This window comes from Actinokineospora lacus (assembly GCF_053813445.1).
The window spans coordinates 452,181-506,252 of record NZ_JBQERA010000006.1 but is presented as its reverse complement, the minus strand read 5'-3'; the positions used below and the strand labels follow the sequence as shown (position 1 = coordinate 506,252).

General features: G+C 72.8%; 63 protein-coding genes and 2 tRNA genes (2 of these 65 running past the window's edge). 34 read left to right on the top strand and 31 right to left on the bottom strand.

The genetic code is table 11. From position 1 onward, the window contains the following. Nucleotides 1-535, top strand: the 3' portion of a protein-coding gene (locus ACTG9Q_RS18360; RefSeq protein ID WP_455574012.1) for an enoyl-CoA hydratase-related protein. Its footprint begins 239 nt before the window's first position; the window shows 535 of its 774 coding nt (coding positions 240-774); its start codon lies beyond the left edge, outside the window; the stop codon is at nucleotides 533-535. On the opposite strand, the gene ACTG9Q_RS18355 is transcribed toward ACTG9Q_RS18360, so the two are convergent. Beyond that, nucleotides 486-1,007 (bottom strand): MarR family winged helix-turn-helix transcriptional regulator, encoded by a 522-nt coding sequence (locus tag ACTG9Q_RS18355; protein WP_455574011.1) that lies wholly within the window; start codon nucleotides 1,005-1,007, stop codon nucleotides 486-488. The two genes, ACTG9Q_RS18360 and ACTG9Q_RS18355, sit on opposite strands and share 50 nt — an antisense overlap. A 66-nt stretch (nucleotides 1,008-1,073) precedes the next feature. On the opposite strand from ACTG9Q_RS18355, the gene pip reads away from it, so the two are divergent. Continuing rightward, nucleotides 1,074-2,036 carry a prolyl aminopeptidase gene (gene pip / locus ACTG9Q_RS18350; protein ID WP_455574010.1) on the top strand — a complete coding sequence of 321 codons (963 nt, stop codon included), beginning with the start codon at nucleotides 1,074-1,076 and terminating at the stop codon, nucleotides 2,034-2,036. Nucleotides 2,037-2,090: 54 nt separating this feature from the next. On the opposite strand, the gene ACTG9Q_RS18345 is transcribed toward pip, so the two are convergent. The 11 genes from ACTG9Q_RS18345 to ACTG9Q_RS18295 form a co-directional block, all read right to left on the bottom strand. After that, on the bottom strand, nucleotides 2,091-2,714 hold the full coding sequence (locus ACTG9Q_RS18345) for a cyclase (protein WP_455574009.1): 624 nt from the start codon (nucleotides 2,712-2,714) through the stop codon (nucleotides 2,091-2,093). Between the two features lie 280 nt (nucleotides 2,715-2,994). Continuing rightward, a complete protein-coding gene (locus ACTG9Q_RS18340) occupies nucleotides 2,995-3,558 on the bottom strand; it encodes a DUF4262 domain-containing protein (protein ID WP_455574008.1) in 564 nt (187 codons plus the stop codon). A 20-nt stretch (nucleotides 3,559-3,578) separates the two neighbouring features. Next, nucleotides 3,579-4,325, bottom strand: a complete 747-nt coding sequence (locus ACTG9Q_RS18335) for a sirohydrochlorin chelatase (RefSeq protein WP_455574052.1) — start codon at nucleotides 4,323-4,325, stop codon at nucleotides 3,579-3,581. Beyond that, the gene (locus tag ACTG9Q_RS18330) at nucleotides 4,325-5,197 is read right to left on the bottom strand and encodes an ABC transporter permease (protein ID WP_455574007.1); all 873 of its coding nucleotides are present in this window, start codon (nucleotides 5,195-5,197) and stop codon (nucleotides 4,325-4,327) included. The genes ACTG9Q_RS18335 and ACTG9Q_RS18330 overlap by 1 nt, the downstream gene beginning before the upstream one ends. Continuing rightward, a complete protein-coding gene (locus ACTG9Q_RS18325) occupies nucleotides 5,187-5,975 on the bottom strand; it encodes an ABC transporter ATP-binding protein (protein ID WP_455574006.1) in 789 nt (262 codons plus the stop codon). Before ACTG9Q_RS18325 ends, ACTG9Q_RS18330 begins: the two co-directional genes overlap by 11 nt. 36 nt (nucleotides 5,976-6,011) lie before the next feature. Beyond that, a complete protein-coding gene (locus ACTG9Q_RS18320; protein ID WP_455574005.1) occupies nucleotides 6,012-7,076 on the bottom strand; it encodes an ABC transporter substrate-binding protein in 1,065 nt (354 codons plus the stop codon). Continuing rightward, complete coding sequence (locus tag ACTG9Q_RS18315; RefSeq protein ID WP_455574004.1) at nucleotides 7,076-8,365, bottom strand: sulfate adenylyltransferase subunit 1; 1,290 nt, start codon at nucleotides 8,363-8,365, stop codon at nucleotides 7,076-7,078. The genes ACTG9Q_RS18320 and ACTG9Q_RS18315 overlap by 1 nt, the downstream gene beginning before the upstream one ends. Next, nucleotides 8,365-9,279 (bottom strand): sulfate adenylyltransferase subunit CysD, encoded by a 915-nt coding sequence (cysD, locus tag ACTG9Q_RS18310; protein WP_455574003.1) that lies wholly within the window; start codon nucleotides 9,277-9,279, stop codon nucleotides 8,365-8,367. Before cysD ends, ACTG9Q_RS18315 begins: the two co-directional genes overlap by 1 nt. A gap of 9 nt (nucleotides 9,280-9,288) precedes the next feature. Next, on the bottom strand, nucleotides 9,289-9,987 hold the full coding sequence (locus ACTG9Q_RS18305) for a phosphoadenylyl-sulfate reductase (RefSeq protein WP_455574002.1): 699 nt from the start codon (nucleotides 9,985-9,987) through the stop codon (nucleotides 9,289-9,291). Continuing rightward, nucleotides 9,984-10,151, bottom strand: coding sequence for an Insertion element protein (locus ACTG9Q_RS18300; protein ID WP_455574001.1), 168 nt, complete (start codon nucleotides 10,149-10,151; stop codon nucleotides 9,984-9,986). Before ACTG9Q_RS18300 ends, ACTG9Q_RS18305 begins: the two co-directional genes overlap by 4 nt. Before the next feature lie 31 nt (nucleotides 10,152-10,182). After that, nucleotides 10,183-11,865, bottom strand: a complete 1,683-nt coding sequence (locus ACTG9Q_RS18295; RefSeq protein WP_455574000.1) for a nitrite/sulfite reductase — start codon at nucleotides 11,863-11,865, stop codon at nucleotides 10,183-10,185. A gap of 397 nt (nucleotides 11,866-12,262) precedes the next feature. On the opposite strand from ACTG9Q_RS18295, the gene hemW reads away from it, so the two are divergent. Further along, nucleotides 12,263-13,477, top strand: a complete 1,215-nt coding sequence (gene hemW / locus ACTG9Q_RS18290; protein ID WP_455573999.1) for a radical SAM family heme chaperone HemW — start codon at nucleotides 12,263-12,265, stop codon at nucleotides 13,475-13,477. On the opposite strand, the gene ACTG9Q_RS18285 is transcribed toward hemW, so the two are convergent. After that, a complete protein-coding gene (locus tag ACTG9Q_RS18285) occupies nucleotides 13,430-14,074 on the bottom strand; it encodes a TetR/AcrR family transcriptional regulator (protein ID WP_455573998.1) in 645 nt (214 codons plus the stop codon). The two genes, hemW and ACTG9Q_RS18285, sit on opposite strands and share 48 nt — an antisense overlap. A gap of 56 nt (nucleotides 14,075-14,130) precedes the next feature. Here ACTG9Q_RS18285 and ACTG9Q_RS18280 point away from each other — a divergent pair, with 56 nt between their 5' ends. Next, on the top strand, nucleotides 14,131-15,354 hold the full coding sequence (locus ACTG9Q_RS18280) for a cytochrome P450 (RefSeq protein WP_455573997.1): 1,224 nt from the start codon (nucleotides 14,131-14,133) through the stop codon (nucleotides 15,352-15,354). 52 nt (nucleotides 15,355-15,406) lie between these two features. Here the strand turns inward: ACTG9Q_RS18280 and ACTG9Q_RS18275 are convergent, their stop codons facing one another. Continuing rightward, complete coding sequence (locus ACTG9Q_RS18275) at nucleotides 15,407-16,285, bottom strand: bile acid:sodium symporter family protein (protein ID WP_455573996.1); 879 nt, start codon at nucleotides 16,283-16,285, stop codon at nucleotides 15,407-15,409. Nucleotides 16,286-16,453: 168 nt separating this feature from the next. Here ACTG9Q_RS18275 and hrcA point away from each other — a divergent pair, with 168 nt between their 5' ends. From hrcA to ACTG9Q_RS18195, 16 genes are all read left to right on the top strand, one after another. Continuing rightward, nucleotides 16,454-17,479, top strand: coding sequence for a heat-inducible transcriptional repressor HrcA (gene hrcA / locus ACTG9Q_RS18270; protein WP_455573995.1), 1,026 nt, complete (start codon nucleotides 16,454-16,456; stop codon nucleotides 17,477-17,479). Nucleotides 17,480-17,535: 56 nt separating this feature from the next. Further along, nucleotides 17,536-18,693 (top strand): molecular chaperone DnaJ, encoded by a 1,158-nt coding sequence (gene dnaJ, locus ACTG9Q_RS18265; protein ID WP_455573994.1) that lies wholly within the window; start codon nucleotides 17,536-17,538, stop codon nucleotides 18,691-18,693. Further along, nucleotides 18,690-19,421, top strand: coding sequence for a 16S rRNA (uracil(1498)-N(3))-methyltransferase (locus ACTG9Q_RS18260; RefSeq protein ID WP_455573993.1), 732 nt, complete (start codon nucleotides 18,690-18,692; stop codon nucleotides 19,419-19,421). The genes dnaJ and ACTG9Q_RS18260 overlap by 4 nt, the downstream gene beginning before the upstream one ends. A 319-nt stretch (nucleotides 19,422-19,740) precedes the next feature. Beyond that, nucleotides 19,741-20,085, top strand: coding sequence for an HIT domain-containing protein (locus ACTG9Q_RS18255; RefSeq protein WP_455573992.1), 345 nt, complete (start codon nucleotides 19,741-19,743; stop codon nucleotides 20,083-20,085). Nucleotides 20,086-20,182: 97 nt separating this feature from the next. Then, nucleotides 20,183-21,241: a PhoH family protein gene (locus ACTG9Q_RS18250; protein WP_455573991.1), complete on the top strand. Its 1,059-nt coding sequence runs from the start codon at nucleotides 20,183-20,185 to the stop codon at nucleotides 21,239-21,241. 22 nt (nucleotides 21,242-21,263) lie between these two features. After that, the gene (ybeY, locus tag ACTG9Q_RS18245; protein ID WP_455573990.1) at nucleotides 21,264-21,815 is read left to right on the top strand and encodes an rRNA maturation RNase YbeY; all 552 of its coding nucleotides are present in this window, start codon (nucleotides 21,264-21,266) and stop codon (nucleotides 21,813-21,815) included. A gap of 13 nt (nucleotides 21,816-21,828) precedes the next feature. Beyond that, complete coding sequence (locus ACTG9Q_RS18240; protein WP_455573989.1) at nucleotides 21,829-23,151, top strand: hemolysin family protein; 1,323 nt, start codon at nucleotides 21,829-21,831, stop codon at nucleotides 23,149-23,151. Beyond that, nucleotides 23,144-23,479 carry a cytidine deaminase gene (locus ACTG9Q_RS18235; RefSeq protein WP_455573988.1) on the top strand — a complete coding sequence of 112 codons (336 nt, stop codon included), beginning with the start codon at nucleotides 23,144-23,146 and terminating at the stop codon, nucleotides 23,477-23,479. Before ACTG9Q_RS18240 ends, ACTG9Q_RS18235 begins: the two co-directional genes overlap by 8 nt. Next, complete coding sequence (locus ACTG9Q_RS18230) at nucleotides 23,476-23,811, top strand: (2Fe-2S) ferredoxin domain-containing protein (RefSeq protein ID WP_455573987.1); 336 nt, start codon at nucleotides 23,476-23,478, stop codon at nucleotides 23,809-23,811. Before ACTG9Q_RS18235 ends, ACTG9Q_RS18230 begins: the two co-directional genes overlap by 4 nt. A gap of 4 nt (nucleotides 23,812-23,815) precedes the next feature. Next, nucleotides 23,816-24,724 carry a GTPase Era gene (era, locus tag ACTG9Q_RS18225; protein WP_455573986.1) on the top strand — a complete coding sequence of 303 codons (909 nt, stop codon included), beginning with the start codon at nucleotides 23,816-23,818 and terminating at the stop codon, nucleotides 24,722-24,724. Beyond that, nucleotides 24,725-25,138, top strand: coding sequence for a DUF2752 domain-containing protein (locus ACTG9Q_RS18220; protein WP_455573985.1), 414 nt, complete (start codon nucleotides 24,725-24,727; stop codon nucleotides 25,136-25,138). A gap of 51 nt (nucleotides 25,139-25,189) precedes the next feature. Further along, nucleotides 25,190-25,930 carry a DNA repair protein RecO gene (recO, locus tag ACTG9Q_RS18215; RefSeq protein WP_455573984.1) on the top strand — a complete coding sequence of 247 codons (741 nt, stop codon included), beginning with the start codon at nucleotides 25,190-25,192 and terminating at the stop codon, nucleotides 25,928-25,930. Between the two features lie 49 nt (nucleotides 25,931-25,979). Then, the gene (locus tag ACTG9Q_RS18210) at nucleotides 25,980-26,825 is read left to right on the top strand and encodes an isoprenyl transferase (RefSeq protein ID WP_455573983.1); all 846 of its coding nucleotides are present in this window, start codon (nucleotides 25,980-25,982) and stop codon (nucleotides 26,823-26,825) included. Next, nucleotides 26,822-27,259 (top strand): hypothetical protein, encoded by a 438-nt coding sequence (locus ACTG9Q_RS18205; protein WP_455573982.1) that lies wholly within the window; start codon nucleotides 26,822-26,824, stop codon nucleotides 27,257-27,259. The genes ACTG9Q_RS18210 and ACTG9Q_RS18205 overlap by 4 nt, the downstream gene beginning before the upstream one ends. Before the next feature lie 53 nt (nucleotides 27,260-27,312). Beyond that, a complete protein-coding gene (locus ACTG9Q_RS18200; protein WP_455573981.1) occupies nucleotides 27,313-28,329 on the top strand; it encodes a permease in 1,017 nt (338 codons plus the stop codon). Further along, on the top strand, nucleotides 28,326-29,231 hold the full coding sequence (locus ACTG9Q_RS18195; protein WP_455573980.1) for a TIGR03943 family putative permease subunit: 906 nt from the start codon (nucleotides 28,326-28,328) through the stop codon (nucleotides 29,229-29,231). The genes ACTG9Q_RS18200 and ACTG9Q_RS18195 overlap by 4 nt, the downstream gene beginning before the upstream one ends. On the opposite strand, the gene ACTG9Q_RS18190 is transcribed toward ACTG9Q_RS18195, so the two are convergent. From ACTG9Q_RS18190 to ACTG9Q_RS18180, 3 genes are all read right to left on the bottom strand, one after another. Further along, the gene (locus ACTG9Q_RS18190) at nucleotides 29,232-29,642 is read right to left on the bottom strand and encodes a Fur family transcriptional regulator (RefSeq protein WP_455573979.1); all 411 of its coding nucleotides are present in this window, start codon (nucleotides 29,640-29,642) and stop codon (nucleotides 29,232-29,234) included. After that, nucleotides 29,639-30,022, bottom strand: coding sequence for an ArsR/SmtB family transcription factor (locus ACTG9Q_RS18185; protein ID WP_455573978.1), 384 nt, complete (start codon nucleotides 30,020-30,022; stop codon nucleotides 29,639-29,641). The genes ACTG9Q_RS18190 and ACTG9Q_RS18185 overlap by 4 nt, the downstream gene beginning before the upstream one ends. Nucleotides 30,023-30,134: 112 nt before the next feature. After that, nucleotides 30,135-30,515, bottom strand: coding sequence for a DUF6703 family protein (locus tag ACTG9Q_RS18180; protein ID WP_455574051.1), 381 nt, complete (start codon nucleotides 30,513-30,515; stop codon nucleotides 30,135-30,137). On the opposite strand from ACTG9Q_RS18180, the gene ACTG9Q_RS18175 reads away from it, so the two are divergent. Together ACTG9Q_RS18175 and ACTG9Q_RS18170 are read left to right on the top strand one after the other, a co-directional pair. After that, a complete protein-coding gene (locus tag ACTG9Q_RS18175) occupies nucleotides 30,462-30,833 on the top strand; it encodes an antibiotic biosynthesis monooxygenase (RefSeq protein WP_455573977.1) in 372 nt (123 codons plus the stop codon). The genes ACTG9Q_RS18180 and ACTG9Q_RS18175 overlap by 54 nt on opposite strands. 136 nt (nucleotides 30,834-30,969) lie before the next feature. Further along, nucleotides 30,970-32,355, top strand: coding sequence for a glycine--tRNA ligase (locus ACTG9Q_RS18170; RefSeq protein ID WP_455573976.1), 1,386 nt, complete (start codon nucleotides 30,970-30,972; stop codon nucleotides 32,353-32,355). Nucleotides 32,356-32,714: 359 nt separating this feature from the next. Here ACTG9Q_RS18170 and ACTG9Q_RS18165 read toward each other — a convergent pair whose 3' ends face one another. Further along, nucleotides 32,715-33,662: a hypothetical protein gene (locus tag ACTG9Q_RS18165; protein ID WP_455573975.1), complete on the bottom strand. Its 948-nt coding sequence runs from the start codon at nucleotides 33,660-33,662 to the stop codon at nucleotides 32,715-32,717. Between the two features lie 222 nt (nucleotides 33,663-33,884). On the opposite strand from ACTG9Q_RS18165, the gene ACTG9Q_RS18160 reads away from it, so the two are divergent. The 4 genes from ACTG9Q_RS18160 (at nucleotide 33,885) to ACTG9Q_RS18145 (ending at nucleotide 37,612) form a co-directional block, all read left to right on the top strand. After that, nucleotides 33,885-34,469, top strand: a complete 585-nt coding sequence (locus ACTG9Q_RS18160; protein ID WP_455574050.1) for a YdcF family protein — start codon at nucleotides 33,885-33,887, stop codon at nucleotides 34,467-34,469. A 14-nt stretch (nucleotides 34,470-34,483) separates the two neighbouring features. Then, a complete protein-coding gene (locus ACTG9Q_RS18155) occupies nucleotides 34,484-35,770 on the top strand; it encodes a deoxyguanosinetriphosphate triphosphohydrolase (protein WP_455573974.1) in 1,287 nt (428 codons plus the stop codon). A gap of 85 nt (nucleotides 35,771-35,855) precedes the next feature. Continuing rightward, nucleotides 35,856-36,941, top strand: a complete 1,086-nt coding sequence (locus ACTG9Q_RS18150; RefSeq protein ID WP_455573973.1) for a serpin family protein — start codon at nucleotides 35,856-35,858, stop codon at nucleotides 36,939-36,941. Between the two features lie 104 nt (nucleotides 36,942-37,045). After that, nucleotides 37,046-37,612 (top strand): carboxymuconolactone decarboxylase family protein, encoded by a 567-nt coding sequence (locus ACTG9Q_RS18145; RefSeq protein WP_455573972.1) that lies wholly within the window; start codon nucleotides 37,046-37,048, stop codon nucleotides 37,610-37,612. A 157-nt stretch (nucleotides 37,613-37,769) separates the two neighbouring features. Here ACTG9Q_RS18145 and ACTG9Q_RS18140 read toward each other — a convergent pair whose 3' ends face one another. Together ACTG9Q_RS18140 and ACTG9Q_RS18135 are read right to left on the bottom strand one after the other, a co-directional pair. Next, entirely contained in the window at nucleotides 37,770-39,980 is a 2,211-nt protein-coding gene (locus tag ACTG9Q_RS18140) for a hypothetical protein (RefSeq protein ID WP_455573971.1), read from the bottom strand. A 291-nt stretch (nucleotides 39,981-40,271) separates the two neighbouring features. Further along, the gene (locus ACTG9Q_RS18135) at nucleotides 40,272-41,192 is read right to left on the bottom strand and encodes a sigma-70 family RNA polymerase sigma factor (protein ID WP_455574049.1); all 921 of its coding nucleotides are present in this window, start codon (nucleotides 41,190-41,192) and stop codon (nucleotides 40,272-40,274) included. Between the two features lie 38 nt (nucleotides 41,193-41,230). Between ACTG9Q_RS18135 and dnaG the strand changes: the two genes are divergently transcribed. Genes dnaG through ACTG9Q_RS18120 form a run of 3 tightly spaced genes read left to right on the top strand, consistent with a single transcriptional unit; the run spans nucleotide 41,231 to nucleotide 44,427 of the window. Continuing rightward, entirely contained in the window at nucleotides 41,231-43,144 is a 1,914-nt protein-coding gene (gene dnaG / locus ACTG9Q_RS18130; protein ID WP_455573970.1) for a DNA primase, read from the top strand. Continuing rightward, on the top strand, nucleotides 43,141-43,665 hold the full coding sequence (locus ACTG9Q_RS18125; protein WP_455573969.1) for a hypothetical protein: 525 nt from the start codon (nucleotides 43,141-43,143) through the stop codon (nucleotides 43,663-43,665). The genes dnaG and ACTG9Q_RS18125 overlap by 4 nt, the downstream gene beginning before the upstream one ends. 18 nt (nucleotides 43,666-43,683) lie before the next feature. After that, a complete protein-coding gene (locus ACTG9Q_RS18120; protein WP_455573968.1) occupies nucleotides 43,684-44,427 on the top strand; it encodes a trans-aconitate 2-methyltransferase in 744 nt (247 codons plus the stop codon). Here ACTG9Q_RS18120 and ACTG9Q_RS18115 read toward each other — a convergent pair. Continuing rightward, the gene (locus ACTG9Q_RS18115) at nucleotides 44,424-44,597 is read right to left on the bottom strand and encodes a hypothetical protein (RefSeq protein WP_455573967.1); all 174 of its coding nucleotides are present in this window, start codon (nucleotides 44,595-44,597) and stop codon (nucleotides 44,424-44,426) included. The two genes, ACTG9Q_RS18120 and ACTG9Q_RS18115, sit on opposite strands and share 4 nt — an antisense overlap. A gap of 153 nt (nucleotides 44,598-44,750) precedes the next feature. On the opposite strand from ACTG9Q_RS18115, the gene ACTG9Q_RS18110 reads away from it, so the two are divergent. The 3 genes from ACTG9Q_RS18110 (at nucleotide 44,751) to ACTG9Q_RS18100 (ending at nucleotide 45,392) form a co-directional block, all read left to right on the top strand. After that, a tRNA-Asn gene (locus ACTG9Q_RS18110) sits at nucleotides 44,751-44,823 on the top strand. Nucleotides 44,824-44,912: 89 nt separating this feature from the next. Then, a tRNA-Ile gene (locus ACTG9Q_RS18105) sits at nucleotides 44,913-44,989 on the top strand. A 130-nt stretch (nucleotides 44,990-45,119) separates the two neighbouring features. Next, nucleotides 45,120-45,392: a putative quinol monooxygenase gene (locus tag ACTG9Q_RS18100; RefSeq protein WP_455573966.1), complete on the top strand. Its 273-nt coding sequence runs from the start codon at nucleotides 45,120-45,122 to the stop codon at nucleotides 45,390-45,392. 105 nt (nucleotides 45,393-45,497) lie between these two features. On the opposite strand, the gene ACTG9Q_RS18095 is transcribed toward ACTG9Q_RS18100, so the two are convergent. The 10 genes from ACTG9Q_RS18095 to ACTG9Q_RS18050 form a co-directional block, all read right to left on the bottom strand. After that, nucleotides 45,498-46,769: an MFS transporter gene (locus ACTG9Q_RS18095; RefSeq protein WP_455573965.1), complete on the bottom strand. Its 1,272-nt coding sequence runs from the start codon at nucleotides 46,767-46,769 to the stop codon at nucleotides 45,498-45,500. A 26-nt stretch (nucleotides 46,770-46,795) separates the two neighbouring features. After that, nucleotides 46,796-47,449, bottom strand: coding sequence for a peptidoglycan-binding domain-containing protein (locus ACTG9Q_RS18090; protein ID WP_455573964.1), 654 nt, complete (start codon nucleotides 47,447-47,449; stop codon nucleotides 46,796-46,798). Between the two features lie 16 nt (nucleotides 47,450-47,465). Continuing rightward, a complete protein-coding gene (locus tag ACTG9Q_RS18085; RefSeq protein WP_455573963.1) occupies nucleotides 47,466-47,630 on the bottom strand; it encodes a hypothetical protein in 165 nt (54 codons plus the stop codon). Nucleotides 47,631-47,706: 76 nt separating this feature from the next. Beyond that, entirely contained in the window at nucleotides 47,707-48,654 is a 948-nt protein-coding gene (locus ACTG9Q_RS18080; RefSeq protein ID WP_455573962.1) for a CobW family GTP-binding protein, read from the bottom strand. Nucleotides 48,655-48,706: 52 nt separating this feature from the next. Continuing rightward, nucleotides 48,707-48,958 (bottom strand): hypothetical protein, encoded by a 252-nt coding sequence (locus ACTG9Q_RS18075; protein ID WP_455573961.1) that lies wholly within the window; start codon nucleotides 48,956-48,958, stop codon nucleotides 48,707-48,709. Between the two features lie 127 nt (nucleotides 48,959-49,085). Further along, nucleotides 49,086-49,577: an NUDIX domain-containing protein gene (locus ACTG9Q_RS18070; RefSeq protein WP_455573960.1), complete on the bottom strand. Its 492-nt coding sequence runs from the start codon at nucleotides 49,575-49,577 to the stop codon at nucleotides 49,086-49,088. Nucleotides 49,578-49,619: 42 nt separating this feature from the next. After that, nucleotides 49,620-50,669 carry a hypothetical protein gene (locus tag ACTG9Q_RS18065; protein ID WP_455573959.1) on the bottom strand — a complete coding sequence of 350 codons (1,050 nt, stop codon included), beginning with the start codon at nucleotides 50,667-50,669 and terminating at the stop codon, nucleotides 49,620-49,622. Nucleotides 50,670-50,900: 231 nt separating this feature from the next. Next, complete coding sequence (locus tag ACTG9Q_RS18060; protein ID WP_455573958.1) at nucleotides 50,901-51,575, bottom strand: copper homeostasis protein CutC; 675 nt, start codon at nucleotides 51,573-51,575, stop codon at nucleotides 50,901-50,903. 15 nt (nucleotides 51,576-51,590) lie between these two features. Continuing rightward, nucleotides 51,591-52,016, bottom strand: a complete 426-nt coding sequence (locus ACTG9Q_RS18055) for a VOC family protein (protein ID WP_455573957.1) — start codon at nucleotides 52,014-52,016, stop codon at nucleotides 51,591-51,593. 40 nt (nucleotides 52,017-52,056) lie between these two features. Beyond that, entirely contained in the window at nucleotides 52,057-53,112 is a 1,056-nt protein-coding gene (locus tag ACTG9Q_RS18050; RefSeq protein ID WP_455573956.1) for a WD40/YVTN/BNR-like repeat-containing protein, read from the bottom strand. A gap of 91 nt (nucleotides 53,113-53,203) precedes the next feature. Here ACTG9Q_RS18050 and ACTG9Q_RS18045 point away from each other — a divergent pair, with 91 nt between their 5' ends. Next, a complete protein-coding gene (locus ACTG9Q_RS18045; protein ID WP_455573955.1) occupies nucleotides 53,204-53,974 on the top strand; it encodes an SGNH/GDSL hydrolase family protein in 771 nt (256 codons plus the stop codon). A 66-nt stretch (nucleotides 53,975-54,040) separates the two neighbouring features. Further along, a protein-coding gene (locus tag ACTG9Q_RS18040) for an FAD-dependent oxidoreductase (protein ID WP_455573954.1) crosses the window boundary here: on the top strand, nucleotides 54,041-54,072 show its 5' portion. Its footprint extends 1,021 nt past the window's final position; 32 of the gene's 1,053 nt are visible here — the first part of the coding sequence; the start codon lies at nucleotides 54,041-54,043; its stop codon lies beyond the right edge, outside the window.

Below are 54,072 nucleotides of genomic sequence, written 5' to 3'. Positions count from 1 at the left end.
CAACGAGTTCCCGGCGATCCTGGAGCAGATCTGGACCAGCCCGAAGCCGGTCGTGGCCAAGCTGGCCGGACCCGCGCGCGCGGGCGGGGTCGGGGTCGTCGCCGCCGCCGACATCGCCGTCGCCGCCGAGGACGCCACCTTCGCCTTCACCGAGGTCCGCATCGGCGTCGTGCCCGCCATCATCTCGGTGACCGTGCTCCCGCGCCTGCTGCCCCGCGCCGCCCACGAGCTGTTCCTGACCGGGGAGAAGTTCGACGCCGCGCACGCCGTGCGCATCGGCCTGCTCAACTCCGCCGTCCCCGCCGAGCGCCTGGACGCCGAGGTCGACCGCTACACCGGGATGCTGGCGCTGGGCGGCCCGAACGCGCTGGCCGCCACCAAGGCGATGCTGCGCCGCGAGCGCCCGTCGACCATGGCAGGCGACTTCGCCGACATGCTGGCCCTCTCCGCCCGGTACTTCGCGAGCGCGGAGGGCCAGGAGGGCATCAGCGCGTTCGCCCAGAAGCGCCCGGCGAGCTGGGTCCCCACCGACTGAGCAGCCCGGGGTCGGCCTCGGCGATGCGCTCCCGCATCGGTTTGCGGTCGAGGGCGGCGACCATCTCGTCGACCAGCGCGCTCAGCGGCGCCGACAGCTCGCGCTCCAGCGCCCTCGCCGCGCTCGCCGTCGCCGCCCACTCGGCGTCGAGCACGGGGACAAGCGCTTGCGCCCGCGGGGTGAGGTGGGCGATGCGCTGCCTGCCGTCCTCGCCCGGTTCGAGGACGACCAGCCCGGCCCTGGCCAGCTGCGCCACGGTCTGGCTGGCCGCCGAGTGGGTGACCCCGACGGCGGTGGCCAGGTCCTTGATGGAGCTGGGGCCGGAGTGCGCCAGTGTGCGGACGTAGGCGGTGAAGCGGGTGCGGAAGCCCGTGAGACCGAGGTCGGCGTAGACCGCGGCGACGTCGGCGTCCAGCCGGTCGAGCAGGTGGCGCAGGCGGGTGCCAAGGAGTTCGGGCCCATGGGAAGTCACAGCGCCAATGTAGCGGGTAATATAACAGCGCTAATACAACAGCACTGTTGTTTCTGGAGGGAACCCATGACTGAGGTGTACCCGCCCATCGAGCCGCACGACTCCGGGCTGCTCGACGTCGGCGACGGGAACCGCGTCCACTGGGAGGTGATCGGAAATCCCGGGGGCAAGCCCGCCGTCTTCGTCCACGGCGGTCCCGGGTCAGGCTGCTCGGCCAACCACCGCCGCTGGTTCGACCCGGAGAAGTACCGCGCCGTCCTGTTCGACCAGCGCAACTGCGGCCGCAGCACGCCCAACGCCGCCGATCCCGCCGTCGACCTGAGCCAGAACACGACGCAGAACCTGATCGCGGACATGGAGCGGCTGCGCGAGCACCTGGGCATCGAGCGCTGGCTGGTCAGCGGCGCGTCGTGGGGCTCGACCCTGGCCCTGGCCTACGCGCAGGCGCATCCCGGGCGGGTCACCGAGATGGTGATCATCGACGTCACCATGACCCGCCGGAGCGAGATCGACTGGCTCTACCGCGGCGTCGGCAGGTTCTTCCCCGCCGAGTGGCACCGCTTCTGGTCGGTGGTCTCCGATGTCGACCCCGACGCCCCGATCGAGGAGCTGATCGGCGCCTACGCCCGCCTGCTGGAGGACTCCGACCCCGTTGTCCGCGAGCACGCCGCCGTCGAGTGGCTGCGCTGGGAGGACGCGGTGATCTCCCTGGAGCCCAACGGGAAGAAGAACTCCTACAGCAACCGGCCCGATGTCCAGCAGGTGACCTTCGTGCGCATCTGCGCGCACTACTTCGGCCAGGGCGCGTTCCTGGAGGAGGGGGTCCTGCTGCGGGAGGCCGGGAAGCTGGCGGGCATCCCCGCGGTGCTCGTCCACGGCCGCCACGACCTCGGCGGGCCGCTGCGGAACGCCTGGCAGCTCGCCCAGGCGTGGCCGGACGCCGAACTGGCGGTCATCGAGGACTCCGGCCACACCGGCGGCCCGGGGATGACCGAGCGGGTGCTCACGGCGTTCGGCGACTTCGCCTGACCCGGCAGGTCCCGCGCGGGGGTCGGGCCACCCGCGCGGGACCGCGTGCCGCGATCAGCCGATGGTGGTCGTGGTGATCACCGGGTTGGGGTTGGGGTAGCACGCGGTCGGCACGGTGACGCTGCCGAGGAACGAGGAGACGACCGCGGTGAAGGTCAGGCCCGGGTTGCTGTAGCCGGTCCCGTGGAGCTTGGTCTGGATGGTCCCCGACGCCCCGGCGGTGAGCTGCGCGGTGACCGTGGGCAGCTCGTAGGCCGACCCGCCCGCCATCGGGCCGGTCGCGGTCAGGGTCGCCATCCCGTTGCTGACGCTGAGGTTCGTGGTGCCCACATTGGACCCGCCGGACAGCGCGGCCGAGACGAAGGTGGAGTTGGCCGGGATCGGCACCTTCAGGGCCAGCGTGTGCGTCCGCTGCACCCGGAAGCCGTTGATGGAGGACGGCACGGTGTTCGGCGCCGGGTCGATCACGACGGTCAGCGCCCCACCGGGCGCGACCGTGGCGGGCGCGGTCACCTCGGCGTCCTGGCCGATGGTGAAGTTCTGCGGCCCGAGGGGCGAGCTGCCCTGGCAGGCGAAGTTGATGCTGTGCGGGACGGCGGCGGCGGTCGGCGCCAGTGCGAGCACCGCCACCCCGGCCAGGGCGAGTCCGGATAGGGTCCGGCGTGGAGCGGTCTTCATCAGGGTTACCTCGATCGCTTGGGGGACAAGGGTTTCGAGATGCCGCGCGGCCCCCTGATGGTTACTTTCGAGTAGCCGTCACGTCAAGAATTGACGCCATGGCACGGCTGTTCGGCGGAGTCACACCGGCCACCGACCGTCCCGTTGATCATGGGTGTCGTGCGCCAAGGGGGTGATCACCCACGCAACCACCCGGCAGTGCCGTCGCCCGAGCAGCCCAACCCGATCGACCCGACGCGCACGCCGAACCGCCGTTTGAGTGGTTATGTGTTACCCCCGATTACCCCAACCGTCCGGAGTCCTCGGTCCAGGGGCCCGGCGGGTGCGCGTGCCGGGGCAGCCAGAGCTGGGGCTGCAACTCGTCGTAGTCGCTGTCGAAGTCGATGTGGCCGGGGAAGAGGTGGTCGTCGTCCGGCCACAGCAGCTGCAGGAAGGGCAGGCTCGGGGTGGCGCGGTAGAAGCCCGTCGCCGCGCCGAAGAAGGGCTTGTGCCAGCCGGGGTCCACCGGCCGCAGCGAGAGGCGGTAGTCGTCGCTGAGGATGTCGCCGAGGTCGTCGCCGGGAGCGGGGGCGCGAGCGGCGGCGACCTGGTTGCCCACGGTGTTCACGCAGCTCTGCATCAGGCGCCCGTCCAGCCCGAACATGGCCAGCTCGGGGAAGCGGAAGGTGTGCCAGAGGCCCACGGTGAAGGTCCAGCCCGCGCTGACGCGGTCGCCCGGGATCGCCACGACGCCCCAGCCCGCGTCGCCGATGTCGCGGACCAGCTTCGTGTCGACTTCGTCGAGCCGGTCCTGGTCGCCGTAGTCCAAGCAGATCAGGCAGAGACAGACATCGTCGCCGGGCACGTCAGCCACGTTAGCGGCTCTCAGGCCGCGTCGCTGCCATGGAGGCTTGCCGCTTGTGCGCGATACCTGCTCAGGACCAGGTCGGCGACCTCGACGGCGTTGCCCATCGACGGCGCGACGCGGGCCAGCGGGTCGACGGCGAACGCCTGGGCCGCCACCCGGTCCGGCAGCAGGCCCGGCGCCAGGAACCACGACGCCACCGCGATCCGCCGGGCCCCGCGGGCGCGCAGGCCCGCGATGGCGGTCGTGACGTCCGGCGCCGCGGCCGAGGCGAAGGCCGGGGCCACGCCCGACCAGCCGTGCGTCCCGGCCCAGCGGCGGGCCACCTCGGCCACCCGCTCGTTCGCCGGGGCGTGCGACGAGCCGATCGCGGCCAGCACGACGCCCAGCCCCGGGTCACCCGGGCGGACGCCTGCGTCGGCGAGACGGCGCAGCGCGGCGGCCTCCAGCAGCGGCGACGGTCCGAGGACGTCGGCCACCGACACCGACAGACCGGGCAGCGCCGCCAACGCCTCGTCCAGCAGCGCGGGCAGGTCGACCCGCGCGTGGAACGCCCGCCCCAGCAGCAGCGGCGCGACCACGACTCGCCTATGGCCCTCCGCGTGCAGCGTCGCCAGCACCTCGCTGAGCCGCGGCGTCGACAGGTCCAGGAACGCCCCCCGCACGTCCAGCCCGCGCGCGCGCTCGCGCACCACCGCCAGCAGGTCGGCCACCGTCGCCGCCGAGCGCGGGTCGCGGCTGCCGTGGGCCACCGCCACCAGCGGGATCACAGCGCGCCCGTCAGGCCGCGGGCCCGCAGCACCGTCCGCTCCAGCGGGCGGAAGACCAGCAGCTCGATCCCCACCCCGACGAAGAAGATCAGCAGGATGCCCGCGATCACCATCGACATGTCCGACAGCGACATCGCGTTGTGCAGGTACTGCCCCAACCCGAACCCCAGGGCGGGTGAGGTCGCGATCAGCTCGGCGGCCATCAGCGAGCGCCAGGAGAACGCCCAGCCCTGCTTCAGGCCCGCCAGGTAGCCCGGCAGCGCGGCGGGCAGCAGGATGTGCCGCGCGGTGTCCAGCCTGCCCGCGCCCAGCACCTTCCCCACCCGGGGCAGGATCGGCGGGATCTGGTCGATCCCGGCCACCAGCCCGTTGGCGATGGAGGGGACCGCGCCCAGCAGCACGACGGTGTAGATCGCCGCGTCGGTCAGGCCGAACCACAGCACCGCCGCGGGCACCCACGCCACCGACGGCAGGCTCTGCAGCCCGGAGATCAGCGGCCCGATCGCCGCCCGCACCAGCGGCACCTTGGCCAGCAGCAGCCCGAGCGGCGTCGCGACGGCCACCGAGATCAGGAACCCGATGACGGCGCGGTGCACCGACACCCACAGGAACTCCCACACGTCGCCGGTGGCCACGATCCTGGTGATCTGCGCCCAGACGTCCACCGGGGCGGGCAGCTGGTACTCCGGCCAGAACGCGCGTGACCACAGGAACTGCCACAGCGCCACGACCAGCGTCAACGCGACGAGCGGGGCGAGGACCGAGCGCAGCAGGCGGCGCTGGCGGCGCTCGGCGGGCGGGGTGTCGAGGGCGTCGAGGCCCGCGCCGACGGAGTCGGTGCGCGCCTGGGCGAGGGCCTCAGGCGGCATGGCTGCTGATCACCTCGCGCAGGCGGGTGTTGATCTCCTCAGCCAGCGCGGCGCCGTCGGTCGGCCCGTCGACGGACCACTCCTGCACGACGCGGCCCGGCTTGGACGACAGCAGCACGACGCGCTGGCCGAGGCGGACGGCCTCGCGGACGTCGTGGGTCACGAACACGACCGCCGTGCCGGTGGCCTCCCACACGCGCAGCAGCTCGCCCTGCAGGACGTCGCGGGTGATGGCGTCGAGGGCGGAGAACGGCTCGTCCATCAGCAGCAAGGACGACGCCTCGCCGTTGTTGCCCTGCAGCGCCGAGGCCAGGGCGCGCGCCAGGGCCACGCGCTGGCGCATCCCCCCGGAGAGCTCGTGCGGGCGCTTGTCGCCGACGCCCGCGAGCCGGACCAGCTCCAGCAGCTCGACGGTGCGCGCCCGGCGCTCGGCGCGCCCGAGCCCGGCCAGCCGCAGCGGCAGCTCCACGTTGCGGGCGGCGGTCAGCCACGGCATCAGCGCGGCCTCCTGGAACATCACCGCCGGACGGGTGGTGGTCATCTCGATCCGACCGGCGGACGGGCGGTCCAGCCCCGCGATCATGTTCAGCACGGTGGTCTTGCCGCAGCCGGAGGCGCCGAGCAGGCAGACGAACTCCCCGGGCGCGACGGACAGGTCGATCCCGTCCAGCGCGGTGACCGCCCGCGGCCCGTGGCCGAAGACCTTGCGGACCCCGCTCAAACGGACGACGGCGTCGGTCGCGGTGGGCGCGGGGGTGGCCGCGAGCGTGGCGGTCATCGTCGGTGCCTGCCTTCCGGTCGGTTCTGTTCGGGTCTAGTTCGGGGTCTTGCGGCGGTCCAGCCCCGCCGAGTCGACGGCGGGCTGCCCGCGGGCGGCCAGCTCGGCGTTCAGCGCGGTGAAGTCGGCGAACCCGGCCAGGTCCACCGGGCGCAGGGCGATGCCCGCGGTGACCGAGTCCTCGGCCAGCTCGGGAAACGCCGAGGCGATCGGGTCGGTGGTCGGCTCGATGCCCGCGTAGGCGCGCGCGAGCACCGGCTCGCTCAGCGGTTTGCTGGTCAGCGCCTCGAGCTGGGTGTTCACCGCCGCCGCCGCGTCGCCAGGGTGGGCGAGGGCCCAGGCGTTGGTGGCGAGCAGGCCGCGAACCAGCGCGCGCACGGTCTGCGGGTGCTCGGCGAGGAACTGCGCGCGCACCAGCAGCACCGTCGTGGGGAAGCGCCCGGCGGGCCACAGCTCGGCCTCGTCGAGCAGGACCCGCGCGCCCGCGTCGAGCACCAGCCGCGAGGCCCACGGCTCGGGCAGCCAGGCGGCCTGCACCTCGCCCTTGGTGAACGCGGCGAAGGTCTGCGCGGGGTCGCGGTTGGTGACCTCGACCCGCCCGGTGAGCCCGGTCTCGGCCAGCCAGGTCTTCAGGGCGATGTCCTGGGTGTTGCCCAGCGCGGGGGTGACCACGACGCGGCCCGCGAGGTCTTCCGGCGAGGTGATCTCCGGCGCGGTCACCAGCTGCGCCCCGCCGGAGGTCGCCCCGGCGACCAGGCGCACCGCGCGGCCCTCGGACTTGGCGAAGGCGTTGAGCGCGGGACCGGAGCCGATGAACCCGGCGTCCAGCGACCCGCCGAGGAACGCCGAGACCTCGGTGGCGCCGTCGGTGAACTTCGTCGGCACCAGGGTCGTGCCGCCCAGCTCGGCGGCGAAGAAGCCCTTCTCCAGGCCGATCAGCGCCGAGGCGTGGGTGACGTTGGGGAAGTAGCCCAGCCGCAGCTCGGCGGCCGGTCCCCGGTCCGGCACCGGCCCGCGCTCCCACGCCTCGGTGCGCTGGACCCGGGTGCACCCCGAGACCAGCACCACCAACGCGGCGAGCGCCGCCAGCACCCTGGTCATCACGGCCCCGCGGGAACCAGGTCGAGGCCCGGCAGGCCCGCGCCGACCAGACCGGCGGCCAGCGTGCTGCCGTCGGCGGGGTCGATGACCAGGAACGCGCCGGTGCGGGGCACCGCGGTGTAGTTGTCCAGCGGCAGCGGCTCGGCCGTGCGCAGCCGGACCCGGCCGATGTCGTTGAGCTCCAGCGACTCCGGGGAGTCCACGATGGACAGGGTCTGCTCGTCGAACCGGGCGCCCAGCTCGGCGATGACCGCCTGCACCGTGCGGGTGCCGTGCTTGACCAGCACCCTGGCGCCCGACCGCAGGGGCTTGTCGCCCAGCCAGGCCAGGGTGGCGTCGAAGTCGTCGGACACCGACGGCGCCGCGTCGGCCGGGGCGATCAGGTCGCCGCGGGTGATGTCGATGTCGTCGGCCAGCAGCAGGGTCACCGACTGGCCCGCCCGCGCCTCGGTCAGCTCCCCGTCGGGGGTGTCCACGCGGGTCACCGTGGTGGTGCGGCCCGCGGGCAGCACGACGACCGCGTCGCCGGGGCGGACCGTGCCCGCCGCCACCTGGCCCGCGTAGCCGCGGTAGTCCGGGTGCTCGGCGGTGCGCGGGCGGATCACGTACTGCACCGGGAAGCGCAGCGGCACGTCGTGCGGGTCGGGCTCGACCGGCACCGACTCCAGGTGCTCCAGCAGCGTCGGGCCGGAGTACCAGTCGGTGTTGGCCGAGCGGTCCACGACGTTGTCGCCGACCAGCGCCGAGACCGGGATGGTGCGCACCGCGTCCGCCGCGTAGCCCAGGGCGGCGGCGTGCTGGGCGAACTCCTTGGCGATGACGGCGAAGGTCTCCTCGTCGTAGTCCACCAGGTCGATCTTGTTGACCGCCAGCACCAGCCGCGGCACGCCCAGCAGCGCCAGCACCGCGGCGTGGCGGCGGGTCTGCTCGATGACGCCCTTGCGCGCGTCGACCAGCAGGATCGCCAGCTGCGCCGTGGACGCGCCGGTCACCGTGTTGCGGGTGTACTGCACGTGCCCCGGGGTGTCGGCGAGGACGAAGCTGCGGTTCGGCGTGGCGAAGTAGCGGTAGGCCACGTCGATGGTGATGCCCTGCTCCCGCTCGGAGCGCAGGCCGTCGACCAGCAGCGACAAGTCCGGAGTGGACAGTCCCTTGTCGACGCTGGCGCGGTGCACGGCGTCGAGCTGGTCGGCCAGGACCGACTTGGTGTCGTAGAGCAGGCGCCCGACCAGCGTCGACTTGCCGTCGTCGACGCTGCCCGCCGTGGCCAGCCGGAGTAGGTCGGTCATCAGAAGTAGCCCTCCCGCTTGCGGTCTTCCATCGCGGCCTCGGAGAGCCGGTCGTCGGCGCGGGTCGCGCCGCGCTCGGTGAGCCTGCTGGCCGAGACCTCGGCGATCACCGCGGTGATGTCGGCGGCGTCGGACTCCACGGCGCCGGTGCACGAGCCGTCGCCGACGGTCCGGTAGCGCACCGTCTTCTCCAGCAGCTCCTCGCCGTCCTTGGGCCCGAACCACGGACCGGGGGTCAGCCACATGCCGTCGCGCTTGAACACCTCGCGCTGGTGGGCGAAGTAGATGTCGGGCAGGTCGATGCGCTCGCGCTCGATGTAGCGCCAGACGTCCAGCTCGGTCCAGTTCGACAGCGGGAACACCCGCACGTGCTCGCCGGGCTTGTGCCTGCCGTTGTAGAGGTTCCACAGCTCGGGGCGCTGGCGGCGCGGCTCCCACTGGCCGAAGGAGTTGCGCAGGCTGAAGATGCGCTCCTTGGCCCGCGCGCGCTCCTCGTCGCGGCGCCCGCCGCCGAAGACCGCGTCGAACTTGTTCCCGGTGATCGCGTCGAGCAGCGGCACGGTCTGCAGCGGGTTGCGGGTGCCGTCGGCGCGCTCGCTCAGGCGGCCGTCATCGATGTAGTCCTGCACGTTGGCCACCAGCAACCGCAGTCCGTGGCGCTGCACCGTGCGGTCGCGGAACTCGATGACCTCGTCGAGGTTGTGGCCGGTGTCCACGTGCAGCAGCGGGAACGGCACCGGGGCGGGCCAGAACGCCTTGACCGCCAGGTGCAGCAGGACGGTGGAGTCCTTGCCGCCGGAGAAGAGGATCACCGGGCGGTCGAACTCGCCCGCGACCTCCCGGAAGATGTGGATGGCCTCGGATTCGAGCCTGCCCAGGGCGTCCAGGCCTGCGGGGATGTCCGTCAGTGTCATCTCGTCCCTTTACCCGTGCAGTCCGCACTCGGTTTTGGATTGCCCTGCCCAGCGCCCGCTGCGCGCGTCCTGCCCCGGCAGCGGCTTGCTGGTGCACGGCGCGCAGCCGATGGACGGGTACCCGGCCCCGACCAGCGGGTTCTCCAGGATTCCGTGCTCGGCGATGTAGGCGGCGAACTCCTCGTCGGTCCACGCCGCGATCGGGTTGACCTTCACCAGGCCGTTGCGGTCGTCCCATTGCACGATGGGGGTGTTCGCCCGCGTCGGCGCGTCCACCCTGCGCACGCCGGTCACCCACGCGTCGTACCTCGACAGCGTGCGCTGCAGCGGCACGACCTTGCGCAGCAGGCAGCAGCGGCCCGGGTCGGTCTTGTTCAGCAGCCCGAACTCCGCCTCCTGCTCGGCCACCGACTGCTCGGCCTGCGCGGTGACGATGCGCGCCTCGGGGTAGACCAGGTCGACCGCGTCGCGCACGCCGATGGTCTCGGCGAAGTGGTAGCCGGTCTCCAGGAACAGGATGTCGAAGTCGCGCCTGGCCTGGTACGCCAAGTCGATGAGCACCGCGTCCTGCATGTTCGAGGCCACGATGAACTTCTCGCCGAAGGTCCGCGCGGTCCACTCCAGCGCCTCGGCCGCGCCCGCGTTGGCCAGCTCGGTCTCCGCCCGCGTGGCCAGGTCGCGCAGGTCTTCCCGCACGGTGTTGGTCATTCGTTCACCCCCGCAGTCGTGTCGCCAACGTAGAGACCGACGAACTTCACCGTGAAGACCCGCCGGCACAACATGCAGACCCATGCCCCCTGCGGCTCCTCGTGTGGTCGCAGGTCCTCCTCCCCGCAGAACGGGCAGTGGAACGGCACGGCGCGCTCGGTCACGGCCGCCTCCGGGTGGGACGTCGGTCGGCGCTCATCGCAGGTTCGCCTCGTCCGTCCTGGTGACCCACTGGGCGAAGCGCTCGTCCGGCGCGCGCTCGGCGACGTAGGCCCGGACCACGCGCTCGACGTAGTCGGGCAGGTCGTCGGCGGTCACCTTGTGGCCGCGCAGCTTCTTGCCGAACCCGGCGTCCAGGCCGAGCCCGCCGCCCAGGTGCACCTGGAAGCCCTCGACCTGCGCGCCGCCGTCGTCGGTGACGATCTGTCCCTTGAGGCCGATGTCGGCGGTCTGGATGCGCGCGCAGGAGTTCGGGCAGCCGTTGATGTGCACCGAGATCGGCGCGGTGATGCCGTCGGTGATGTCCTTGAGCCGGGTCTCCAGCTCGGCGACCAGGGTGTGCGCGCGGGCCTTGGTCTCGACGATGGCCAGCTTGCAGAACTCGATGCCGGTGCACGCCATCACCCCGCGCCGCCAGGGCGAGGGCTCAACCTGCAGCCCCAGCTTGGCCAGGTCGGCGCGCAGCCCGGAGACCTCGGTCTCGGGCACGTCCAGCACGACGAGCTTCTGCTGCGGGGTGAACCGCACCCGGCGCGACCCGGCACGCTCGGCGGCCTTGGCCACGTCGATGAGGATGGTGCCGGAGACGCGCCCGGCGATCGGGGCGGCGCCGACGTAGAAGTTGCCGTCCTTCTGCCGGTGCACGCCGACGTGGTCGACCGGGGTGGACGCGACCGCGGGGGCGGGGCCGTCGACCAGCGTGCGGTGGAGGTACTTCTCCTCCATGACCTCGCGGAACTTCGCCGCGCCCCAGTCCTTGACCAGGAACTTGATCCGGGCCCGGCTGCGCAGGCGGCGGTAGCCGTAGTCGCGGAAGACGCTGATCACCGCGCCGTAGACGTCGGCGACCTCGGCCAGCGGCACCCAGGCGCCCAGGCGCTGGCCGATCATCGGATTGGTGGACAGGCCGCCGCCGACCCAGACGTCGAAGCCGGGGCCGTGCTCGGGGTGCACCACGCCGACGAAGGCCACGTCGTGGATCTCGTGGGCGATGTCGGGCAGGCCGGAGACCGCGGACTTGAACTTGCGCGGCAGGTTGGCGTACGCCGGGTCGCCGACGAAGCGCTCCAGGATCTCGGCGATCGCCGGGGAGCCGTCGATCACCTCGTCCTCGGCGATCCCGGCCACCGGCGAGCCGAGCACGACGCGGGGGGAGTCGCCGCAGGCCTCCATCGTGGTCATGCCCGCGCCCTCCAGCTTGCGCCAGATGGCGGGCATGTCCTCGATGCGGATCCAGTGGTACTGGATGTTCTGCCGGTCGGTGATGTCGGCGGTGTCGCGGCCGTAGGTCTGGGACAGCTCGCCCAGGACGGTCAGCTGCTCGGTGGTGACCGCGCCGCCGTCGGTGCGCACGCGGAGCATGAAGAACTCGTCGTCGAGCTCCTCGGGCTCCAGCGTCGCGGTGCGCCCGCCGTCGATGCCGGGCTTGCGCTGGGTGTAGAGGCCGTACCAGCGGAACCGCCCGCGCAGGTCCCCGGGGTCGATGCTGTCGAAGCCGCCGTGGGCGTAGATGTTCTCGATGCGCGCGCGGACGTTGAGCGGGTTGTCGTCCTTCTTCGAGCGCTCGTTCGGATTCAGCGGCTCTCGGTAGCCGAGCGCCCATTGGCCCTCGCCGCGGCGCGCGCGCTTGGCGGGCGAGGGGGTGGTGGTGGGAGACACCGGTACGTCCTCCGGGTCGGGGCGCTCGCGCACGTGGACCCGAGGACAACCGTGCGGTTGTCACACCTGCCAGCGCGCCGACGCCTGCTGAATTCGAGACAGGTTGCCCGCGTCAGAGACGCGGGCGGCACATCGCGCTGGAAACGCGACGGAAATCCACGTGGCGGCGGGCCACGAGTCGGACTTCGGTCGCTGCTGACATGTCCCCAGACTGCCACGCGTCCAGGGTGTGGTCCACCGCCATCCGCATCATGGGATACCCGGCGCCCCGCTTGCCTTCTGCCAGGCCACATGGCAGATCGATCATCGTCCACTGTGGTCGGCAATGACCGGACATTTGTCCTCGACCGGAGAGGTCGGAATGTACGGTCTTTAGTCCGGATGACAGGATTGGCGGGTGCCTTCCGTGCTTCCCGACGGTGATCCGGCGCCCGCGGACGGGGCGCTGCCTGTTAGCGCGCTCACATCCGTGGGCACGCGGCCGTTCGGGGTCTATGTCCACGTCCCGTTCTGCGCCACCCGCTGCGGGTACTGCGATTTCAACACGTACACGCCGGGGGAGCTGGGCGGGTCGGCGTCGCCGTCGTCGTGGCTGGACGCGGTCGGGCGGGAACTGGAACTGGCGGCCACCGTGCTGGGGTCGGCGCCGCCGGTGTCGACGGTGTTCGTGGGCGGGGGGACGCCGTCGCTGCTGGGCGCCTCGGGGCTCGCGTCCGTGCTGGACCACGTCCGGTCCGCGTTCGGCCTGGCGCCCGGGGCCGAGGTGACCACCGAGTCCAACCCCGAGTCGACCTCGCCGTCGTTCTTCGCGGAACTGCGCGAGGCCGGGTACACGCGCGTGTCGCTGGGGATGCAGTCCGCGGCCGAGCACGTGCTGCGGGTGCTCGACCGCGTCCACACCCCGGGCCGCGCCGTCGCGGCGGTCGGCGAGGCGCGGGCGGCCGGGTTCGACCACGTCAACCTCGACCTGATCTACGGCACCCCCGGCGAGCGCGCCTCGGACCTGGCCGCCTCCCTCGACGCGGTGCTGGCGGCGGGGGTGGACCACGTGTCCGCCTACGCCCTGATCGTCGAGGACGGCACCGCCCTGGCCCGCCGCGTCCGGCGCGGGGAGCTGCCCGCCCCCGACGACGACGTGCTGGCCGACCGCTACGAGCAGGTGGACGCCGCGCTGAGCGGGGCCGGGCTGCGCTGGTACGAGGTGTCGAACTGGGCGGCGTCCGACGACGCCCGCTGCCTGCACAACCTCCTCTACTGGCGCGGCGACAACTGGTGGGGCGCGGGGCCGGGCGCGCACAGCCACGTCGGCGGGGTCCGCTGGTGGAACGTCAAGCACCCGGCCCGGCACGCGGGCGCCCTCGCCGAGGGGCGCTCACCGGCCGCGGGGCGCGAGGTCCTCTCCGCCGACGACCGCCGCGTCGAGCGCGTCCTGCTGGAGCTGCGCCTGGCCGAGGGCCTGCCCGTGGACGTCCTGGACGACGCGGCCCGCGCCGAGGCGGCGGCCGCCGTCGCTGACGGCCTGCTCGACCCCGTGGCGCTGGGCGAGGGCCGCTGCGTCCTCACCTCAACCGGCAGGCTGCTCGCCGACGCCGTGGTTCGCAGGCTGACCTGAGCGCAGGCCGCCGAGCATCCGGCCGATGACGGAGCTGAACTCCGCGCGGAGGGCGGGCTGCCCGGCCGGGTCGGTCTCGGCGAGGGCCAGGCCCGCCGAGCCCAGCAGCCAGAAGCAGATGCGGGTGGCGGTGCCCAGCGGGATCGGGTCGAGCAGGCGCAGGGCGACCAGTTCGCCGAGGACTTCCTCGATGTGGGCGTAGGCGTACTTCCCCTCGGCCTCCTGCCACGCCTTCCAGCCCAGCGCGATCGGGCCCTCCTGCCACACGATCCGGCTGTAGACCGGGTCGAGGCACTGGTCGAGGAACGCCTCCACGGCGGCGAGGGCGCCCTGCCAGGGGTCGGGGGCGGCGGCGCGGGCGGCCTTGATGTGGGCCAGCCCGGCGATCTCCTGCTCGTCGAGCACCGCCTCGAACAGGGCCTTCTTGCTGCTGAAGTGGTGGTAGACCGCGCCGCGGGTGGCGCGGATGTCGGCGGCGATGTCCTCAAGGCCGGTGCCCGCGAAGCCGTGGGTGGCGAAGCGCTGGGTGGCCGCGTCGAGCAGGGCGGTCCGGGTCGCCTCGGAATATTGCTCGCGTCGGCTCCTGGGGGCGGACATGGCGTGTACCGTATCGACATACGCTGAGTATGTGACCGACACGGGGTAGGTTGACGATGACCGAGATGCTCCTGTTCAACCCGTTCGCACCCGGCTTCACCGACGACCCGTACCCGCACTACCGCGAGCTGCGCGACGCCAGCCCGGTGCAGGAGCACCCGCTCGGGTTCTGGTTCGTCACCCGCCACGACGACGTCGCCGACCTCCTGCGCGCCGGGCTGTCCGTCGAGCAGCGCAACCTGGCCCCGCACCCGGTCCGCGACCAGATCCGCGAGTCCTCCGGCGACGGCCACTTCCGCGGCAAGGGCCTGTCCATGCTCGACCGCGACCCGCCCGACCACACCCGCCTGCGGTCCCTGGTCGCCAAGGTGTTCACCCCCCGCGCCATCGAGGGCCTGCGCCCGCGCATCGCCGCGCTGGTCGACGAGGGCCTCGACCGCCTGGCCGACGGCGGCGACGGCGGCGACGTCGTCGCCGAGCTGGCCTTCCCGCTGCCCTTCGCGGTGATCAACGAGATGCTGGGCATGCCGCTGGCCGACGGCGACCACATCCGCGAGCTCACCGGCACCCTGGTCCGCTCCCTGGAACCCATCGCCGACCCCGAGCTGGCCCGGCGCGTCAAGGCCGCCGATGCCGAGCTCTCCGCACTCTGCGCCGAGGTCATCGCCGCCAAGCGCGCCAACCCGGCCGACGACCTCCTCACCGCCCTGATCCGCGCCGAGCAGGACGGCGACGTCCTCAGCGACGACGAGCTCGTCGCCCAGGTCGTCCTGCTCTACGTCGCGGGCCACGAGACCACCGTCAACCTGGTCTCCAACGGCGTCGTCGCCCTCCTGCGCCACCCCGAGCAGCTGCGCGCGATCCGCGAGGACCCCGCCCTGATCGGCAACGCGGTCGAGGAGCTGCTCCGCTACGACTCCCCGGTGCAGTCCGGCAGGCGCGTCACCACCGCCCCGGTCACCGTCGGCGGCCAGGAGATCCCGCCGGGCAGCTTCGTCATCGTCGGCCTGGCCTCGGCCAACCGCGACGAACGCTTCTGGGGCCCCACCGCCGACGCCCTCGACATCACCCGCCGCGACGCCCGCCTCCACGTCTCCTTCGGCGCGGGCCCCCACCACTGCCTGGGCGCCGCCCTGGCCCGGATGGAGGCCCAACTCGCCCTGGGCGGGCTGATCGCCCGCTTCCCCGGCCTGGCCCTCGCCGGGGACGTCGAGTGGAACGGCCGCATCAACCTGCGCGGCGCCGCCCGCGTCCCGATCACCACGCGCGGACAGCGGTGACACCCGCGGGGACCGAGGCCGCGTTTCAGATGTGGAGCACGGCCTAGGCCGACTACGGCACCGCCGCGCGCCGCCTGGTCCCCACGGCGTAGGCCATGGCCGCGGCCGGGATGAACATGACCACCCCGTACACCGCCGCGGGCACCGCCATCGTCGGGTTGTCCAGCAGCGCGGGCGACAGCGCGATGGTGATGGCCAGCGTCGAATTGTGGATGCCCACCTCGAACGACGAGGCGATCGCCTGCCCGCGCTCGACCCGCGCGAGCCGGGGCACCAGGTAGCCCAGGCCCAGGCTGATCACGCACAGCAGCAGCGCCACCAGGCCGACGTCGCGCAGGTAGCCCAGGATGTTGTCCCGCTCGGCGATCATCGCGCCCGCGATGACCAGCGCGAGCACGATGATCGACGCGATCTTCACCGGCCGCGTCATCCGGTCGGCGAAGTCGGGGAACCGCTTGCGCACGGCCATCCCGACCGCCACCGGCACCAGCACGATGGCGAAGACCTGCAGCATCTTCGCGGGCTGGAGCCCGATCTCCGCCCCGCCGCCGAGGAACCCGTCGATGGCCAGGTTGACCACGATCGGCAGCGTCACCACCGCCAGCACCGAGTTGATCGCCGTCAGCGTGATGTTCAGCGCGACGTCCCCGCCCGCGAGGTGGCTGAAGATGTTCGCCGTCGTCCCGCCCGGCGACGCGGCCAGCAGCATCATGCCCACCGCGAGCAGCGGTTCGAGGTCGAACAGCAGCACCAGGCCCAGGCACACCGCGGGCAGCACCAGGACCTGCACGCCCAGCGCCAGCAGCGCCGCCTTCGGGACCTTGGCCACCCGAGTGAAATCGGCCACGGTCAGGTGCAGGCCCAGGCCGAACATGATGATCGCCAGCGCGATCGGGAGGAAGATCGTGGTCAGCGTCGAGGAGGCTTCCATCGCGGCTCCGTAACGTGAGGGGGCCTGAAGATTCGGGCAGAGCCGACGGCCCACGCAAGGGGGCTCCGGCACTGATGTCCGAACGTGATCGGGCACCGAGCAACCACGCGAGCGCCGACGCTCCGTAAACTTGAGTCGAGACCAGCAGGTTTTGCCGAGGAGGTGGGTATGAGCAGCGCGGACGAACGGCGGTTCGAGGTCCTGCGCGCCATCGTCGCCGACTACGTCCGCGACAACGAGCCGGTCGCCTCCAAGGCGATCGTCGAGCGGCACAACCTGGGCGTCTCCAGCGCGACCGTGCGCAACGACATGGCCTCGCTGGAGGAAGAGGGCTACATCACCCAGCCCCACACCAGCGCGGGCCGCATCCCCACCGACAAGGGCTACCGGCTCTTCGTCGACCGGCTCAGCGAGGTCAAGCCGCTGACCGGGGCGGAGCGCAGGGCCATCCGCAGCTTCCTCACCGGCGCCATCGACCTCGACGACGTGATGCGCCGCAGCGTGCGGCTGCTGGCCCAGCTCACCCGCCAGGTCGCGGTGATCCAGTACCCGACCCTGACCACCTCGACCGTGCGCCACGTCGAGGTCGTCGGCATCACCCCGGCCCGGCTGATGCTGGTGCTGATCACCGACACCGGCCGCGTCGACCAGCGCGTCGTCGACCTCGGCGACGTGATCACCGACGAGTCCGTCGCCCGCCTGCGCGCCATGCTCAACACCGCGCTCACCGGCAGGCGGCTCACCGACGCGGCGGCCAAGGTCGCCGAGCTGCCCGAGTCCGCGCCCGGCGACCTGCGCGACCACGTCATCAAGGTCAGCACCGTGCTGGTCGAGTCGCTGGTCGAGCACCCCGAGGAGCGGCTGGTGCTCGGCGGCACCGCCAACCTCACCCGCAGCGCGACCGACTTCCCGAACTCCCTGCGCCAGGTGCTCGAGGCGCTGGAGGAACAGGTCGTCGTGCTCAAGCTGCTGGCCGCCGCGGGCGACTCGCGCACCATCACCGTGCGCATCGGCGAGGAGAACGAGGCCGAGGAGATGCGCAGCACCTCGGTGGTGTCCATCGGGTACGGCCGCCTCGGCGGCAACCACCTCGGCGGGCTCGGCGTGGTCGGTCCGACGCGCATGGACTACCCGACCAACATCGCCGCCGTGCGCGCGGTGGCCAACTACGTGGGAGAGATCCTCAGCCAGTAGGCGGGGACGGTTATCGAGGGAGCCCCGGGGCGCCCGGGGCAGGAGGATTGAACACGGTGGCGAGGGACTACTACGGCACGCTGGGCGTGCGCCCGGACGCGAGCGCTGAGGAGATCAAGCGCGCCTACCGCAAGCTCGCGCGCGAACTTCACCCCGACGTCAACCCTGACGAGGCCGCCCAGCAGCGCTTCCGGGAGGTCACCGCCTGCTACGAGGTCCTGTCCGACCCGCAGAAGCGCAAGATGGTCGACCTCGGCGGCGACCCGCTGGCCAACGGCGGCGGCGGTGGTGGGGGCCGCGACCCGTTCGGCGGGTTCGGCCTCGGCGACATCATGGACGCCTTCTTCGGCGCCGCGGCGGGCGGTGGCAGCGGGCGCGGCCCGCGCAGCCGCGTGCAGCCCGGCTCCGACGCGCTGCTGCGCATCGAGCTGACCCTGGAGGAGTGCTCGACCGGCGTCAGCCGTGACATCACCGTCGACACCGCCGTGCTCTGCGACGTCTGCCGGGGCTCCGGCTGCGCGGCGGGCACCAGCCCCACCACCTGCGACACCTGCCACGGGCGCGGCGAGGTCCAGTCGGTGCAGCGCTCGTTCCTCGGCCAGGTCGTCACCGCCCGCGCCTGCCCGGTGTGCCGCGGCTTCGGCGAGGTCATCCCGGACCCGTGCAGCCAGTGCATCGGCGAGGGCCGGGTCCGCGCGCGGCGCACCATCACCGCCAAGATCCCGCCGGGCGTGGCCGACGGGATGCGCGTGCGCCTGTCCGGCCAGGGCGAGGTCGGCTCCGGCGGCGGCCCGGCCGGTGACCTCTACGTCGAGGTCCAGGAGCTGCCCCACCACACCTTCGAGCGCGCGGGCGCCGACCTGCACTGCACCCTGCGCGTGCCCATGACCACCGCGGCCCTGGGCTCGGTGCTCAAGCTGGAGACCCTGGACGGGCAGGTCGAGCTGGACCTGGCCGCGGGCACCCAGGCGGGCACCGAGCTGGTGATGGCCGGGCGCGGCCTGCCCCGGCTGCGCTCCACCGGCCGCGTCGACGGCCGCGGCGACCTGCACGTGCACATCGAGGTCGAGGTGCCCACCAAGCTCGACGCCCGGCAGAGCGAGCTGCTGCGCGAGCTGGCCGGGCTGCGCGGCGAGGAGGACGGCACGCTGGCCGCCGCCAACGGCCGCGGCGGCGGGCTGTTCTCCCGGCTGCGCTCGCGCCACCCGCGATGACCCTGGCGCTGTTCCTGGTGGAGTCGGTGCCCGAGACCGACTTCACCCTGGACGGTCCGGAAGGCCGCCACGCCGCTGCCGTGCGGCGGCTGCGCGCGGGGGAGGAGCTGCTGGTCTCCGACGGCCGCGGCGCCGTGGCCCGGTGCACGGTCCGCGCCGCGGGCCGCGACACGCTGGACCTCGGGGTCGACCGGCGCTGGAGCGAGCCCGCCCCCTCGCCGCGCGTGGTCGTGGCCCAGGCACTGGTCAAGGGCGACCGCGGCGAGCTGGCCGTGGAACTGGCCACCGAGGCGGGCGCCGACGAGATCATCCCGTGGCGCGCGCGGCGCAGCGTCGCCAGGTGGGAGGACGGCCCGCGCGGGGACAAGGCACTCGCCCGCTGGCGCGCCACCGCCAGGGAGGCGGGCAAGCAGTCCCGCCGCCCGTGGCTGCCGGTCGTGGCCGAGCCGGTCGACACCGCCGCCCTGTCCCGACGGGCGGAGCGGGCCGCCCTGGTGCTGGTCCTCGAGGCGGGCGAGGCGACCCGCCTGGCCGAGGTGGCCCTGCCCGCTGAGGGCGACATCGTGCTGGTCGTCGGCCCGGAGGGCGGCATCGACCCGGCCGAGCTGACCGCCCTGACCAGCGTCGGAGCGGTCCCGGTCCGGCTGGGTCCGAGCGTGCTGCGCACCTCCACCGCCGCGGCGGTCGCCCTCGGCGCGATCGGCGTCCTGACGCCGCGCTGGCACTGACCGCGAACCCCCCAACTCGCGGTGGCGCGGGTACCACAGGTCGGGCTACGCTTCTCCCACGGCATCGGCCAAAGGAACCAATCGAGTGGTTCCGGGCCGAGCCGGTGGACGACCGCCGGACACCTCCCCCCTCGGTCCGGCGGCGCCGCGCTGGGCGGTGGGGCGACCCCCAGGTTCCACCGCCCGCGCGGCTTCTCCAGGAGCGCTTCGGCTCGAAGTGCCGCGCGGTGATCCCACTCGAACGGACGCTCGCCCGCGAGGTCCGGCATCCGCACGACCACCCGTCTTCTCCTCGGGGTCGGTGCATAAGCTGGCGCGCATGAGCGCCGAGTGCCTGTTCTGCCGGATCGTCGCGGGGGAGATCCCCTCGACCAAGGTCCACGAGACCGACACCGTCTACGCCTTCCGCGACATCAGCCCGCAGGCGAAGGTGCACGTCCTGATCGTGCCCAAGGTCCACCACGAGGACATCGCCGCGCTGGCCGGGCAGCCGGAACTGCTCGCCGACGTGATCGCCGCGGGCGCGGCGGTGGCCGCCATCGAGGGCGTCGCCGAGTCCGGGTACCGGTTCGTCGCCAACACCGGCGACGACGCCTGCCGCACCGTCTTCCACGCCCATCTGCACGTTCTCGGCGGCGAACAGCTGGCGGGCTTCGGCCGCTGAGCGTTTCTCCGGTGCGCGCCATCGGTGTGCAGGGCTAGCATCGGTTACGGCCACCCCGAAAGCAGCGCGCGGGCGCAGAAGGCAGGACCGAGAGCACGTGACGACCGGTAGCGAAGAGGGCGCGGAGTCCCAGTCCGAGGGAACCGACGCCGCCCAGTCCCGGTTCGCAGTCCCGGAAGGGGCCGTGCTGGCCCTGCTCGGTTCCCGCGATGAGAACCTGCGGCTGGCAGAGGAGCTGCTCGAGGCCGATGTGCACGTCCGAGGCAACGAGGTGACCCTCTCGGGCACCCCGGCGGACGTCGCCTTCGCCGAGCGGGTGTTCACCGAGCTGATCACCCTGGCCGGGCGCGGGCAGCAGCTCGGTCCGGACACGGTCCGGCGGACGATCGCCATGCTCTCGGCGGGCACGGCCGAGTCCCCGGCCGAGGTGCTCAGCCTGGACATCCTGTCCCGGCGCGGGCGCACCATCCGCCCCAAGACCCTGAACCAGAAGCGCTACGTCGACGCCATCGACGCCAACACCATCGTCTTCGGCATCGGCCCGGCGGGCACCGGCAAGACCTACCTGGCCATGGCCAAGGCGGTCCAGGCCTTGCAGGCCAAGCAGGTCAACCGGATCATCCTCACCCGCCCGGCGGTCGAGGCGGGCGAGCGCCTGGGCTACCTGCCCGGCACCCTCAACGAGAAGATCGACCCGTACCTGCGCCCCCTGTACGACGCCCTGCACGACATGGTCGACCCGGAGTCGATCCCGCGCCTGATGGCCGCCGGGACCATCGAGGTCGCCCCGCTCGCGTACATGCGCGGTAGAAGCCTCAACGACGCGTTCATCATCCTGGACGAGGCGCAGAACACCACGCCGGAGCAGATGAAGATGTTCCTGACCCGGCTGGGCTTCGGCTCGAAGATCGTGGTCACCGGGGACATCACCCAGGTCGACCTGCCCGGTGGGCAGCGCAGTGGGCTGCGGGTGGTGCGCGACATCCTCGCCGGGCTCGACGACGTGCACTTCTCCCTGCTCACCAGTGCCGACGTGGTCCGCCACCGGCTGGTCGGGGACATCGTGGACGCCTACGAGCGCTGGCAGGACGAGCAGGAGAGCACCCCCGAGCCCGCGCCCCGGGTCCGGGCGGGCGGGCGCAGGCAGGGCCGTTAGCCGTCCCAGGGACAATGAGCCGGTGAGCATCGAGATAGCCAACGAGTCGGGGGTGGCGGTCGACGAGGTGTCGATCGTCGCCGCCGCCCGGTTCGCCCTGGACCGGATGAACGTCAGCGCCCTTGCCGAGCTGTCGGTGCTGCTGGTCGAGCTGGAGGTGATGGCCGACCTGCACGAGCGCTGGATGGACCTGCCGGGCCCCACCGACGTCATGGCCTTCCCGATGGACGAGCTGGACAGCGCCCGGCGCCCAGACGCATCCGACATGGGGCCCGCGCTGCTCGGCGACATCGTGCTCTGCCCGGAGTTCGCCAAGGACCAGGCGCGCAAGGCCGGGCACGGCCTGGCCGACGAGCTGCACCTGCTCACCGTGCACGGCGTGCTGCACCTGCTCGGCTACGACCACGCCGAGCCCGCCGAGGAGCGGGAGATGTTCACGCTGCAGAAGCGCATCCTGACCGACTTCCGGGCCGCGAGCACCGACGCGCGGCGGCGGGCCGCGCAGCGCGTCGAGGACGACAAGCTCCTCGGCGCCGTCGGGCTCACCGAGCCCGACTCGACCGACAAACGCTAGCCCGGGGGAGCCGTTGTCCGCCGATTCGGCAGGTCTGCTCGTCATCGCCGTCCTGCTCGTGCTCGCCGCCGGGGTCTTCGCCGCGGCCGACGCCGCGCTCTCCACCGTCTCCAAGGCCCGCGTCGACGGGCTCGTCCGGCAGGGGCGCGCCGGCGCGCGGCAGCTCGCCGCCGTGCTGTCCGAGCGGCCCCGCCACATCAACCTCCTGCTCCTGCTGCGGCTGAGCTGCGAGCTGGCGGCCACGGTGCTGGTCGCCGCGGTCTGCCTGCGCCACATCGAGCCCGGTCTGCTGGCCGGGCTCATCGCCGCGCTCGGGATGCTCGTGGTGTCCTACGTGCTCGTCGGCGTCGGTCCGCGCACCATCGGCCGCCAGCACCCCTACAGCGTCGGGCTGCTCCTGGCCGGTCCCGTGCGCGCGCTGGGGACCGTGCTCGGGCCGCTGTCCCGACTGCTGATCATGGTCGGCAACGCGATCACCCCGGGCAAGGGCTTCCGCGAGGGCCCGTTCTCCTCGGAGGTGGAGCTGCGCGAGCTGGTCGACATGGCCGAGGAGCGCGGCGTCGTCGACGCCGACGAGCGGGAGATGATCCACTCGGTGTTCGAGCTGCGCGGCACCATCGCCCGCGAGGTGATGGTCCCGCGCACCGAGATGGTGTGGATCGAGCAGGCCAAGTCGGTGCGCCAGGCGCTGGCCCTGTCGCTGCGCACCGGGTACAGCAGGCTGCCGGTGATCGGCGAGAGCGTCGACGACATCGTCGGCACGGTGAACCTCAAGGGCCTGGTGCGCGCCTGGATGGAGCCCGGCGCGGAGAACCGCACGGTGGCCGAGCTGATGGGCGCGGCCTCGTTCGTGCCCGACACCAAGCGCGTGGACGACCTGCTGCGCGAGATGCAGGTGTCCAAGAACCACCTGGCCATCGCCGTGGACGAGTACGGCGGCACGGCGGGCCTGCTGACCATCGAGGACATCCTGGAGGAGATCGTCGGGGAGATCACCGACGAGTCCGACACCGACGACCGGCCCCCGGTCGAGCACCTCGACGACGGCGCGGTGCGGGTCAGCTCGCGGCTGCCGGTCGAGGACCTCGGCGCCCTGTTCGGCATGGTCCTGGAGGACCCGGACGTGGAGACCGTGGGCGGGCTGCTGGCCCAGCGGCTGGGACGTGTGCCACTTCCCGGCGCGGAGGCCGAGATCACCGGGCTACGGTTCCGTGCCGAGGGCGGCAAGGACAGCCGCGGCCGGGTGCGCATCACCTCGGTCGTCGTGCGCCGGTCCGAGGCCGCCGCGGAACCGGCCGACGAGGCCGAGCGGGAGAGGAGCGTCGAGCGTGGCTGAGCTGGACCCGGAGGACGCCAAGATCGTGACCCTGGCGCGCTCGAGCCGGGCGCGCACCGGTGCGGCGGAGGGGGCCGCGGTCCGCGACACCGACGGCCGCACCTACGCCGCTGCCAGCGTCGACCTGCCCTCCCTGAAGCTGACCGCGCTGCAGGCGGCCGTCGCCGCCGCGGTCTCCAGCGGCGCGCCCGGCCTGGAGGCCGCCGCCGTGGTCACCGCGGCCGACGCCGTGGACGCCGCCTCCGTCGCCGCGGTGCGCGACCTGTCCGCCGACGCCCCCGTGCTGCGCGCGGACGCCTCGGGCGCGGTCGTCGACATCCTGCGGTGAGGCTCACCGTCTGCGCGGAGTGCTTCAGCGGATCGGTCCCCGATGACGCCACCGTCGACCGGGCGGGGCGGCTGGCCCGGCTGCGGGCCCTCGCGGCGGAGACCGGCGCGAGCGTGCGGACCGCCGACTGCCTGGACACCTGCGACATCGCGGGCGTGGTGGTCGTCCAGGCGAAGGGCAGCGCGCCGGTGTGGCTGGGCTGGGTGCTCTCCGACGCCGTCTTCGATGACATCGAAAGCTGGCTGACCTCGGGCGGACCGGGCGTGGCGCCGCTGAGGGACACCCTTGACCTGCACCGCATCACGGCTCCCGGACTGCGAAGGGCACAATGAGGCGGTGAGTGACAACGACTCCGCGCACCGGTCCGGGTTCGCCTGCGTCATCGGGCGGCCCAACGCGGGTAAGTCGACGCTGACCAACGCCCTCGTCGGCGGCAAGATCGCCATCACCTCCAGCAAGCCGCAGACCACCCGGCACGCCATTCGCGGCATCGTGCACCGACCCGACGCGCAACTGGTCATCGTGGACACCCCCGGCCTGCACCGCCCCCGCACGTTGCTGGGAGAGCGGCTCAACGACATCGTCCGACAAACCTGGTCCGAAGTGGACGTCGTCGGGTTCTGCGTGCCCGCCGACCAGAAGGTCGGACCAGGGGACAAGTTCATCCTCGCCGAGCTGGTGAAGGTGGCCCGCAAGACGCCGATCATCGGCGTGGTCACCAAGACCGACCTGGTGGCGCCCGAGCTGGTGGTCGAGCAGCTGCTCGCCCTGCAGGCCGCCTTCGACTTCGCCGAGCTGATCCCGGTCTCGGCCAAGGACGGCTACCAGGTGGGCACGCTGGCCGACCTGCTGGTCGCCCGGCTGCCCGAGGGCCCGCCGCTCTACCCCGGCGGGGAGCTGACCGACGAGCCCGAGGCGATCCTGGTCGGCGAGCTGATCAGGGAGGCGGCGCTGGAGGGCGTGCGCGACGAGCTGCCGCACTCGATCGCGGTCACCGTCGAGGAGATGGTGCCCCGGGAGGGCCGCGACGACCTGCTGGACGTGCACGCGTTCGTCTTCGTCGAGCGGTCGAGCCAGAAGGGGATCATCCTCGGCCACCGCGGCGAGCGGCTCAAGCAGGTCGGCACGGCGGCGCGCCAGCAGATCGAGGCGCTGCTGGGCACGCGCGTGTACCTGGACCTGCACGTCAAGGTCGCCAAGGACTGGCAGCGCGACCCGCGCCAGCTGCGTCGCCTGGGGTTCTAGATGCTCGTGCCCCGGCGGTCGCTGCTCTCGGCGCTGGGGCCCGGGGCGCTCGTGGTGGGCGGCTGCGTGGCCGTCGTGCTGGCCGACCCGACGACGCCGGGCGGGTGGCTGCCGACGTGCCCGACGAAGTCCGCCTTCGGGCTGTGCTGTCCGGGCTGCGGTGGTCTGCGGATGCTCTACAGCCTGCTGCACGGGGATATTGGCGCCGCGCTGCGCTACAACGCTGTGTCCCTTGTGTTCGGTGCGCTGTTCGCCTGGGCTGTCGTGGTGTGGACGGTGGGGCGCGTGCGGGGGCGGCGCGCGCGGTCGTGGCCGCACTGGCGGTACACCCCGCACGTGGTCATCCCCGTGCTGGTCCTGTGGTTCGTGGTGCGCAACCTGCCCTTCGCCCCGTTCGCCGCGCTGTACGTGTGACCGCGGCGTGAGCAGGTCTGGTCACCCCTGCCGACGCCCTAGGATGCGTGGGTGAGCCTCTACCGCGACACCGGGGTGGTGCTTCGCGTGCAGAAGCTCGGCGAGGCGGACCGGATCATCACCCTGCTCACCCAGAAGCACGGCAAGGTCCGCGCCGTGGCCAAGGGCGTGCGCAAGATGACCTCGCGCATCGGCGCGCGCGTGGAGCCCTTCGCCCACGTCGACGTGCAGTTCTACACCGGGCGCACGCTGGATGTGATCACCCAGGTGCAGACGCTGGACGCCTTCGGGGCGACCATCGCCGCCGACTACCGCCGCTACACCGCGGCGTGCGCGGTCCTGGAGACCGCCGACCGGCTCTCCGCCGAGGAGGGTGAGCCGGTCCTGCGCCTGTACCTGCTGGTCGCGGGCGCGCTGCGGGCCCTGGCCGACGGCACCCGCGACGCCTCCCTGGTGCTCGACGCGTTCCTGCTGCGCGCGCTGGCGTTCGCCGGTTGGGCCCCGGCCATCGGCGAGTGCGCCCGCTGCGGCGAGCCCGGCCCGCACCCCGCCTTCAGCGTGCAGGCGGGCGGCTCGGTCTGCTTCCGCTGCCGCCCCGCGGGCTCGGCCAGCCCGTCGCGGGACGTGCTGACCCTGATGGACGCCCTGGCCCACGGCCTGTGGGACGTCGCGGAGGCCAGCGGCGAACCGGTCCGCAGGGAGACCTCCGGCCTCGTCGCCGCGCTGCTGCAGTGGCACCTGGAGCGCCAGCTGCGCTCGCTCCCGCTGGTGGAGCGCAAGCGGAGCCCGTGACCGCCGCTCGGTAGGATCGCCTGACATTCTTCCCCCCATCGGAGGTACCGTGCTGCGACGGCGGCCGCCCAGCAGGAGTGCGGCGGGAAGGCCGATCTGCCCGCCCCGGCCCCACCCCTCCGGCGCCCGGCCGCCGGTTCTGCCCGCCGACCTGGTGCCCAAGCACATCGCGATCGTGATGGACGGCAACGGGCGCTGGGCCAACCAGCGCGGCCTGACCCGCGTCGAGGGGCACAAGCGCGGCGAGGCGCAGGTGGTCGAGGCCGCGATGGGCTGTCTTGAGCTGGGTGTTAAATGGCTCTCGCTCTACGCCTTCTCCACCGAGAACTGGCGGCGCAGCCCCGAGGAGGTGCGCTTCCTGATGGGGTTCTCCCGCGACGTCATCCGCCACCGCACCGACGAGCTCGACGAGATGGGCGTGCGGATGCGCTGGGCCGGTCGCAGGCCGCGGCTGTGGCGCAGCGTCATCAAGGAGCTGGAGGTCGCCGAGGAGCGCACCCAGCCCAACGACCGCCTGAACCTGGCCATGTGCATCAACTACGGCGGCCGCGCCGAGATCGGCGACGCCGCCCGCGAGATCGCCCGGCAGGCCGCGGCGGGCAGGCTCAACCCGGAGAAGGTCGACGAGCGCACGCTGGCCCGGTACATGTACCAGCCGGACATGCCCGACGTGGACCTGTTCATCCGGCCGTCGGGGGAGCGGCGCACCTCGAACTTCCTGCTCTGGCAGTCCGCCTATGCCGAGCTGGTGTTCCAGGACGTCCTCTGGCCCGACTTCGACCGCACCCACCTGTGGGCCGCCGCGACCGAGTTCGCCCGCCGCGACCGCCGCTTCGGCGCCGCCCAGGACTCCGACGAGGTCGCCGCCCTGCTCGAGACCGGAGACACCGCATGAGCACCGAGACCGAGCTGCTGGCCCGTACCCGCGAGGCGCTGGAGCTCTACCACGACGTCACCGCCGACGACGACGGCTCGCTGACCTTCCGCCACGGCGAGGTGCCGTGCGCGGTGCAGGCGATGCAGCTGGCCGAGGGCCTGGTCGTGCTGAGCCTGACCTGCGTCGTGGCCTGGGACCTGCCCGAGGACCCCGCGCTGGCCGTCTCCGCCGCCGAGCGCGCGGGCCAGGGCCTGTTCGGCACCCTGGGCGTCGTGCGCACCGAGCGGGGGATGGACGTGACCCTGCGCTACGCCTTCCCCGCCCACGGCTTGGAGGTCGCCCCGCTGGGCACCCTGCTGCTGCTGGTCGTCTCGACGGCTTCCCAGTTGCGCGCCGACCTGCTGGGAACAACCGATTCGGCTACACCCGACGTCCAGCGCTCCCGGAAGTGACCCCCCGGCCGGCATCATGCGCCCGGTGACCTATCCGCGACCCGGGGGCGAGCATGACTGAGGTCCAGACAGCTCCGGCGGCGCCTCCGGAGAAACCCGCCCGGCGGATCACCTCGCTGGAGGTCCTGTGCGCGCTGCTGGTGGTGGCGCTGCTCGGGCAGGGCTGGCTGACGTCGTGGCTGGACGTCGGGGCCATCCAGACCGGCGCCACGATCTTCGTCGCGGTGTGCGTCCAGGCGCTGCCGTTCCTGGTGCTCGGCGTGCTGATCAGCGGCGCCATCGCCGCGTTCGTGCCCGCGAGCGCGCTGAACCGGATGCTGCCCAAGAAGCAGATGGCGGCCGTGCCCGTGGCGGGCATCGCCGGTGTCGCGCTGCCGACGTGCGAGTGCGCCGCGGTCCCGGTGGCCAGGCGGCTGATGCAGCAGGGCGTGCCGACCTCGGTCGCCCTGACGTTCCTGCTCGCCGCGCCCGCGGTCAACCCGGTCGTGCTGGTGGCGACGAACGTCGCGTTCCCGAACAACCCGGAGATGGTGGCCGCCCGGCTGGTCGGCTCGCTGGCCACCGCGATCTTCATGGGCTGGCTGTGGGCCCGCTTCGGCAAGTCCGAGTGGATCATCGAGCGGGCGCTGCGGCGCCTGCCGGAGCAGTCCGGGCGCAGCCGGTGGCGGACGTTCTTCGAGACCTCGCGCGCCGACCTGGTCGACGCGGGCGGCTTCCTGGTCCTCGGCGGCCTCACCGCGGCGGTCCTGAACGTGGCCATCCCGCGGGCGTGGGTGGACACCCTCGGCGAGCAGATCGTGCTCGGCGTCATCGTCATGGCGGTGCTCGCGGTCCTGCTGGCCCTGTGCAGCGAGGCCGACGCGTTCGTCGCCGCGTCGATCGCCGGGATGCCGCTGCTGCCCAAGCTGGTGTTCCTCGTCGTCGGCCCGGCCATCGACGTCAAGCTCTTCGCCCTGCAGACCGGCACGTTCGGCCGCTCCTTCGCGATGCGCTTCGCCCCCGCGACCTTCGTCGTGGCCGTGGCGTGCGCGGTCGTGTCGGGCCTGGTGTTCCTCGGAGGACTCGGATGAGGCGCGAAACCCAGAACATCCTGCTGATCCTGGCGGGCGGCGCGCTGCTGAAGATCTCCTTCACCGGCGCGTACCTGCTCTACGTCAAGCCCGCGCACCAGCCGTGGCTCATCGGCGGCGGGCTGGTCATGGTGGCCCTCGCGATCATCTCCATCGCGCGCGACCTGATCGCCCCCAGGGAAGCGGCGCCCGAGGCGGTCGCCGCCGAGCCCGTCGCCGCGGCCCACGGCGCCCCCTCGGGCGCGACCGCCGTCGCGATCGACTCCGGTGACGCGCACCCCGCGGGCAGCCACTCCACCGGCGAGCACTCCACCGGCGAGCACTCCACCGGCGAGCACTCCACCGGCGAGCACGCGGCCGGCGAGCACTCCGATGACGAGCACGAGCACAACCACTCGGCCCGCAGCGCGTGGCTGCTGCTGCTCCCGGTCCTGGCTATCTTCCTGATCGCCCCGCCCGCCCTGGGCGCGGACTCGGTCATGCGCGGCGACAACCAGGCCGCGGCCAGCCGCGCCTCCGGCACCGACGGCCGCTCCCTGTTCCCCGCGCTTCCCCAGGGCGACGTGGTCACCGTCGCCATGAGCGACTTCGCCGCCCGCGCGGCGTGGGACTCCGGGGACTCCCTCAAGGACCGCACCGTCCGGCTGACCGGCTTCATCGTCGCCCAGGGCGACACCGTCTACCTGGCACGGCTGTCCATCGCCTGCTGCGCGGCGGACGCGTTCCCGGTGAAGGTCAAGCTCGACGGGGCGGGGACGGACTCGCTGGAGAACGACATGTGGATCGAGGCCATCGGCCAGGTCCAGATGGGCACCGCCACCAAGGAGACCGACTACGTGCCGACCCTCACCGTGACCGGGCTCTCGCAGATCCCGCAGCCGGAGAACCCGTACGAGGGCTGATCAGGCGCAGCGGTTGCAGGTGCCGAAGATCTCCACGGTGTGGCTGACGTCGGAGAACCCGTTCTCCGACGCCACCCGCTCCGCCCAGCGCTCCACCGCGGGGCCCTCCACCTCCACGGTGTGCCCGCACGTGCGGCACACCAGGTGATGGTGGTGGTGGCTGGAGCAGCGGCGGTAGATGGCCTCGCCCGTGTCGGTGCGCAGGACGTCGATCTCGCCCGCGTCGGCCAGGGACTGCAAGGTGCGGTAGACCGTCGTCAGGCCGATGCCCTCGCCGCGCTTGCGGAGTTCCTCGTGCAGTTCCTGCGCGGAGCGGAAGTCGTCGAGCTGGTCGAGCAGGCGGGCGACGGCGGTGCGCTGCCGGGTCGAGCGCTTGCCGGGGACGGTGGCGGCGGAGCGGTCCTCGCTCACCGGGGGCCGTCTTCCTCGACGTGGGCGACCGCGTCGACGACGATGTGGGAGAGGTGTTCGTCGACGAGCCGGTAGACGACCTCACGGCCGTGGCGCTCGCCGTGGACGACGCCCGCGGACTTCAGCACCCGCAGGTGCTGGCTGATCAGCGGCTGCGCCACGCCCAGGGTCTCGACGAGTTCGTGCACGCAGCGCTCGGCCTCGCGCAGCTCCAGCACGATCGCGATGCGCACCGGCGCGGCCAGTGCGCGCAGCAGGTCCCCGGCGGCGGCCAGCGTGGGCGCGGGACGGCGGGTCACCCTGCGCACCACCGGGCGGTCCGGCGAGTGCTCGACCGTCCGCAGCTCGTCCGAGGCGGCGTCCGGGGTCACGGTCGACATCGTCCTCCCTCGCTGCCGACGACAGCCAGAGCCGCCGGATGAATGGTTACCGTGTTCAACATCCTAGGCGGCTCGGGCGATTCCCGTCCCGACCGCCGCGCCGGGCGGGTCCTCACAGCACGGAGAACGCGATCCCGGCGACGAGCGCCAGCACCAGCGCCCGCGCCGCGCGCTGGGAGGGCGTCAGCACCTGCCAGGTCGCGGCCAGCAGCACGCCGACCCCGGCCGCCAGCAGGCCGAGCAGCGCGGCGCCGAGCACCCCGCGCACCAGGACCCCGGCGACGAACAGGCCGGTCACCAGCAGGAACGCCACCAGTGGCGGGACACCGGCCAGCGGTCCCCTGCCCGGCAGCAGCGGCGTACGGTTTCGGGCCACGGCGCCCCTCCTCTGGTCTGGGTTACCGTTGCGCATCCTCGCACCCTCCCCGGAAGGCCCCGCGTGCTGCTCATCGCCAGGTTCACCGCCGAGGACGCCGCGCCGCTGGTGGCCGATGCCAAGCGCGCGCTGGCCCTGCTGCTGGCCCAGCCCGGCTGCCGCCGCGGGCTGTTCGTGCGCTCCACAGAGACCGCGGGCTGGGTGCTCACCGTCGAGTTCGACTCCATCGCCGCCTACCGCCGCTCGCTGTCCCCGTTCGACGTCCGCACGCACGTGATCCCGTTCCTGGCCCGCGCCGACTCCACCGAGCCCGCCGCCTACGAGATCGTCCTCGACGCGACCGCCGACGGGGTCCGCGAGCACCCCAGCCTGCTGGCCGCCGACGCCGCGACCGTCGGGCTCGGCGAGGCGGGCGGTCCGGCTGTGGCCAGGTAACCGGCCTCCCGCGAGGGGCGTTACGTTGTCCGCTGGCAGGCCGGGGCGGATGGCCGGGGCGAATCCCCCGGTCGTGTCCGCGGACCGGATGGCTACCCTTGCAGTTCTTCTTTCGTAGTTTCCCGCTGGAGGGTCAGTGGCAGCCGACCGGATCGACACCGTGGTCAGTCTCTGCAAGCGCCGAGGCTTCGTTTATCCGTGCGGGGAGATCTACGGCGGCACCCGCTCGGCGTGGGACTACGGGCCGCTGGGCGTGGAGCTCAAGGACAACATCAAGCGCCAGTGGTGGAAGAGCATGGTGCAGGGCCGCGACGACGTCGTCGGCCTCGACTCCTCGGTGATCCTGCCGCGCCAGGTGTGGGTCGCCTCGGGCCACGTCGGCGCCTTCACCGACCCGCTGGTCGAGTGCACCTCCTGCCACAAGCGCTTCCGCGCCGACACGCTGGCCGAGGAGTACTCCGCGCGCACCGGCAAGGCGGTCGAGGAGAACAACCTCACCGACGTCCCGTGCCCCAACTGCGGCACCCGCGGGCAGTACACCGAGCCGCGCGAGTTCAACATGATGCTCAAGACCCACCTCGGCCCGGTCGAGTCCGAGGAGGGCCTGCACTACCTGCGCCCGGAGACCGCGCAGGGCATCTTCGTGAACTTCCTCAACGTGCTCACCACCTCCCGGCGCAAGCCGCCGTTCGGCATCGGCCAGATCGGCAAGTCCTTCCGCAACGAGATCACCCCGGGCAACTTCATCTTCCGGACCCGCGAGTTCGAGCAGATGGAGATGGAGTTCTTCGTCGAGCCGGGCAGCGACGAGGAGTGGCACCAGTACTGGATCGACGAGCGCATGCGCTGGTACAGCGACCTGGGCATCGCCAAGGACAACCTGCGGGTCTACGAGCACCCGAAGGACAAGCTGTCCCACTACTCCAAGCGGACCGTGGACGTGGAGTACCGCTTCCAGTTCGGCGGCTCGGAGTGGGGCGAGCTGGAGGGCATCGCCAACCGCACCGACTTCGACCTGACGACGCACTCCAACCACTCCGGCGTGGACCTGTCCTACTTCGACCAGGCCACCAACTCCCGCTACCGGCCGTTCGTCATCGAGCCCGCGGCGGGTGTCGGCCGCCCCCTGATGGCGTTCCTCCTCGACGCCTACAGCGAGGACGAGGCCCCCAACGCCAAGGGCGGCGTGGACAAGCGCATCGTGCTCCGCCTGGACCGCAGGCTCGCCCCGGTCAAGGTGGCGGTGCTCCCGCTCTCCCGCAACGCCGACCTCTCCCCGAAGGCCCGCGACGTCTCCGCGGCCCTCCGCAAGCACTGGAACATCGACTTCGACGACGCGGGCGCGATCGGCCGCCGCTACCGCAGGCAGGACGAGATCGGCACCCCGTTCTGTGTGACCATCGACTTCGACACCCTCACCGACCACGCCGTCACCGTCCGCGAACGCGACACCATGTCCCAGGAGCGCGTCTCCCTGGACCGCCTGGAGTCCTACCTCGCCGCCCAGCTCATCGGCTGCTGATCGGCTGGGTGCCGTCCGCTGCCAGGTGACGCGCACGAGGACGACCGGGGACCAGGGAGCACGCCTCCCTGGTCCCCGTTGTCTGCCAGGCGCGCCTGCGGTGCGCGATCCCGCTGACTCCCAGGAACACGCCGTCTTGACCGCCTGGGGCCGTGCGTCGGCGGATCAGTCATCGCTCTCGGCCGCCTGGTCAGTGCCCGTCGCCGGTCGGAGCCTGCCTACCAGCCGGGGTGCAGGTCGGCCGTTGTCAGCGCCTCGCCTCCGGGGCGGGGCACCGGCCTGTTCAGTTGTGGTGAGGCGACCTCCTTTCTCGTTCGTGTCCCGTTCTCCACGGCCACCCGGTGGGGCCCGGCCGTGACCTACCTGTCGCCGACCACCTCCGGGCGCGGCGCGAGCGTTGCCAGGCGGTGGGCGGCCCGGAGTTCGGCGATCACCGCCGCGCTGTCCTCGCGCAGGCGGCTGGGCACCGTGTGCACCGCGACGACCCCGGCCCCCAGGTACCGGGACAGCCGGGTCGAGGTCGTGTTCTCCGGCCGCGGCTCCCAGGGCCGGTAGATGTCGGCGTCCCAGGCCAGGCCGACCTCGGGCCACCACGCGTCCACCGTCCCGAGGTACACGCTGTCGGGCCTGCTCAGCCGCACGTTCCACACCGGCTGCGGGAGCCCGGCCTCGTGGACGATCTCGCGCGCCGCGCGGGTGCTGGCCTGGCGGAACTTGCGGTCGACCTCGGCCAGCACGGACCGCAGCGTCGACGTGCCCTTCTTCGCCCCGCTCGCCAGCTCGCCGTGCAGGGCGTCCAGCGACACCCCGCCGCGCTGCACCGCCTCCGCGACCAGCACCTGGACCTCCCCGAAGGACGGGGTCCGCCTGCAGGCGTCCACAGTGGCCCGCGCGGGCGAGGCGACCGGGAACCGCCCGCGCCACAGCGGTTCGGGCAGGTGGGCGGTGCGCTCGATCACCACTGATCCGTCGTGGCGCTCGCGGCCCCTGCTGTCGACCAGCAGGTGGATCGCCCCGAGCGCCCGCACGGGAACGCCGTGCAGCCACATGGCTTCCCGACCGGTGACGACGGCGCCGGGCTCGGCCATGCCCAGCGCCGCCAGTAGTCGGTGCTCGCGGGCCGGCTTGCTGTCGTGCAGCAGGACGACCTTGTCGTCCAGCCGCCGCCACGGCCCGTCCGGGCCGCAGCGGTGCTGGATGTGCTCGTTCGTCAGGCCCAGCGCCACCAGGTCGGCCGCGCGGGCGACGCCGTGCGGGAAGAACTGGGACAGCCGGTCGACGTCGACCAGGGTTCGATTCGTTTCCATGCGTCAAGCCAATCGGCTCGGAGTGGGCGGGCGCCAGGGCTGATGTCACAGCCTGTGGACAGTTAGTTGCTCTGTGGACGGATTCGGTTCCCAACAGCCACGATGTCGTTCCCATCTGCTAACTTGCCCGGCCGACGGCCGAGCGCCCGCCTCTGGGAAGATGCTGGGGTGCCGTCCCCACTCCGCCGTTTCCTGCGCAGGTTCCTGCTGGGCGCCGTCCTGATGGGTGTGCTGGTGGTCGGCGGCACCGCGTTCCGGGTGTGGCAGGTGGCCCGCGTCGATGACCGCGACCGCGCCGACGTGGTGGTCGTCCTCGGCGCGGCGCAGTACGCGGGCAAGCCGTCGAAGGTGCTCGAAGCCCGGTTACGCCAGGCCAAGACCCTGTTCGAGCAGGACGTCGCCGAGTACGTCGTCACCGGCGGTGGCAGGCGCGCCGGCGATCAGTTCACCGAGGCCGAGGCGGGCCGCAACTGGCTGATTGCCCGCGGCGTGCCCGGCGACCGGATCATCGACGTCGGCGAGGGCAACGACACCCTGGGCACGCTCAAGGCCGTCGCCGCCGAGGTGAAGCGGCGCGGCTGGTCGACCGCGGTGATCGTCAGCGACCCGTGGCACTCCCTGCGGGCCAGGACCATGGCCGGGGACGCCGGGCTCGACGCCTGGACGTCGCCGACGCACTCGGGCCCGATCGTGCAGACCCGCGAGACCCAGGCCAAGTACATCCTCCGCGAGACCGCGGCCCTGCTCTACTACCGCGCCACGAACGCCGCCGCGGACCGGATCGCCCTCGACCAGGAAGTCGGCTGAGTACGCTTCCCGCGGTGATCCCCGGCTACACCGATCCCGACCGCGAACGGGCCCATCCCGAGCCGCCCAAGAGCGCCGACCTGCCCGACGCCTGGCCCGCCGTGCGCACCCCGTTCAGCCGCGACCGCGCCCGCGTCCTGCACTCGGCCGCGCTGCGCAGGCTGGCCGGGAAGACCCAGGTCGTCGGCCCGCACGAGGGGTCGGAGGTGCACGGCGTGCCCCGCACCCGGCTCACCCACTCCCTGGAGGTCGCCCAGATCGGGCGCGGCATCGCCGAGGAGTTGGGCTGCGACCCCGACATCGTCGACACCGCGGGCCTGGCCCACGACATCGGCCACCCGCCCTTCGGCCACAACGGCGAGCGGGCGCTCGACCAGGCCGCGCGGGCGTGCGGCGGCTTCGAGGGCAACGCCCAGACCCTGCGCATCCTGACCCGCCTCGAGCCCAAGGTCCTCGGCGAGGACGGCGCGGAGTACGGCCTCAACCTCACCCGCGCGTCGCTGGACGCGGCGACGAAGTACCCGTGGCCGCGCCGCCCGGACACGGTCAAGTTCGGCGTCTACGCCGACGACCTGCCGGTCTTCCGGTGGCTGCGCGACGGCGCCCCCGCGGACCGCCGCTGTGTCGAGGCCCAGGTCATGGACTGGTCCGATGACGTCGCCTACTCGGTGCACGACGTCGAGGACGGTGTCCGCGCGGGCCGCATCCGGGTGCGCGCGCTGGCCGACGCCCAGGAGCGCGCCGTGCTCGCCGCCCTGGCGGCCAAGCACTTCTCCGCCCACCCGGTCACCGACATCGAGGAAGCCGCGGCCGGGCTGCTCGGGCTGCCGGTCGTCGCCGACCTCGCCGACCGGGACTACGACGGCACGCTTGGCGCGCAGGTCGCGCTGAAGCGCCTCACCAGTGAGCTGGTCGGCCGGTTCGCCTCGGCCGTGGTCACCGCGACCCGACGCGCCCACGGCGACGGGCCGCTCACCCGCCACGGCGCCGATCTGGTGATCCCCGACCAGGTCCAGTGCGAGGTCGCCCTGTTCAAGGCGATGGCCCTGCACTACGTGATGAGCGACCCCGACCGGCTGGCCGCTCAGGTCGCGCAGCGGGACCTGCTCGGTGAGCTGGTCGCCGTGCTGGCCGAGCGCGCGCCCGCCGCGCTGGAACCCGCCTTCCAGCCCGCCTGGCGGGCCGCGACCGACGACGCCGGACGCCTGCGCGTCGTGATCGACCAGACAGCATCCCTGACCGACGCCCAGGCCGCCACCTGGCACCGAGCGATTGTGGATAACTCCAAACCCTGTGGATAACTCCCCGGGCGGCACCCGGCCCAGCTGGCAGACTCGGCATCGACGAGCCCAGATCGCGACCCCCACATGTCGATGGAGCCGCACCGTGTCCCACCTGGATTTCACCCTCAGCCTGCACCGCGCGCTCGCGCCCGACCCGCACGAGCAGGTCTGCTGGTCGCCGTTCTCGGTCGCCAGCGCCCTCGGCCTGCTCACCCTCGGTGCGCGCGGACCCAGCCGTGACGAGCTGACCGCCCTGCTCGGCGACCTCGACGAGCTGACCGCGGCGATCGCGGCCGCCTCCCGGCTCGGCGAGGTCGGGCCGGACGACGACGCCCCCGCGCTCGCGGTGTCCAACACGCTGTGGGCCGACGAGGCCATCACCATCCACCGGTCCTTCGCCGAGGAACTGTCCGGCTGGTCGGAGGGAACGGTGCGCAACGCGCCGTTCCGCACCGAGCCGGAGAAGGCCCGCGGCATGATCAACGACGATGTCGCCGAGACCACCCGCCAGCTGATCCCGGAACTGCTGCCCGCGGGCGTGGTCCGCGACGACACGGTGTCCGCGCTGGTCAACGCCCTCTACCTCAAGAGCGCGTGGCGCAACCCGTTCGATTCCGGCGCCACGTCGCCGCGCCCGTTCGCGGCCGTCACCGGCTCGGTCGACGTGCCGACGATGACGCTCAACGAGCGGGTCGACTACGCCGCGCGCGACGGCTGGCAGGTCGTGGGGCTGCCCGGGCTGGGCGGGGTCGAGGCCGTCGTCCTGCTGCCCGACGGCGACCTAGCCGAGGCCGAGAGCGCCCTGACCGGGCCCGCCCTCGGCGCGCTCCTGGACTCGCCGGACCCGACCCAGGTCCAGCTGTTCCTGCCGAAGCTGACCGTGACGACCCAGGCGGAGCTGACCCCCGCGCTGACCGCGCTCGGTGTGCGGACGGTGTTCACCCGCGAGGCCGACCTCGGCGGCATCAGCCCGGACTGGCTCGCCGTCCAGGCGATCCTGCACGAGTCGGTGCTCAAGGTCGACGAGCAGGGCTTCGAGGGCGCCGCGGCGACCGCGGTGATGATGCGGCTGATGTCGCTGCCGCCCGAGCCCGTCGTGGTCGCCGTCGACCGGCCCTTCCTCTTCGTCGTGCGGCACAGGGAGACGGGGGTGGTCTACTTCGTGGCGCGCGTCACCGACCCGTCCTGACCGGGCTTGTTTTGACCGGGCCTGTTTTTTTGACCGGGCCTGTCACGTCCGCGGGAGCCGCGTCGTCCTCCTGGTGAACGCCACCGAACACTGGGAGGTCAGCGATGCCCCGCATCCCCGCGGTCTCGACGAAGGACGCAGGCGTGCTGCTGCGGCTCGCCTACTGGTTCGCCCGCCGCCGTTTCGGGGCTGTCCCCGAGCCGATGGCCGTCGTCGCCCACCACCCGAAGCTGCTTATCGCCAGCGGCAGGCACGAGTTGGCGGTGGAGAAGGCGTCCACGGCGCTGCCCGCCAGCGTCCGCGAACTCGCTGTGTACCGCGTCGCCCAGCGCCTGGGCTGCTCGTGGTGCGTCGACTTCGGCGCCATGCTCCAGCGGCTGGACGGCTTGGACGTCGACCGCCTCAAGCACATCGACGCCTACGCCGAACACCCCGCCTACACCCCGGCCGAGCGCCTGGCCATCGCCTACGCCGACGCCATGACCACCGACCCGACCACCGTCACCGACACCCAGGTGGCGGAGCTGACCACCGCCTTCGGCGAGAAGGGAGTCATCGAGCTGACCTTCCAGATCGGACTGGAGAACATGCGGGCCCGCATGAACAGCGCCCTCGGCATAGTCGACCAGGGCTTCAGCACCGGCGCGGCATGCCGCGTCCCCACGCCCTGACCGCGCAGGCGAGCGACAGGCGGGGGTGGCTGACCCGCCTGCCGCTCATCCCACGCCCGACTCCCTCAGGGGCACCGCCGCCGGTCCCTGGCGACGGGTCGGGGAGTGGGCGCCGGCAGGGTGGGCGACACGGGTGCCGCCCACCCCCGGTCCCGGCCTAGACGCGGCAGGGGTTGCCCGACGGGGTGTCCGGGTTGCCCTCCACGTTCGCCTTGGCCTCGGCGATGACCAGGTCGGTCAGGAGCGTGTCGAGGACGATGGCGCGCTGGGTGATCGTGCCGCCGGAGATCGTCTGGCTGTTCAGGCGCAGCGAGCCGATGACCAGCGGGATGGTCAGCGGGGCACTGCCGACGGTCACCGCGACGCCGTTGATCCGCAGGCTCGCCACGTGCGACGAGCCGGTGAACCGCGGTTCCAGACCGTTCGGACCGTCCACACAGGTCGCTGACGCCTGCGCCTGGATGACGCCGATCTCGATGTTGACCAGCAGCGTGGACACCCTCGTGTACTCGACCCTGGCCGAGCCGCTGGACCTGTCGCCCGCTGTGGGAGGCGAGCCCGCCAGGTCGTCCGGCGTCTGGTCCGTGGACGCGGTCAGCGCGTTGGCGCGGACGGTCAGGATGCCCGCGTTGAGGTTCACGTTGGCCACGGTCTTCTGGTCGTCCACGCACGGCACGTCCGGCGGGTTGGCGCGGGCGACGATGATCCCGGCCAGGTTCAGCGCCGTGGCCTGGCAGGAGAACACCCCGGTCCGCTTGGCGGTCTTCACCCGCAGGTCCGAGAGCACCGGGCTGTCACCGGCGCTGTTGGCCCGCAGCGTCGAGCGCACCTCGATGTAGCGGCCCCGCCTGTCGAAGAGCACGCCGTTGCCGACCTCGGTGAACGGCGCCGCCGCCAGCCCCGCCTCGGTGTCGGCCGTGCGCACCTCGACGGTGATCGAGGTGCCCGCGGGCTCGGCGCCCTGCGGTTCGGTGTTCCAGGTGACGGTGCCCCACGTCTGGCCCGCGACGCCGCCGTCCTGCACCACCGACCACCGGCCGACCGGCGCGGTGACCTCACCGAGCACCGACCCGGTCATGTCCGAGTAGTTGTACGGTCCCGCGCCCGCGCCGAGGTCCACGGTCAGGTCGACCGCGCCCACGGGGAACCCGCCGCCGCCGATCGGGCCCGCGTTGGGGTCGATGCGCTGGGCGTTGTTGGTGTTGAGGTTGGTGACCCAGACCTTGCCGTTGCTGTCCACCGCGACGCCGGTCGGGCTGTTGCCGCCGGGCAGCGTGACGTTGCCGACGTAGGTGCCGTCGGTGCGCAGGTGGCCGACCGTGGTGGCGCCGAAGAGCGCGTGGGCCACCCAGACGTTCCCGGCGCTGTCCACCGCGACGCCCTGGGCGTTGGCGTTGCCGTGTGGGAACACGCCGAGCACGGTGCCGTCCGGGGCCAGCTTGGCGACCTGGTTGCCGTTGACGAAGGTGTGCCAGATCTCGCCGGTGTTCGGGTCGAGGCCGAGGCCGTAGTCGCCGTGGGAGGTGTTCAGGCAGGCCCCGGTCTGCGCGCCGGTCTCGTAGCGCAGCAGGTTGGCGCCGTAGCGGGCCGACCAGAGCGTGCCCGCGGGGTCGATCAGCCCGCCGTAGCCGCCGCAGCCGAGGTTGAACAGCGTGTTCGGGACCACGTCGCCGGTGGTGCCGTCGAGCTTCTCGTGCTGGGTGTCCGAGCCGCCGGTCCACAGGTTGTTGTCGGCGTCGACGGCGACGGTGCGGGTGTTGTTCCCGGCCACCCGGGTGTAGTTGATCAGGCACTCGTCGGCCGCGGTCTCGACGCCGCCGTCGTTGTCGACGCCCCCGGCGTTGGTCCAGCCGCGGATGTCGCCGAGGCCGCGGCTGGTGGCGATCCGCCCGTCGCCGTCGCGGTCCTCGCAGGTGTTGTAGGAGAACGGACCGGCGAGGAAGTCGCCGAGCGGGTCGGGCGCCCCCACGCCGTCCACCCTGGTCCCGCCGACGATGACGCCGACGCGGGTCACCGAGCCCTGGCCGCCGTCGGCCTCGTTGCGGTTGGACAGCCAGGTGTTGCCCAGTCTGTCCACTGTGGTCCGCGAGGGGTTGCGGCCCCGGCCGTCCGGCGCGGAGAGCCACTCGCCGACGATGACGCCGGTGTCGACGTCGATGCGGACCATCGTGCCGCGCGCGGAGGCGGCGACGTTGACGTACGGGAAGAACGTGTTGGTGCGGTCGAGCTGGAGCTGGTCGTTGTTCGGGGCGTCGTGGTTGACGTCCTCCAGGACTCCCTGGTCGAAATCCGCGTCACGGGTGTAGAGCACATCGGTGCCCGCCACCGGAGCCGCGGCGGCCGGGATGGCGACCAGCGGCAGGGCCATGGTCGAACCGGCGAGTAGCGCGAGAACCCGATGGGGTCTTCGGTATCGCTTCTGGCTACGCATGGTGTCGCGTTCCTTCCTGATGTCACCTGAGCGTGGGTGAGGAATGGTGCGCACTCGGAAGATGCGTCGCTGAGAGTGTCGGTACCGTTACCCGGCGTTTGGGGGACGGCTTCTTCCCGCCGAGCGACCAAGGAACCGGCGTGTGGGTGAACGCCAGCCTGTGGTGAACGCCAGCCCGTGGTGAACGTCAGCCCGTAGCCCGTGGTGAACGTCAGCCTGTGGTGGACATCAGTCTGGGACGCGGGCCAGTTTGTCCGGGTTGACGATGTCGAAGATCGCCGCGATGCGGCCGTCGCGGATGGCGAACGTCGTGACCCGGCGGGCGACCGGCCGCGGACCCGGCAGGTCGGGCACGCTCATGCCCAGGTCGCCGTTGACCAGCACCGGGCGCAGGTTCATCATGCGCTCCGCGCCGTACATCGCCAGCAGGCCGACCAGGAAGCGGGCGATCTTGTCGGTGCCCTCGATGCGGTGACGCGCGGTGCGCGCCTTGCCGTCGCTGTCGCCGACGAACACCGCGTCCGGATGCAGCAGGCTGACCACGGAACCGATGTCACCGCTGGCCAGCGCGCCCAGGAAGCGCTCAAGGACCTCGCGCTGCTCCCGCAGGGCGAGCCTCGGCGGCGGGTCGGCATCGGCGGCCGCGCGCCTGCCCCGGGAGGCGTGCTGGCGGGCGGTGGCCTCCGCGCAGGCCAGCGTCTCGGCGATCTCGGTGTAGGGCACCGCGAACGCGTCGTGCAGGACGAACGCCACGCGCTGCTCCGGGGTCAGGCGGTCGAGCACCACCAGCGCGGCCATGCGGACGCCGTCGTCGCGGACCACCGCGTCGAGCGGGTCCTCACCAGGACCGCCGTCCACCGCGGTGACCACCGGCTCGGGCAGCCACGGCCCCACGTAGCGCTCCCGGCGGGCCGGGGCCGAGCGCAGCCGGTCGAGGCACAGCCTGCCGACGACGGTGGTCAGCCAGCCCCGCAGGTCCATGATGCCCGCCGAGTCCTCCACAGTGGACAGCCGCAGCCAGGCGTCCTGCACCGCGTCCTCGGCGTCGGCCAGGGTGCCGGTGAGGCGGTAGGCCACGCCCAGCAGGTGGCCGCGGTGCTCGGTGAAGCGCTCGGCCAGCGCGGTGTCGCCTGCGGTCACCCGCCCCAGGGTAGTCCCGCCGATCGGAGCGCATAGACTCGACGGCTGTGGCTGGGCGCATCCGGGAAAGCGACATCGCGCTCGTACGTGAGCGCAGCCGCATCGACGACGTCGTCGGTGAGTACGTGGCGCTGCGCCGCGCCGGTGGCGGCGCGCTGAAGGGGCTGTGCCCCTTCCACGACGAGAAGACCCCGTCGTTCAACGTGCGCTCGACGCACGGCACCTTCCACTGCTTCGGCTGCGGCGTCGGCGGCGACGTCATCGCCTTCATCATGCAGATCGACCACCTCTCCTTCGTGGAGTCGGTCGAGCGGCTGGCCGAGCGCTGCGGCGTGCAGCTGACCTACGAGGGCGGCGGCACCAGCGTCCAGCGCGACCGCGGCACCCGCGCCCGGCTGACCGACGCGCACAAGACCGCCGCCGAGTTCTACGCCGAGCAGCTGTTCACCCCCGACGCGGTCAAGGCCAGGCAGTTCCTGGCCGAGCGGGGCTTCGACGAGCCGGTCTGGGCCAGGTTCGGCTGCGGCTACGCCCCCGCGGGCTGGGACAAGCTGACCAAGCACCTGCTCGGCCGCGGCTTCGAGCTCGCCGAGCTGATCAAGGGCGGGCTCTCCCGCGAGGGCAGGCAGGGCCCGATCGACCGGTTCCACCGCAGGCTGCTGTGGCCGATCAGGGACATCAGCGGCGACGTCGTCGGCTTCGGCGCGCGCAGGCTCTTCGACGACGACCAGATCCAGGCGAAGTACCTCAACACCAACGAGACGCCGATCTACAAGAAGTCGCACGTCCTCTTCGGCCTCGACCTGGCCAAGCGCGAGATCGCCAAGCGCCACCAGGTCGTCGTGGTCGAGGGCTACACCGACGTCATGGCCATGCACGCCGCCGAGGTGCCCACCGCGGTCGCCTCCTGCGGCACCGCCTTCGGCAACGACCACATCGGCGTCCTGCGCAGGCTGCTGATGGACGACGACGCCTTCCGCGGCGAGGTCATCTTCACCTTCGACGGCGACGAGGCGGGCCAGAAGGCCGCGCGCAAGGCCTTCGACGAGGGCGACCAGCAGTTCGCGTCCAAGACCTTCATCGCCATCGCCCCGGAGGGCATGGACCCCTGCGACCTGCGCCAGCGCAAGGGCGACGTGGCCGTGCGCGACCTCATCGCCCGCAGGCAGCCGCTGTTCGCCTTCGCCATCCGCGCCGAGCTGGCCGAGCACGACCTGGAGACCTCCGAGGGCCGGGTGGAGGCGCTGCGCCGCACGGTGCCGATGGTCGCCGGGATCAAGGACCACTCGCTGCGCGACGACTACGCCCGCCAGCTCGCGGGCTGGGTCGGCTGGGACGACATGGCCACCGTCGTGCGCCGCGTCCGCGAGACCTCGGGCGCGGGCCCGGCCACCCCGCAGCCCAAGCGCTCGCGTCCCGTCGACCCGAACCAGGGCGCCCTGGCCGTCGAGGTCACCGGCCCGGAGCGGCCGGACCCGCGCGACCACAAGCTCCGCGCCCAGCGGGAAGTGATCAAGCTCGCACTCCAGGAGCCTGCCTGGGCAGGCCCGATGTACGACTCGCTGCCCTCCGAGGTGTTCACCCACCCCGCCTACGACACGCTGCACCGGGCCGTCCTGGACGCGGGCGGCACGGCCAGCGGGCTGGCGGGCGCGGAGCTGCTGGAGGCGGTGACCAAGAACTGCAACACCCAGGTGATGCGGACCCTGGCCAGCGAGCTGGCCGTGGAGCCGATGCCGCTGCCGAACAAGAACGCCGCCGCCGAGCGCTACGCCGCGGCGATCCTGGCCGCGGTGCAGCGCGAGCTGGTCGCCCGCCAGATCGCCGACCTCAAGTCGCGGCTGCAGCGGGTGTCCCCGATCGAGGAGCCGGAGACCGCGCGCGAACTCTGGGGCGACATCGTCGCCATGGAGGAGTGGTACAAGGCGTTGGGCAAGCAGGCGGCGGGAGAGTTCGAGTGAGGTTCTGGTCCCGGCTGTTCAGTGGCGGCCTGCCCGCGGGGTTCCCGGGCTCGCTGGAGGAGGACGAGGCCGTGGCCGCTGCGGCGCCGGTGCGCGGTGGCGGGCACCTGGTGGCGACGTCGCTGGGGCTGTGGGTGCCCGAGGGGGAGGGCGTCCGGCGGATCGGCTGGCACCTGGTGTCCAAGGCGGCGTGGGACAGCGGTGTGTTCACCATCACAGAGGCGGAGGAAGCGGGCGCGGCGGGCGCGGCGGTCGTCCTGCGCGACCTGGCGCCCCGGCGGATCGCCGTCGAGCAGCCGGGCAAGCTCCCGCAGGCCGTCCAGCAGCGGGTCACCGCGTCGATCCGGTCCCGGCACCGCCACGAGCTGCCCGGCGGCGGCGCGTGGTTCGTCCAGCGCAAGGTGCCCGGCCTCGACGGGGTCGTCCTGCAGGTGCGCCCGGACGACGGCAGTGACGTGGACGCCATCCGGGCGGTCGCGGCGGAGGTCGCCGCCAAGATCGCGGCGGCGCGCGAGAACTGACTTTTCGAGAGGCCCGTCATGTGGAACCCAGCCGACTACCTCACCTTCGGCGACCAGCGCGGCCGTCCGTTCTACGACCTGGTGGCCCGGGTGACCCCCGGGCACCCGCGCGCGGTCGTCGACCTGGGCTGCGGTCCCGGCACCCTCACCGCCACCCTGTCGCACCGCTGGCCAGGCGCCCGGATCACCGGCGTCGACTCCTCGCCGGAGATGGTCTCCGCCGCCCGCGCCCGGGGCGTCACGGTGGAGCCGGGCGACATCCGGAAGTGGGCGCCCGCCCAGGACACCGACGTCGTGATCAGCAACGCCGCGCTGCAGTGGGTGCCCGAGCACCCGGACCTGCTGCGCGCGTGGGCCTCGGTCCTGCCCTCGCACGGCTGGCTGGCCGTCCAGGTCCCCGGCAACTTCGCCGCCCCGTCGCACGTGCTGGTCCGGGAACTGGCCGAGGAGCGCGGCCTGCGCGCGCACCTGCGCGAGGAGGACGCCGTGCTCAGCCCCGAGGCCTACGCCACCCTGCTCGACGACTGCGAGGTCGACGCCTGGGAAACGACGTACCTGCACCGTCTTGAGGGCGAGCACCCGGTCCTGGACTGGATCACCGGCACCGCGTTGCGCCCCATCCGCGCGGCCCTGGACGACGCGGGCTGGGCCGACTTCCGCGCCACCCTGGCCCCCCGGCTGCGCACCGCGTACCCGCCGCGCGCCGACGGCAGCACCTGGTTCCCGTTCCGCCGCGTGTTCTTCGTGGCCAGGACGCCCTAGGGCCTGCGCCCCTTGTCGAACCCGAGCTTGGCCCGCGCGATCCCCGCGGCGCCCTGCACGGCCGGGTTGTCGCTGACCCTGCGGTAGGTCCGCACCAGCTGGTCATAACGCCCCCGACCCGCCTTGGCGCCGAAGACGTACCCAACCGCCGCTCCGAGCAGAAACCCCACCACAGCCCGCCTCCCGGCTCTTGACGACCTCTGCGCGCCATCCTCCCATCCGGGGCCCCACGTGCGCACACCGTCAGAGAGGGACCCCCGCCCACGGCCCGGTGGGCATGCGCTAGAGTTACCACCCGTCGGGCTGGCCCCGGCGAAGGCCCTTCCTCCATAGCTCAATTGGCAGAGCATTCGACTGTTAATCGAAGGGTTGCTGGTTCAAGTCCAGCTGGAGGAGCGCAGAGAGCCCAGGCCAATGGCCTGGGCTCTTCCATTCCCACGAGTTGATCAAGCCCGGCCCGCGCCCGGGTAGGATCACCCGGGTCAGGGGCGGTAGCTCAGTTGGTCAGAGCAGGGAACTCATAATTCCTTGGCCGTGGGTTCGAGCCCCACCCGCCCCACCAATGCACGCGGTGCGCGAACTGTGTCTGTGCTGGTCAGGTTGGGTTTAGCGGGTACGCCCCAGTCAGGTGACCGCCGCTGGTCCTGGGCCGTTGTCCCCTGATGGTCGGGTGGAGTGGCTAGGGTCGTCCCATGGTGATCGTGGCGGGGAGCATCCAGGTGGCGTCCGGGCGGCGGGACGAGTTCGTCGCGGAGTCGCGGGATGCGGTGGTTCAGGCTCGGGGGACGGCGGGGTGTCTGGACTTCGTCGTCGCGGCTGATCCGATCGATCCTGACCGGGTGGTGGTGTTCGAGCGGTGGGAGACGGTGGAGGCGCTGGCTGCCTTCCGGGGGGACGGGCCCGGGGACGAGCTGGGCGCGATGATCGTCGACGTGCGGGTCGAGCAGTACGCCGTGATGTCCTAGAACAGGTCGGTGGTGTCGTGGCCCAGCCGAGCCCGAGGGAGAACTCCGCCACCTCGTCGATGGACCGGCAAGGCAGGAGTGGAATCGTCTCTCGTCGGCCACGCCTCAGCGTAGTGGCGTGCCGCGGGTCTCCGGCAGTGTCAGGATCACCGCGAACGCGACCGCCGCGCCACCGGCGACGTACCAGAAGAACGCCGTCGCCATGCCCGCCCCGGACAGCGCGCTGATCAACAGCGGCGCCGTGCCGCCGAAGATGGCTACGGTGAGGTTGTACCAGGCCCCGATGCCCAGCCCGCGCAGCTCGGTGGGGAACAGCTCGCTCATCAACGCGGGCGCGACGGAGGTCATGGCCGTGTAGAGCCCGAGGCCGACGGTGAACACCACCAGCAGGTTCCCGAAACCAGGTCGCACCAAAGTGGACAGTGGCACGATCAGGACGGACGTCGCCGCCGACCACGCCAGCAGCTGCGGCTTGCGGCCGAACCGGTCGGCGAGCGCGCCCATCGGGTACTGCAGCACCACGAAGATCGCCGTCGCCACCGACAGCGCCAGGAACACGTCCACCGCGTCCGCGCCGCGCGTCTTCACCGCGAACGGTGTCAGCGCGCTGAAGAACGTGTAGTAGCACAGCGTCGACAGCATCGTGAAGCCGACGAGCTGGCCGACGGCCCTGGGGTGCTCGCGCAGGGTCGCGCGCAGCGGGTTGGCCACCCGCTTGGCCTTGTGCGCCTCGAACAGCTCGGTCTCCACCAGGCTGCGCCGCAGCCACAGCCCGACCAGCCCGAGCACGCCGCCCAGGATGAACGGGATGCGCCACCCCCACGACTGCATGGTCTCCGCGCTGAGCGACCGGGCCAGCGCGAACCCCAGGATCGACGCGCTGAGCACCGCCGTGCCGGTGGAGATGTAGAAGAACGCCGAGTACCGCCCGCGCCGGTCCGCGGGCGCGATCTCCCCGAGGTAGGCCGAGGCGTTGGACACCTCCCCGCCCAGCGAGAGCCCCTGCACGATCCGGGCCAGCAGCAGCCCGATCGGCGCCAGCCAGCCCACCTGCGCGAACGTCGGCAGGACTCCGATCAGCACCGACCCGCCCGCCATCATCACGATGGTCAGCACCATCGCGGGCTTGCGACCCCGCAGGTCCGCGAAACGGCCCAGGAGCACCCCGCCCAAGGGGCGGAAGAAGAACGCCAGGGCGTAGGTGGCGAAGGTGTTGATCTGCGCCAGGGTGTCGTTGCCCGAGGGGAAGAACGCGGTCGCGAAGTAGATGCTGAACGTGGCGTAGATGGTCCAGTCGAACCACTCCAGGGCGTTGCCGACGCTCGCCGCGACCAGTTTGCGGACCGGGAGGCGGTGTCGAACCGTGGGGTCGGCCATAACTCACACAGTAGGGGGGTGGTTGGTTACCTGGCTAGGTCGAACCGCCACCGCAGGTGGGCGCCCGCGCTCCAGTCGACGTCGCCGCGCATCTCCTGGGGGGTGTACCGCAGGGTGAACTCCCCGCGCAGGAACAGTTCCACGTCGCGGAGGGGGCGGACGCCGAACTCGGCCTCGTTCTCCAGGCCCAGTTCGAAGCCGTGGTCGCTCGACCAGTCCAGGGTGAAGCGGTGGGTGTGGTTGAGGAACCAGCGCGGCCACAGGCGGATCTCGCGGTTGAGCAGTTCGACGCCGCCGTTGCCCGCCAGCGGGCCGACGTCGCCGCCCAGGCGCAGCCGGGCGTCGGGGTGGGCGCCGAGGTCGAAGTTCTCGAACTCCACCACCATCCGCTCCACCGTGGTGTCCTGCCACCGCAGCCACAGCTCGAACGGGATCGCCAGGTTCAGCGGGGTCGCGGCGGGTGGCTGTGGCGGGTTTTCCAGCGCCTGCCAGGTGGCCTCGTCCACGACGCCGGTCGCGGGCAGGCCCTCGCGGGTCTGGAAGAAACCCACCGACGCCTCGGTGATCGGGCCGAAGCGGCCGTCGGCCGGGCTGAGCCGGACATCGGCGCCCGCCAGCCGGTCGGCGAGCAGGCCCTGCAGGTACTCGACCCACTGCTGCTCGGTGCTGTCACGACGCAATTCGGGATTGGACATGTCAGGCCATCGCCGTGTCGCCGGGACCGTGGCGCAGGGCGTCGTCCACGCCCTCGACGCAGGCGGGGACGGGTTGGCCTTCCAGCCAGGCCACCCACTCGCCGTTGAGGTCGATCCGCTCGCCGGTGTCGATCTCGTGCTCGAACTCCACGGTGCTCTCGTCCATGCAGGCGATGGTGAGCGGGCCGCGGCGGCGGGCCAATGTCCGATCGGGTGGGGTCGGGGGCGGCCCGAAGGGCAGCTCAGGACCGCTCGTACCGGGTGATGGACAGCAGGGCGATGGGGTCGGCCGGGCCGTCGGCGACGGTCGCGCGCAAGCGCTCGCGGAGGTCGTCGGGGTGCAGGCCGAGCCCGATGAACACCAGTTCGGTGCCCTCGCCCGGCTCCTTGGCGACCCGCACGGACCCACCGACGACCTGGACGGCGTACCGCTGGTCGGGTCCGAAGTGGACGTACCCCTTGGCGCGGTAGACCCCGGTGTGCCGGTCGGTGAGGACCGCGGCCAGGCGGATCGGGTCCAGCGGGGCGTCGCTGGTGAAGTCGACGGCCTCGTACCCGGCGTGGATGTGCTCGCCGTGGTCTTCCAGGTCGAAGAAGGACAGCTGCCTGCCCGCGGGCTCCGGGCGCTCGACCGGGTCGAACAGCAGGGCCGGGTCGACGCGGCCGAAGGAGGTGGGCACGACGGGCTCGCCGCCCGCCAGCTCGCGGACGAGCGCGAGGAGGCCGTCGTCGGCGTGCTCGAACTTGTTGAGCAGCACCAGGTCGGCGTAGCGCAGGTGCTTGTCGATCTGCGGGTGGCGCTCGCGGGTGGCGGCGAACTCCGCGGCGTCGACCACCTCGACCAGCCCCGCGAACTCCACCCCCGGGCAGGCCAGCACCATCCGCGCCATCGCGGGCGGTTCGGCCAGGCCGCTGGCCTCGATGACGATGGCGTCGACATCGGCCCCGGCCAGCGTGGCGAGCATGGCCTCCAGGTCCGAGGCGTCGACCGCGCAGCACAGGCAGCCGTTGCCGAGGGTGACCATCGAGTCGACCTGGGCGGCCACCGCCATCGCGTCAATGTTGATCCGGCCGAAGTCGTTGACGATCACCCCGATGCGCCGCCCGTCCGCGGTCCGCAGCAGGTGGTTGAGCAGGGAGGTCTTGCCTGAGCCGAGGAAGCCCGCGACCACGACGACCGGAATCCGCACGGTGCGAGGGTAAGCCCCCGCCGGACCCCCAGCCCGGCGGGGGCGCTGACCCCTAGTAGCAGACGTAGAGGTTCCAGTCGAACACGTCCTCCTCGCAGACGTAGGCCCACCACCTCCCCGTGCCCACACCGGCCTGGCCGATCTGCTCACACTGCGCGCGGTCCCAGTAGCCTGCGTAGTAGCTGCCGCACATCGACACCGCCCGCGGGCGGACCTGCTCGTCGGCCATGGCGGCCGCCGCGGTCGGCAGCGCCAGCGTGGCGGTCAGCGCGGCGACGATCCCGGCCTTGGTCAGAGCCTTCATGTCAGTTCCTTTCCCTGTCGGCCGCGCCCCCCGCGACCGTGGAACTGACGTTAACGGCGCTGCTCGTCCTGGTCGTCATGCCCGGGCACGACCGCGGCCTCCTCCTCGCGGCGGAGGGGAGAGCCGATCAGGTGTCCTCTGTGGTCGAGGCGAAGAACCGCGCCACGGCGGCGGTGTGCAGGGGGAAGGCGAGCGGGACCGGGGCGCGCAGCACCTCCCAGCCGGTGGACTCGGCCGTGGCCGTCGACGCGGGCAGCTCACCCGCGCCGACCCGGGCGGCGATGCCGAAGACCAGGAGCGTGCCGTCGGGCGCGCTGACGGTGTCGAACAGGGCGATGCCCGCCGGGTCGAGCGGCACGCCCGCCTCCTCGGCCAGCTCGCGGGCCGCCGCCTGCTGCCAGGTCTCGCCGTGCTCGATGAAGCCGCCGGGCAGGGCGGGCAGCCCGCGGCCGGGATCGATGTCGCGGCGGATGACCAGCAGGCCGTCGTCCACCGGCAGGAGCAGGACCGCGACCGGCAGCGGGTTGCGGTAGGCGGTGTGCCCGCAGGCGCACCGCCGCGGCCAGGAGGCGGCGAGGGGTCCGCCACAGGCGGTGCAGTACGGCATTCTTCGGCCCATCGTCGGTTCCAACTGAGGTGGGCCATTATTCCCAGGGCCCGGCTACGCCCCGGCGCACACCCGGGCCGAGGCGCCGCGCTGGGTGGCGGGGTCGTCCAGGCCGATGGCGACGAGCTGGAAGCAGACCCGCGCCGTGTCCGGGTCGAGGCCGGTGACCACGTGCCTGGTCAGGCCCGCGGCGATGGTGGCCACCGGCACGGGGGGCGCGCCCGCCTCGGTGACGTCGTAGAGCATGAACTGCGCCTGACCGCGCGTCGGGTCTGTCCACGCGACCTCGGCCGAGATCCCGGTTCTGTCCACTGTGGTCAGCACCGGTGCCACCGCGGGGTCGCCGCCGGGCGGGACCGGGGACACCGAGGTCGTCGGCGGGCTCACCGGGGCGGCGTCGTGGGTGCCCAGCACGCCGATGCCCACGCCCACGACCGCGGCGACCACGCCCGTGACCGCGAACCCCCGCCAGCGCAACGCGGCGGGGGAGCGGGCGGGGGAGCGGGCGGGGGCGAGGGCGGGCACCGTCGGCGGCTCCACCGGGCTGGCGGTGTGCCCCGAGCGGTCCCGCGCCGACTTCACCGGGCCGGGGACGGGCGCGCGCCGCAGGTCCGCGGCGGCCAGGGCGTCGCGCAGGGCGGCGGTGTCGGGGAAGCGGTCGTCGCGGCGCTCGCGCAGGCACCGGGCGAGCACGTCGGCCAACGCCGCGGGGACGTCCGGCCGGACCCGGGCGAGGTGGGCGATGGCCCAGTCGGGCGGTGCCGCGGGGGCGTCCGGGCGGACCTGGCCGAGGTGGGCGGTGTCCCCGCCGACCGGTGCGACCCCGGTCAGCAGGGTGACCAGCGTCGAGCCCAGCGCCCACACGTCATCGGCGACGTGGCAGGCCGTCCGCGGCGACACATCGGTCAGGGCGTCGGACAGGGCGTAGGACGTGGGCAGCGCCAGCACGTTCCGGGGTGTGACGGCGCCGTGCGGGACTCCCCGCCGGTGCGCGGACGCCAGCGCGTCGGCCACCGCGATGCCCGCGGCCACCACCTCGGCCACCGGCAGCGGACCGCGCGCCAGCAGCCGGTCGTGCAGCGAGCCAAGGTCGTCGTCCCGCACGCCAGCCCCCGCTTTCTCCCGGGGCGCATCGTAAACGCTGGGGCCGTGTTTTCAGATGGCCCACACGGCCTAGGGCCTGTCCTCAAACCTCGGTCGGTGAGAGTCGGGATCGGATCGGTCGCTGGCGGTGCAGGCGCAGAGCCCTCGTACCGGGTCGTACTCGGGTTCTGCGGCGGTGCCGTCAGCGGCCGATCCGGCCCGGCTATCGCGATCGGGGTTTGAGGACAGGCCCTAGGCATCGAGCAGGGAGCGCAGGGCCTGGACGCGGTCGGCCTCCACCGGGTGCTCCCAGCTCTGCCGGACCAGCCCGCCCGCGTGGATGGCGGTGACGCCCATGGCGCGCAGCTCCGGGACGTGGGCGTGGCGCAGCCCGCCGCCCGCGAGCAGGCGCGGGCCCGGCCAGACCGCGCGGGTGGCCAGCAGCGGCAGGCCGTCGCAGAGGCCGAGGGCGGACCCGGCGGTGAGCACAGTGTCCAGGCCGGGCAGCCCGGCCAGGTCCGACCACGCCCGCGCCGGGTCGCCCGCGTGGTCGACGGCCCGGTGGAACGTCCACGGGCAGCCGTCGATGGCCTCGACCACGGCGCCGGTCGCGGCCAGGTCGACGTCGCCGTCGCCGGTGAGGAACCCGAACACGAACTCCTCGGCGCCCGCGGACCGCAGCGCCCCCGCCGCGGCGACCATGCGCGCCACCTCGGCCTCGTCGGCGGTGAAGCCCGCCCCGCCGCGGATCATGACCCGCAGCGGGATGCCGACCGCCGCGCGCATCCGCGCCACCAGCGCGGGCTCGGGCGTGGTCCCGTCCCGGGACATGTCGGCGACGACCTCCAGCCGGTCGGCGCCGCCCCGCTCGGCGGCGACGGCGTCGTCGGTCGTCAGGGCGATGATCTCGAGCAGTGGTGTGCGCACCGCTCCATGATGGGTCTAGACCACTTGGTTGGTCACGCCGGGGGCGGGATCTGTGTCCCAGCCGTGGTTGGGCGGGGTGTCGCGCGGGCCGCGCAGCACGCAGAACTCGTTGCCCTCGGGGTCGGCGAGCACGGCCCAGCCCCGGCCGTCGGGGGTGCGCCGGTCGTCGACCACCGTCGCGCCGATGGCGAGCAGCCGCTCGACCTCGTCGTCGCGGGGGTTGTCGGGCTTCAGGCACAGGTGCAGGCGGTTCTTGCCCGCCTTCGGTTCCGGGACCTGGCTGAAGAACAGGGCCGTGCCCCCGGGCAGCACGATGATCGCCTCCGGGTCGCCCGGCTTGTCGTCGTCGGCCAGCGGGTAGCCGACGACTCGCGACCAGAAGCTGCCCAGGGCGTAGGTGTCGGCGCAGTCGATGACGATGTTCTGGATGGTGCTTGTCATCCGCCGACCGTTGCGGCCCGGCCCTGTCCCGTCAAACTGTTTACAGGGAGAGCTTGCCGACCCGTCCCCGCGCGCCGGAGGCCCAGCAGGCGCCGTCGCGGGCGCAGTCGACGGAGTCGAAGGTGCCGGTGTCGAACTGGTGCCAGCGCCTGCCGCCGTCGAGGGTGACGTCGCTGCCGGTCGGGCCCACCGTGATGGCGACGCCGGGCAGGAACGCGTGCCAGGCCACCCCGGAGCGGTACCCCCGCGGCGCGGTCTCGGGGCGGGTCCAGGTGCGGCCGCCGTCGCTGGTGACGCCCAGGGCGTCGACCGAGCCGGTCGGGTTGGTGAAGTCCCCGCCGACGGCGATCCCGCGCGACTTGTCCCGGAACGCGGTGGCGTAGACGCCCGCGGTCGGCCCGCCTGCCAGCACGGTGTCGACCGCGGTCCAGGTCGTGCCGCGGTCGGCGGAGCGCAGCACCCGCGCGGTGGCCCCACCGCCGGTGGCGATCCAGGCGTGCCTGCCGCCCGCGACGGTGAGGCACTGCCCGCTCGCGGCGAAGCCGAACTCGCCGTCGAGGGCGGGCGGCATCCCGGCGTCGGGCACCGGCTGCCAGCTCGCCCCGCCGTCGTCGGTGCGCAGCACGCGGAACCTGCCGTCGACCGGGTCGCTCATCGCCAGGCCGTGCCTGCGGTCGAAGAACGCCATGCAGTCGTAGAACGCCGTGGGCTCGGGGTTGCGGAAGGACTCCGTCCAGGACTCGCCGCCGTCGGTGGTCCGGTAGATCCGCGACTGGTCCCCAGGGCCGATCGACAGGGCCACCGCGGTGCGCGCGTCGAATGCCTCGATGTCGCGCAGCTCAAGGGTTTCGCTGCCGGGCGGGGAGCTGTGCTGCCAGGTTCGTCCACTGTCGACGGTGCGCAGGACCGTGCCGCGGGCCCCGCTCGCCCAGGCCACCCGCCCGCTGACCGCCGCCAGCCCGCGCAGCTGCGCGGTCGTGCCGGTCTCCGACAGGGCCCAGGTCAGGTCCGGGTGGGACGGGGTCGCCGCCGCCACGCCCGGAACCCCGCCAAGGGCGACCGCGGCCAGCGCGGCAAGGATCAAGGATCGCTTCATGCCAGCGGACCGTAGCCGACCGCTCGCGCAGTGAACAGGGTTCCACTGAGGCGCCGCGCCGGCTTACCGGCCGGTAGGCTCCCGCGTCGCGATGAGTACACACACCACTTTCGTCGCCGTCGGCGACTCCTTCACCGAGGGCATGTCCGACGAGCTGCCCGACGGCACCTGCCGCGGCTGGGCCGACCTGGTCGCCGCGCGCCTGGCCGCGGACACCGTCGGCTTCCGGTACGCCAACCTGGCCGTGCGCGGCAAGCTCGTCGGGCAGATCGTCGACGAGCAGGTCGGCCCGGCCGCGGCGATGCGGCCCGACCTGGCCAGCTTCGCCGGGGGCATGAACGACGTCATGCGGCCCGGCTGCGACATCGGGACCGTGCTGCGGCGGGTCACCGAGGCGGCGGACCGGCTGGCGGCCTCGTCCCGGCGGCTGATGCTGTTCCGGGTGATCGACCCGACCCGGCGGATGCGGGGCAGCGCCCGGCTGCTGCCCCGCATCCACCGCCTGCTCGACGCCGTCGACGCCGCCGCCGAGCGCCACGACGCGATCCTGGTCGACCTGTTCTCGGCGCGGGTGTTCGACTCGCCGGGGCTGTGGGCGCAGGACCGCATCCACCTCAACGCCGAGGGCCACCGCCGCGTCGCCGAGGCCGTCCTGCGCGCGCTCGGCACGGACCCGGAGTTCGACTGGTCCGCGCCGGTCCCCACCGCGCCCGCCCGCCCGTGGACCGCCCGCCTCGGCGCCGACCTGCGCTGGGCCCGCGCGCACGTCGTGCCGTGGATCGGCCGTCGACTGACCGGGCGCTCGTCCGGGGACGCCCGCCCGCCCAAGCGCCCGGAGCTGACCCCGTTCACCGATCCCTGAGAGTGGTCCCTGAGAGTGGTCCCTGGGGCCGGGCATGTACGGCGGGCCCGGCGCGTTGACACCGACGTGGCAACCGACATCGACGTGGTGGTGATCGG

Bases quoted from the DNA above. Each gene is read 5' to 3' on its own strand.
- ACTG9Q_RS18055 (WP_455573957.1), bottom strand. From the start codon at position 52,016: ATGACAAGCACCATCCAGAACATCGTCATCGACTGCGCCGACACCTAC.
- ACTG9Q_RS18205 (WP_455573982.1), top strand. From the start codon at position 26,822: ATGAGCACCGAGACCGAGCTGCTGGCCCGTACCCGCGAGGCGCTGGAG.
- ACTG9Q_RS18085 (WP_455573963.1), bottom strand. From the start codon at position 47,630: ATGGACGAGAGCACCGTGGAGTTCGAGCACGAGATCGACACCGGCGAG.
- cysD (WP_455574003.1), bottom strand. From the start codon at position 9,279: ATGACACTGACGGACATCCCCGCAGGCCTGGACGCCCTGGGCAGGCTC.
- ACTG9Q_RS18255 (WP_455573992.1), top strand. From the start codon at position 19,741: ATGAGCGCCGAGTGCCTGTTCTGCCGGATCGTCGCGGGGGAGATCCCC.
- ACTG9Q_RS18315 (WP_455574004.1), bottom strand. From the start codon at position 8,365: ATGACCGACCTACTCCGGCTGGCCACGGCGGGCAGCGTCGACGACGGC.
- ACTG9Q_RS18200 (WP_455573981.1), top strand. From the start codon at position 27,313: ATGACTGAGGTCCAGACAGCTCCGGCGGCGCCTCCGGAGAAACCCGCC.
- ACTG9Q_RS18325 (WP_455574006.1), bottom strand. From the start codon at position 5,975: ATGACCGCCACGCTCGCGGCCACCCCCGCGCCCACCGCGACCGACGCC.
- ACTG9Q_RS18345 (WP_455574009.1), bottom strand. From the start codon at position 2,714: ATGAAGACCGCTCCACGCCGGACCCTATCCGGACTCGCCCTGGCCGGG.
- ACTG9Q_RS18100 (WP_455573966.1), top strand. From the start codon at position 45,120: ATGGTGATCGTGGCGGGGAGCATCCAGGTGGCGTCCGGGCGGCGGGAC.
- ACTG9Q_RS18280 (WP_455573997.1), top strand. From the start codon at position 14,131: ATGACCGAGATGCTCCTGTTCAACCCGTTCGCACCCGGCTTCACCGAC.
- ACTG9Q_RS18045 (WP_455573955.1), top strand. From the start codon at position 53,204: ATGAGTACACACACCACTTTCGTCGCCGTCGGCGACTCCTTCACCGAG.
- ACTG9Q_RS18075 (WP_455573961.1), bottom strand. From the start codon at position 48,958: ATGAAGGCTCTGACCAAGGCCGGGATCGTCGCCGCGCTGACCGCCACG.
- ACTG9Q_RS18220 (WP_455573985.1), top strand. From the start codon at position 24,725: ATGCTCGTGCCCCGGCGGTCGCTGCTCTCGGCGCTGGGGCCCGGGGCG.
- ACTG9Q_RS18145 (WP_455573972.1), top strand. From the start codon at position 37,046: ATGCCCCGCATCCCCGCGGTCTCGACGAAGGACGCAGGCGTGCTGCTG.
- ACTG9Q_RS18330 (WP_455574007.1), bottom strand. From the start codon at position 5,197: ATGCCGCCTGAGGCCCTCGCCCAGGCGCGCACCGACTCCGTCGGCGCG.
- ACTG9Q_RS18050 (WP_455573956.1), bottom strand. From the start codon at position 53,112: ATGAAGCGATCCTTGATCCTTGCCGCGCTGGCCGCGGTCGCCCTTGGC.
- ACTG9Q_RS18320 (WP_455574005.1), bottom strand. From the start codon at position 7,076: ATGACCAGGGTGCTGGCGGCGCTCGCCGCGTTGGTGGTGCTGGTCTCG.
- ACTG9Q_RS18285 (WP_455573998.1), bottom strand. From the start codon at position 14,074: ATGTCCGCCCCCAGGAGCCGACGCGAGCAATATTCCGAGGCGACCCGG.
- ACTG9Q_RS18070 (WP_455573960.1), bottom strand. From the start codon at position 49,577: ATGGGCCGAAGAATGCCGTACTGCACCGCCTGTGGCGGACCCCTCGCC.
- ACTG9Q_RS18260 (WP_455573993.1), top strand. From the start codon at position 18,690: ATGACCCTGGCGCTGTTCCTGGTGGAGTCGGTGCCCGAGACCGACTTC.
- hrcA (WP_455573995.1), top strand. From the start codon at position 16,454: ATGAGCAGCGCGGACGAACGGCGGTTCGAGGTCCTGCGCGCCATCGTC.
- ACTG9Q_RS18160 (WP_455574050.1), top strand. From the start codon at position 33,885: ATGGGTGTGCTGGTGGTCGGCGGCACCGCGTTCCGGGTGTGGCAGGTG.
- ACTG9Q_RS18095 (WP_455573965.1), bottom strand. From the start codon at position 46,769: ATGGCCGACCCCACGGTTCGACACCGCCTCCCGGTCCGCAAACTGGTC.
- ACTG9Q_RS18140 (WP_455573971.1), bottom strand. From the start codon at position 39,980: ATGGCCCTGCCGCTGGTCGCCATCCCGGCCGCCGCGGCTCCGGTGGCG.
- pip (WP_455574010.1), top strand. From the start codon at position 1,074: ATGACTGAGGTGTACCCGCCCATCGAGCCGCACGACTCCGGGCTGCTC.
- ACTG9Q_RS18185 (WP_455573978.1), bottom strand. From the start codon at position 30,022: ATGTCGACCGTGACCCCGGACGCCGCCTCGGACGAGCTGCGGACGGTC.
- ACTG9Q_RS18275 (WP_455573996.1), bottom strand. From the start codon at position 16,285: ATGGAAGCCTCCTCGACGCTGACCACGATCTTCCTCCCGATCGCGCTG.
- ACTG9Q_RS18165 (WP_455573975.1), bottom strand. From the start codon at position 33,662: ATGGAAACGAATCGAACCCTGGTCGACGTCGACCGGCTGTCCCAGTTC.
- ACTG9Q_RS18195 (WP_455573980.1), top strand. From the start codon at position 28,326: ATGAGGCGCGAAACCCAGAACATCCTGCTGATCCTGGCGGGCGGCGCG.
- ACTG9Q_RS18120 (WP_455573968.1), top strand. From the start codon at position 43,684: ATGTGGAACCCAGCCGACTACCTCACCTTCGGCGACCAGCGCGGCCGT.
- ACTG9Q_RS18305 (WP_455574002.1), bottom strand. From the start codon at position 9,987: ATGACCAACACCGTGCGGGAAGACCTGCGCGACCTGGCCACGCGGGCG.